The sequence below is a fragment of the Burkholderia sp. PvR073 genome (assembly GCF_054055695.1).
Map to the genome: position 1 here is coordinate 1 of NZ_JBSRXO010000002.1, position 57,035 is coordinate 57,035.

53 protein-coding genes and 5 pseudogenes (1 of these 58 running past the window's edge) are annotated in these 57,035 nt (G+C 64.7%); 37 read left to right on the forward strand and 21 right to left on the reverse strand.

The features are described 5' to 3' along the window. The 22 genes and pseudogenes from ACVK00_RS07110 to ACVK00_RS07215 form a co-directional block, all read left to right on the forward strand. Positions 1-144 (forward strand): annotated as a pseudogene (locus ACVK00_RS07110) (succinate--CoA ligase subunit alpha); the annotation flags it as partial. Positions 145-1,141: 997 nt separating this feature from the next. After that, positions 1,142-1,892: pseudogene (locus ACVK00_RS07115) on the forward strand (SDR family oxidoreductase). 23 nt (positions 1,893-1,915) lie between these two features. Next, positions 1,916-2,893: a quinone oxidoreductase family protein gene (locus ACVK00_RS07120; RefSeq protein ID WP_085042830.1), complete on the forward strand. Its 978-nt coding sequence runs from the start codon at positions 1,916-1,918 to the stop codon at positions 2,891-2,893. A 120-nt stretch (positions 2,894-3,013) separates the two neighbouring features. Next, positions 3,014-3,433: a GFA family protein gene (locus ACVK00_RS07125; RefSeq protein ID WP_071336339.1), complete on the forward strand. Its 420-nt coding sequence runs from the start codon at positions 3,014-3,016 to the stop codon at positions 3,431-3,433. Between the two features lie 29 nt (positions 3,434-3,462). After that, complete coding sequence (locus ACVK00_RS07130) at positions 3,463-4,746, forward strand: acyl-CoA dehydrogenase family protein (protein ID WP_284895855.1); 1,284 nt, start codon at positions 3,463-3,465, stop codon at positions 4,744-4,746. A gap of 188 nt (positions 4,747-4,934) precedes the next feature. Beyond that, complete coding sequence (locus ACVK00_RS07135) at positions 4,935-5,726, forward strand: SDR family NAD(P)-dependent oxidoreductase (protein ID WP_284895853.1); 792 nt, start codon at positions 4,935-4,937, stop codon at positions 5,724-5,726. A 353-nt stretch (positions 5,727-6,079) separates the two neighbouring features. Further along, on the forward strand, positions 6,080-6,268 hold the full coding sequence (locus ACVK00_RS07140) for a hypothetical protein (RefSeq protein ID WP_284895851.1): 189 nt from the start codon (positions 6,080-6,082) through the stop codon (positions 6,266-6,268). 158 nt (positions 6,269-6,426) lie between these two features. Next, a complete protein-coding gene (locus ACVK00_RS07145; protein ID WP_284895849.1) occupies positions 6,427-6,972 on the forward strand; it encodes a GNAT family N-acetyltransferase in 546 nt (181 codons plus the stop codon). 4 nt (positions 6,973-6,976) lie between these two features. Further along, the gene (locus ACVK00_RS07150; protein WP_284895847.1) at positions 6,977-8,515 is read left to right on the forward strand and encodes an MFS transporter; all 1,539 of its coding nucleotides are present in this window, start codon (positions 6,977-6,979) and stop codon (positions 8,513-8,515) included. Positions 8,516-8,734: 219 nt separating this feature from the next. Further along, positions 8,735-9,292 (forward strand): GNAT family N-acetyltransferase, encoded by a 558-nt coding sequence (locus tag ACVK00_RS07155; RefSeq protein WP_043172997.1) that lies wholly within the window; start codon positions 8,735-8,737, stop codon positions 9,290-9,292. A 30-nt stretch (positions 9,293-9,322) separates the two neighbouring features. Next, positions 9,323-10,258 (forward strand): ABC transporter substrate-binding protein, encoded by a 936-nt coding sequence (locus tag ACVK00_RS07160; protein ID WP_175671121.1) that lies wholly within the window; start codon positions 9,323-9,325, stop codon positions 10,256-10,258. Positions 10,259-10,376: 118 nt separating this feature from the next. Then, positions 10,377-12,854, forward strand: a complete 2,478-nt coding sequence (locus ACVK00_RS07165) for a TonB-dependent receptor plug domain-containing protein (protein ID WP_354123253.1) — start codon at positions 10,377-10,379, stop codon at positions 12,852-12,854. 150 nt (positions 12,855-13,004) lie between these two features. Beyond that, a complete protein-coding gene (locus tag ACVK00_RS07170; RefSeq protein ID WP_284895822.1) occupies positions 13,005-14,006 on the forward strand; it encodes an LLM class flavin-dependent oxidoreductase in 1,002 nt (333 codons plus the stop codon). Between the two features lie 43 nt (positions 14,007-14,049). Beyond that, a complete protein-coding gene (locus ACVK00_RS07175) occupies positions 14,050-15,372 on the forward strand; it encodes an LLM class flavin-dependent oxidoreductase (RefSeq protein ID WP_284895821.1) in 1,323 nt (440 codons plus the stop codon). After that, positions 15,372-17,183, forward strand: coding sequence for an amino acid ABC transporter permease/ATP-binding protein (locus ACVK00_RS07180; protein WP_284895820.1), 1,812 nt, complete (start codon positions 15,372-15,374; stop codon positions 17,181-17,183). The genes ACVK00_RS07175 and ACVK00_RS07180 overlap by 1 nt, the downstream gene beginning before the upstream one ends. 77 nt (positions 17,184-17,260) lie before the next feature. Continuing rightward, a complete protein-coding gene (locus ACVK00_RS07185) occupies positions 17,261-18,310 on the forward strand; it encodes an LLM class flavin-dependent oxidoreductase (protein WP_435521267.1) in 1,050 nt (349 codons plus the stop codon). 162 nt (positions 18,311-18,472) lie between these two features. Then, positions 18,473-19,165, forward strand: a complete 693-nt coding sequence (locus tag ACVK00_RS07190; RefSeq protein ID WP_284895818.1) for an energy transducer TonB — start codon at positions 18,473-18,475, stop codon at positions 19,163-19,165. Between the two features lie 69 nt (positions 19,166-19,234). Next, entirely contained in the window at positions 19,235-20,173 is a 939-nt protein-coding gene (locus ACVK00_RS07195; protein WP_284895817.1) for a MotA/TolQ/ExbB proton channel family protein, read from the forward strand. 12 nt (positions 20,174-20,185) lie between these two features. Next, positions 20,186-20,608, forward strand: a complete 423-nt coding sequence (locus ACVK00_RS07200; protein ID WP_284895815.1) for an ExbD/TolR family protein — start codon at positions 20,186-20,188, stop codon at positions 20,606-20,608. 12 nt (positions 20,609-20,620) lie between these two features. Beyond that, positions 20,621-21,052, forward strand: coding sequence for an ExbD/TolR family protein (locus tag ACVK00_RS07205; protein ID WP_284895814.1), 432 nt, complete (start codon positions 20,621-20,623; stop codon positions 21,050-21,052). A gap of 160 nt (positions 21,053-21,212) precedes the next feature. Beyond that, the gene (locus tag ACVK00_RS07210; protein WP_006749917.1) at positions 21,213-22,556 is read left to right on the forward strand and encodes an LLM class flavin-dependent oxidoreductase; all 1,344 of its coding nucleotides are present in this window, start codon (positions 21,213-21,215) and stop codon (positions 22,554-22,556) included. 383 nt (positions 22,557-22,939) lie between these two features. Next, positions 22,940-23,383: pseudogene (locus tag ACVK00_RS07215) on the forward strand (dicarboxylate/amino acid:cation symporter); the annotation flags it as partial. A 213-nt stretch (positions 23,384-23,596) separates the two neighbouring features. Here ACVK00_RS07215 and ACVK00_RS07220 read toward each other — a convergent pair. After that, on the reverse strand, positions 23,597-24,184 hold the full coding sequence (locus ACVK00_RS07220; RefSeq protein ID WP_229050698.1) for a TetR/AcrR family transcriptional regulator: 588 nt from the start codon (positions 24,182-24,184) through the stop codon (positions 23,597-23,599). 164 nt (positions 24,185-24,348) lie between these two features. Here ACVK00_RS07220 and ACVK00_RS07225 point away from each other — a divergent pair, with 164 nt between their 5' ends. The 4 genes from ACVK00_RS07225 (at position 24,349) to cynR (ending at position 27,657) form a co-directional block, all read left to right on the forward strand. Next, positions 24,349-24,597: a hypothetical protein gene (locus ACVK00_RS07225; RefSeq protein WP_011660840.1), complete on the forward strand. Its 249-nt coding sequence runs from the start codon at positions 24,349-24,351 to the stop codon at positions 24,595-24,597. Positions 24,598-24,723: 126 nt separating this feature from the next. After that, positions 24,724-25,203, forward strand: coding sequence for a nuclear transport factor 2 family protein (locus tag ACVK00_RS07230; RefSeq protein WP_284895813.1), 480 nt, complete (start codon positions 24,724-24,726; stop codon positions 25,201-25,203). Positions 25,204-25,644: 441 nt separating this feature from the next. Next, the gene (locus tag ACVK00_RS07235; RefSeq protein WP_228908365.1) at positions 25,645-26,346 is read left to right on the forward strand and encodes a hypothetical protein; all 702 of its coding nucleotides are present in this window, start codon (positions 25,645-25,647) and stop codon (positions 26,344-26,346) included. Positions 26,347-26,769: 423 nt separating this feature from the next. Then, positions 26,770-27,657 carry a transcriptional regulator CynR gene (gene cynR / locus ACVK00_RS07240; protein WP_228908364.1) on the forward strand — a complete coding sequence of 296 codons (888 nt, stop codon included), beginning with the start codon at positions 26,770-26,772 and terminating at the stop codon, positions 27,655-27,657. Between the two features lie 86 nt (positions 27,658-27,743). On the opposite strand, the pseudogene ACVK00_RS07245 reads toward cynR, so the two are convergent. From ACVK00_RS07245 to ACVK00_RS07265, 5 genes and pseudogenes are all read right to left on the reverse strand, one after another. After that, positions 27,744-28,034 (reverse strand): annotated as a pseudogene (locus tag ACVK00_RS07245) (SDR family oxidoreductase); the annotation flags it as partial. Between the two features lie 72 nt (positions 28,035-28,106). Then, positions 28,107-28,364, reverse strand: coding sequence for a DUF4148 domain-containing protein (locus tag ACVK00_RS07250; RefSeq protein ID WP_284895811.1), 258 nt, complete (start codon positions 28,362-28,364; stop codon positions 28,107-28,109). Between the two features lie 220 nt (positions 28,365-28,584). Next, a complete protein-coding gene (locus ACVK00_RS07255; protein ID WP_028362915.1) occupies positions 28,585-29,064 on the reverse strand; it encodes a nuclear transport factor 2 family protein in 480 nt (159 codons plus the stop codon). Between the two features lie 145 nt (positions 29,065-29,209). Beyond that, positions 29,210-29,680, reverse strand: coding sequence for a cyanase (gene cynS, locus ACVK00_RS07260; RefSeq protein ID WP_085042838.1), 471 nt, complete (start codon positions 29,678-29,680; stop codon positions 29,210-29,212). 61 nt (positions 29,681-29,741) lie between these two features. After that, positions 29,742-30,401 (reverse strand): carbonic anhydrase, encoded by a 660-nt coding sequence (locus ACVK00_RS07265; protein WP_012372075.1) that lies wholly within the window; start codon positions 30,399-30,401, stop codon positions 29,742-29,744. 152 nt (positions 30,402-30,553) lie between these two features. Between ACVK00_RS07265 and ACVK00_RS07270 the strand changes: the two genes are divergently transcribed. Next, positions 30,554-30,685, forward strand: a complete 132-nt coding sequence (locus ACVK00_RS07270) for a LysR family transcriptional regulator (RefSeq protein ID WP_435521268.1) — start codon at positions 30,554-30,556, stop codon at positions 30,683-30,685. Between the two features lie 484 nt (positions 30,686-31,169). Here ACVK00_RS07270 and ACVK00_RS07275 read toward each other — a convergent pair whose 3' ends face one another. From ACVK00_RS07275 to ACVK00_RS07285, 3 genes are all read right to left on the reverse strand, one after another. Continuing rightward, on the reverse strand, positions 31,170-31,388 hold the full coding sequence (locus ACVK00_RS07275; protein WP_006749916.1) for a hypothetical protein: 219 nt from the start codon (positions 31,386-31,388) through the stop codon (positions 31,170-31,172). A gap of 223 nt (positions 31,389-31,611) precedes the next feature. Beyond that, positions 31,612-32,262: an NADPH-dependent FMN reductase gene (locus tag ACVK00_RS07280; protein ID WP_006749915.1), complete on the reverse strand. Its 651-nt coding sequence runs from the start codon at positions 32,260-32,262 to the stop codon at positions 31,612-31,614. 300 nt (positions 32,263-32,562) lie between these two features. Further along, on the reverse strand, positions 32,563-32,868 hold the full coding sequence (locus ACVK00_RS07285; RefSeq protein WP_228908362.1) for an NIPSNAP family protein: 306 nt from the start codon (positions 32,866-32,868) through the stop codon (positions 32,563-32,565). A gap of 257 nt (positions 32,869-33,125) precedes the next feature. Between ACVK00_RS07285 and ACVK00_RS07290 the strand changes: the two genes are divergently transcribed. Next, positions 33,126-33,914, forward strand: a complete 789-nt coding sequence (locus tag ACVK00_RS07290) for a GNAT family N-acetyltransferase (RefSeq protein ID WP_284895809.1) — start codon at positions 33,126-33,128, stop codon at positions 33,912-33,914. A 157-nt stretch (positions 33,915-34,071) separates the two neighbouring features. Here the strand turns inward: ACVK00_RS07290 and ACVK00_RS07295 are convergent, their stop codons facing one another. Together ACVK00_RS07295 and ACVK00_RS07300 are read right to left on the reverse strand one after the other, a co-directional pair. After that, positions 34,072-35,409: a DUF3999 domain-containing protein gene (locus tag ACVK00_RS07295; protein ID WP_284895808.1), complete on the reverse strand. Its 1,338-nt coding sequence runs from the start codon at positions 35,407-35,409 to the stop codon at positions 34,072-34,074. Next, positions 35,406-38,804 carry a DUF2339 domain-containing protein gene (locus ACVK00_RS07300; RefSeq protein ID WP_354123254.1) on the reverse strand — a complete coding sequence of 1,133 codons (3,399 nt, stop codon included), beginning with the start codon at positions 38,802-38,804 and terminating at the stop codon, positions 35,406-35,408. The genes ACVK00_RS07295 and ACVK00_RS07300 overlap by 4 nt, the downstream gene beginning before the upstream one ends. Before the next feature lie 329 nt (positions 38,805-39,133). On the opposite strand from ACVK00_RS07300, the pseudogene ACVK00_RS07305 reads away from it, so the two are divergent. The 4 genes and pseudogenes from ACVK00_RS07305 to ACVK00_RS07320 form a co-directional block, all read left to right on the forward strand. Next, positions 39,134-40,587, forward strand: a pseudogene (locus ACVK00_RS07305) (quaternary amine ABC transporter ATP-binding protein); the annotation flags it as partial. Continuing rightward, on the forward strand, positions 40,580-41,476 hold the full coding sequence (choW, locus tag ACVK00_RS07310) for a choline ABC transporter permease subunit (RefSeq protein ID WP_006749909.1): 897 nt from the start codon (positions 40,580-40,582) through the stop codon (positions 41,474-41,476). The pseudogene ACVK00_RS07305 and the gene choW, both read left to right, overlap by 8 nt. A 117-nt stretch (positions 41,477-41,593) precedes the next feature. Next, a complete protein-coding gene (locus ACVK00_RS07315) occupies positions 41,594-42,592 on the forward strand; it encodes a GlxA family transcriptional regulator (RefSeq protein WP_284895805.1) in 999 nt (332 codons plus the stop codon). 110 nt (positions 42,593-42,702) lie between these two features. Further along, the gene (locus ACVK00_RS07320) at positions 42,703-43,650 is read left to right on the forward strand and encodes a choline ABC transporter substrate-binding protein (protein WP_006757406.1); all 948 of its coding nucleotides are present in this window, start codon (positions 42,703-42,705) and stop codon (positions 43,648-43,650) included. A gap of 101 nt (positions 43,651-43,751) precedes the next feature. Here the strand turns inward: ACVK00_RS07320 and ACVK00_RS07325 are convergent, their stop codons facing one another. From ACVK00_RS07325 to ACVK00_RS07335, 3 genes are all read right to left on the reverse strand, one after another. Beyond that, on the reverse strand, positions 43,752-44,900 hold the full coding sequence (locus tag ACVK00_RS07325) for a WD40/YVTN/BNR-like repeat-containing protein (RefSeq protein WP_284895803.1): 1,149 nt from the start codon (positions 44,898-44,900) through the stop codon (positions 43,752-43,754). A gap of 56 nt (positions 44,901-44,956) precedes the next feature. After that, positions 44,957-45,226, reverse strand: coding sequence for a MoaD/ThiS family protein (locus tag ACVK00_RS07330; protein ID WP_006749905.1), 270 nt, complete (start codon positions 45,224-45,226; stop codon positions 44,957-44,959). Between the two features lie 141 nt (positions 45,227-45,367). Next, positions 45,368-45,766 carry a nuclear transport factor 2 family protein gene (locus ACVK00_RS07335; RefSeq protein ID WP_284895801.1) on the reverse strand — a complete coding sequence of 133 codons (399 nt, stop codon included), beginning with the start codon at positions 45,764-45,766 and terminating at the stop codon, positions 45,368-45,370. Positions 45,767-45,844: 78 nt separating this feature from the next. Here ACVK00_RS07335 and ACVK00_RS07340 point away from each other — a divergent pair, with 78 nt between their 5' ends. Further along, entirely contained in the window at positions 45,845-46,786 is a 942-nt protein-coding gene (locus tag ACVK00_RS07340) for a LysR substrate-binding domain-containing protein (protein WP_284895799.1), read from the forward strand. Between the two features lie 28 nt (positions 46,787-46,814). On the opposite strand, the gene ACVK00_RS07345 is transcribed toward ACVK00_RS07340, so the two are convergent. After that, entirely contained in the window at positions 46,815-47,504 is a 690-nt protein-coding gene (locus tag ACVK00_RS07345) for an aspartyl/asparaginyl beta-hydroxylase domain-containing protein (protein WP_228908355.1), read from the reverse strand. A 205-nt stretch (positions 47,505-47,709) separates the two neighbouring features. Here ACVK00_RS07345 and ACVK00_RS07350 point away from each other — a divergent pair, with 205 nt between their 5' ends. Together ACVK00_RS07350 and ACVK00_RS07355 are read left to right on the forward strand one after the other, a co-directional pair. Then, positions 47,710-48,054, forward strand: a complete 345-nt coding sequence (locus ACVK00_RS07350; protein ID WP_284895797.1) for a DUF4148 domain-containing protein — start codon at positions 47,710-47,712, stop codon at positions 48,052-48,054. A 71-nt stretch (positions 48,055-48,125) separates the two neighbouring features. After that, positions 48,126-48,404 (forward strand): DUF4148 domain-containing protein, encoded by a 279-nt coding sequence (locus ACVK00_RS07355; RefSeq protein ID WP_228908353.1) that lies wholly within the window; start codon positions 48,126-48,128, stop codon positions 48,402-48,404. 209 nt (positions 48,405-48,613) lie between these two features. Here the strand turns inward: ACVK00_RS07355 and ACVK00_RS07360 are convergent, their stop codons facing one another. Then, entirely contained in the window at positions 48,614-49,141 is a 528-nt protein-coding gene (locus tag ACVK00_RS07360; protein WP_284895795.1) for a cytochrome b, read from the reverse strand. Between the two features lie 410 nt (positions 49,142-49,551). Between ACVK00_RS07360 and hpnI the strand changes: the two genes are divergently transcribed. After that, positions 49,552-50,721 carry a bacteriohopanetetrol glucosamine biosynthesis glycosyltransferase HpnI gene (gene hpnI, locus ACVK00_RS07365; protein ID WP_284895793.1) on the forward strand — a complete coding sequence of 390 codons (1,170 nt, stop codon included), beginning with the start codon at positions 49,552-49,554 and terminating at the stop codon, positions 50,719-50,721. Then, complete coding sequence (locus ACVK00_RS07370) at positions 50,718-51,806, forward strand: lysylphosphatidylglycerol synthase domain-containing protein (RefSeq protein WP_228908350.1); 1,089 nt, start codon at positions 50,718-50,720, stop codon at positions 51,804-51,806. Before hpnI ends, ACVK00_RS07370 begins: the two co-directional genes overlap by 4 nt. A 75-nt stretch (positions 51,807-51,881) precedes the next feature. Here ACVK00_RS07370 and denD read toward each other — a convergent pair whose 3' ends face one another. From denD to otnK, 5 genes are all read right to left on the reverse strand, one after another. Beyond that, the gene (denD, locus tag ACVK00_RS07375) at positions 51,882-52,853 is read right to left on the reverse strand and encodes a D-erythronate dehydrogenase (RefSeq protein WP_228908349.1); all 972 of its coding nucleotides are present in this window, start codon (positions 52,851-52,853) and stop codon (positions 51,882-51,884) included. A gap of 28 nt (positions 52,854-52,881) precedes the next feature. Further along, positions 52,882-53,658 carry a 2-oxo-tetronate isomerase gene (otnI, locus tag ACVK00_RS07380; RefSeq protein ID WP_354123255.1) on the reverse strand — a complete coding sequence of 259 codons (777 nt, stop codon included), beginning with the start codon at positions 53,656-53,658 and terminating at the stop codon, positions 52,882-52,884. 64 nt (positions 53,659-53,722) lie between these two features. Further along, positions 53,723-55,048, reverse strand: a complete 1,326-nt coding sequence (locus ACVK00_RS07385; protein WP_284895788.1) for an MFS transporter — start codon at positions 55,046-55,048, stop codon at positions 53,723-53,725. A gap of 137 nt (positions 55,049-55,185) precedes the next feature. Beyond that, positions 55,186-55,824 (reverse strand): 3-oxo-tetronate 4-phosphate decarboxylase, encoded by a 639-nt coding sequence (otnC, locus tag ACVK00_RS07390; protein ID WP_175726642.1) that lies wholly within the window; start codon positions 55,822-55,824, stop codon positions 55,186-55,188. After that, positions 55,824-57,035: the 3' portion of a 3-oxo-tetronate kinase gene (gene otnK / locus ACVK00_RS07395; RefSeq protein ID WP_354123256.1), read on the reverse strand. It continues 87 nt past the right edge of the window; 1,212 of the gene's 1,299 nt are visible here — the last part of the coding sequence; its start codon lies beyond the right edge, outside the window; its stop codon occupies positions 55,824-55,826. The genes otnC and otnK overlap by 1 nt, the downstream gene beginning before the upstream one ends.

Below are 57,035 nucleotides of genomic sequence, written 5' to 3' on the forward strand. Positions count from 1 at the left end.
GGCAAGCGCATGGGCCACGCCGGCGCGCTGATCTCGGGCGGTGCGGATACGGCCGAAGCGAAGCTGGAAATCATGGAAGCGTGCGGCATCACCGTGACGCGCAACCCGTCGGAAATGGGCCGTCTGCTGAAGAAGGCGCTGTAATATTTCCACCTGGGTTCGTCCTGCAAAAAACGCCGGCTCCGCCGGCGTGAGACTGCGAAAAAAAGCTGACACTTGACGTCAGGGTTTGCGGCGGTCGAGTGCTGCCAAACTAAATAGTGCGATCGCTAGCTTGAGAATCTCGTGGCGCGGCGCACATCCTTGACCTCATCGCTTAACGCCTTGGTGTGCTCGCATGTCACTGGGGTCGCGTCGTCGCATCTTCAATTTCCTGAAACTTGACCCAGCCGAACGGCGATTGCCTCGTACAACCCGGTTGGGGTGCGGTGAATTCTGCTGCTGCCGAGACGGCGAGCAATCGTCGCTAACTGAACGCGCTGATGCCTGCTAGCGGTGGGACTTCGTCGGTCCATTCCCGCGTGTCCGGAGAGATCTTCAACCGGCTGCCCTCGAGCTTGATGAGCCGGGTCAGTTTGCCGATTCCGGCCTGCCCGACGATCGTCCGGTGGCGCACGCAAGCAGCCAGGATTGAATCGATGATTCGCGACAAGCCGCACGCGTCCGTGCATGCCGAGCTTGCAGACACCGTTGTCCCGGTGCGACCGTTCGGCCGGTTCGGCTGGCCGTCTCGATGACTCGAGGCGCGCGGCGCCGCGGACAATGCGAACGCCATCCATCGATGCTGCCCCGCGAAGCATCGTCATGTGATGCGCGGGTGTCGCTGCCCGACAAGCAAAGCTTTTCCGCGCTGTGAGCAAAGGTGGACAGTCCGCGAACGCCTATTGTTCGAGTAACGGAAATGCGCGCGACGCTCACACCAACGGCCCGCATACCGCAATAAGAGCCGATGCTTCGCCATGGGCAACTATCTAGGAGACGCAAGTGCCTGATACCACCGTGCAAGGCTATCCTGCTTCTGCGCTGTTCGACGAAGAGGCGGGGGCGATCGATCCCCCGGTCAACTCCTACCAAGGTATCTACGAGCAGGAACTGGACCGCATCTTCGGGCGGTCGTGGTTTTTCATCGCTCACAAGAAACATATTCCCACGACCTACTGGCGGCTCGCGCGGCCTCAGTTTGCAGTTCGCCGAGTCGCTCGGCGAACTGGGTGCGCGCGTTGTGCTCTCGGCTCGAGAAATCGGCGAATTGCAAGAGGCACAGGCGCATTTGAATTCGCTGGGCATCGAAGCGGATTTCATCGCAGCGGACGGTGCGGTCAAGATAGATATTCATCGCTTGGCCAACGAGACGCTCGCTAGATTGGGACACGTCGATATCCTCGTAAGCAATGCGGGTGCAGTGTGGAGTGCGCCGGCGGAGGATCATCCCTTCGACGCATCGGACAAGGTGATGGATCTCAGCATCCGGGGCCTCTTTCTACTTACCCAGCAAATCGGCAAGTGATCGATGATCCCGCGCGGGTACGGCCGAATTGTCGACATCGCATCGATCGCTGGGCTCAGAGGTAATTCGCCCGACCCCATGAGCACGATTGCCTATAACGCGAGCAAGGGGGGGCGTCGTCAATTTCACTCGGGCGCTGGCGGGCGAGTGGGAACGGCGCGGGATTACTGTCAATGCGATCGCCCCGGGCTTTCTCCCTTCGAACATGACGCGCGGGTTGCTCAATAAGTTGGGCGCCGATAGCGTCGCCGCGGAAGTGTCGTTGCGCCGTATCGGCGACAGCGAAGATCTGAAGGGGGCGGTCGCATTGTTCGCATCGGATGCCGGCAAGCACATCACGGGGCAAATCCTTGCAGTAGATGGCGGCGCGACTGCCGTGCTCTAGTTTGACGAGAGGAGATACAGATAATGAAGGCAATACAAATCGCACGTACCGGTGGACCGGAGGTGCTCACGCTGGTCGACATCGAGGCGCCCAAGCCTCGTGTTGGAGAACTACTGGTCAAGGTGGACGCCGCCGGCGTCAATTTTGCCGATACAGTCCGTCGCCGAGGTGCATTTTATCCCGCCCCAACACCCCTTCCGATCGTACTGGGAAGCGAGATATGTGGAACCGTCGTGTCCGTTGGCGATGGAGTGACCGGCTGGCAGCCGGGTTCGAGGCTTATCGGCCTGTTCGATCACGGCGGCTATGCCGAGTACGTCATTGTCGAAGCGCGTAGTGCGATTCCGATTCCGGAAGATGCCGACTCATCCATTGCGGCGGCCATTTTCGTGCAAGGCATGACCGCGCTGCTGGTGCTTGACGACGTCGGCGGTCCCGTGACGGGCCGTAACGTGCTCGTCGAAGGCGCGGCCGGCGGCGTAGGTGGATTGGCGGTGCAAATTGCGCGATTGCTCGGTGCCCGTCATGTCATCGGCGCGGTGAGTTCCCCGGACAAGGGCGAACTCGCCCGTGAGCTAGGCGCGACTGGCACGGTCAACTATACGGAGCCGGGCTGGGAAGAGGCGGCGCGTGCCCTCACGAACAACGAAGGCTTCGATCTCATCCTCCATGTCCAGGGCGGCGAGGCACTCGCTCGCGAGCTGGCTCTTCTCAGGCCTTCCGGGCGCATCGTCGCGTACGGCGCGGCTTCCAACGAGCCGATGCTCGTGGATGCGGCCCACCTGCTTGGGGGCAACCTCGGTGTCTGCGGCTTCTATCTTGGGGTGCACCTCGCTGACGCCGAGCGAATGAAACGACAGTTCTCCCGCCTGATGGGATGGGTCGAGTCCGGGCAGATCACGGTGCCGATCGGCGGGTGTTTCCCTCTTTCCGAGGCGGCTCACGCACATGCGTTACTTGAATCTCGCCGATCAACGGGCAAGCTGATCTTGAAACCGTGATGCCCGGTGTGGCAGCAAACTTGAGCTAAGTCGAGCAAATGCCCACGCACATTGCGCTGAACAAACTGCATCGGAGGTTCGTGAAGCGTCCTCCGCTCAACAACCGAAGAGGAGATGTACATGAGTCATTCATACAGTGGAGGGTGCGCCTGCAAGGCGATTCGCTACGAGTGCTCGGCCGAGCCGATTTTCTCATTGAACTGCCATTGCCGTGACTGTCAACGTGCAACCGGCAGTGCTTACGCCTCGGTGCGGATCGTGCCGGCTCCCGCGTTTCGGATCGTATCGGGCGAGCCACGATATCACGGGGTGAAGAGTGATCTCGGCCACGACGTGGAGCGTGGCTTTTGCCCCGATTGCGGATCGCCCATCCTTGGAAAGATCGCGGAGAAGCCCGAGATTGTGCTGATTTTCTGCGGCAGTCTCGATGATCCTAGCCAGTACTCGCCCTCGATGGACTTCTACACCACCAGTGCTCAGCCGTGGGACTTCATGGATCCGGCGCTGGCGAAATATGCCAAAGGCCTGCCCAACGCATGACGCGTTGCTTAAATCCAAAGGAGACGAACGTGCTGCGACTGAAAACTGAACTGACCTTGCCGGACGTTTGCCTGACCGGTTTCGAAACGCCGCTGTCCGAGGAGGAGCGCGCCGTTCAGGAAACGCTTCATCGGTTTGCTAAGGAAGTCCTCCGCCCAACGGGCACGGAGCTGGACAAGATGACCGCGGAGCAGGCCATTGCGCCAGGATCGCCCTTTTACTCGGTCTTTACAGAGTTCGCGAAGCTCGGCGTAGATCCCGCGCTGTTCGCTTCGCTGCCCGCCGAGACGGCGTTGCGCATGGAATCGATGATCGCCGAGGAGCTCGGATGGGGCGACAGCGGGCTTGCCCTGTCGCTGGGGATCGCCAACTTCCCCATGCAACTGGCTGTTACGGCCGGCAAGCAGGAACTGGTCGAGCTGTGTGCCGGCCGCATCGGGTGCTGGATTGGAACGCAGCCCGACCGGGGCAGTGACTTCCAGGTGTTCGACATCGAACGCGATTGGCCGCAAGGCACGCCGGGTAATCAAGGCAACCTGTGGGCGAAGGTGGGCGACGACGAGATCGTGATCAACGGACAAAGCTCGGCCTGGGTATCCAACGGCGCCGTTGCGCAAGTGGCGATCGCCTATATGGGCGCGGACTATGGCGATGGACGGCTTGACAAGAACGGCCTGCCGTACGGTGTCGGGGTGATCATCCCTCTCGACCTTCCCGGGGTCTCGCGCGGCAAGCCGCTTGAAAAAATCGGCCTTCGCGCGCTTCCTCAAGGGGAAATCTATTTCGACAACGTTCGTGTTCCGAAACGTTTCGCCGTCGCGTTGAAAGACGAGTACTACGGCAATTTTGCTTCCGTGTGGTCTTACGCCGGAGCACACACGTCGCCGATATTCGTGGGCGTTGCCCGCGCGGCGTTCGAGATGGCGCTGCAGTACTGCCATGAACGCAAACAGGGCGGAAGGCTGCTGATCGATCATCAGCTGACCCGTTATCGTCTCGGCGACATGCTGCGCCGGATTGAACTGGCCCGCGCGACGGCTCGGCGCTCACTCGCGTTTGCACGCCTTTCGGAGCGGGTCCACCCCTATGTCACTGCAGCGAACAAGGTGACGGTAACCGAAGAGGCGATGAAAGTGGTCCACGAGGCGCTTCAGCTTTTCGGCGCGGTGGGCACGACACGCGAATATCCCATCGAGAAGCTGTTCCGCGACACCCGTCCCTCCCTTATCGGGGATGGCGAGAGCTACACGGTGACCATGCGCCTTGGGCTTCTTTGTCAGCAGCTCTATGCGGAGGGTTGGAGCAATCCCTGATCCGTCGAAATGTCGCGTACAACTTCGCGAATTCCCCGATTCGCGGGGATGAAAACGAACGCGCCTATTTCTTCCTGCGCGCTTTCCTGCCCCGCCGCGACGCGAAAGCCGCCCGAAGGTCAGGTAGGCGACGGGCGTGGCGGACAGGTGCGCCAGGGCAAACTACCCGAACTGTTGGAGTGAGTGTGATGGATCAGCCGATTCTTGATTTAAATGGCAAGGTGGCGTTGGTAACTGGTTCCGCACAAGGTCTTGGTGCGGAGATCGCGACTACTCTGGCGCGCCAAGGCGCAAGAGTAATCGTGTCGGATGTCCTGGAGGACTTGGGCCGAACGACTGCACGAGCTATTCAAGGGGCGCAATTCGTCAAACATGATGTAGTGAGCGAGCCTGACTGGCAGCGAGTTGTCCAATTCGCCGTTGAGACGCACGGTCGTCTGGACCTCGTAGTGAACAACGCCGGGATAGAAGCTTTTTCGCTTCTCGAGAATCTCACCGTTGAGCAATTCCAGCGCGTTCAGAAGGTGAATCTGGAAGGAACGTTCCTCGGCACAAAGTGGGCGATTCGAGTGATGAAACCAGGCGGTAGTAGCGGGCACGGCGGCAGCATCATAAATATCTCGTCACTGGCCGGTATCGTCGGTACGTTTGGTTTGAGTGCGTATTGTGCCGCTAAGGGCGGCGTTCGCCTCTTGACCAAAGCCGCCGCCATTGAATGTGCGCACCTTGGTTATGGTATTCGAGTTAATTCGATTCACCCGGCTGTCGTCGAAGGGGGGATGGGAAAATCCGTTGTCAAAAGCCTTGTGGACTCGGGATTGGCTCCGGACGAGCACGTAGCGGAATCCCTCCTGGCAAGCACTCATCCTATGGGATTCGGAAAGCCAAAGGATGTCGCGGATGCAGTTTGTTTCGTGGCTTCAAGCCGCTGGATGAATGGGGCCGAGTTGGTTCTGGATGGCGGATCCAGCGCTCAGTAAAGGGCAGCGCAGGTGGCGCGTACAGCGCGCGCGGCACGGGCAGCGACGCATCGGCCGTCAGCCACGCTTCGGCCGCGCGCACGTCCGCGTGGGCGGGTGTGCGCAGCGGCGTCGCGGCGAAGTTCGTCGGTTGACCGGGTGCGCGGCCGACCTCCGCCGGCCGCCATGACGCGCCCGGCGTTCCGCACGGCACGCCGGGCGCGTTACGCGACACACACGGGATTCGTTATCTGCGCGCGGCAGCGAAGCATCACAGCAATCGGTATTTTGCGCGCGGTCGAGGTTGACTAAGATCAAACCCTCGGGCGGACGCCAATATCGTCAACCGGTCCGCCCGCGCCCGCGCCCGGACCATGGACAACCGCACAGATTCCCCTCCGCTCATCTCGTTGCCGGAAAGCGAGCATCGCCCCCTTTCGGTGCGCGCGAAGGCGCTCGTGTTCGCCGATCAACGCGTCGAGCGCAGCGGCCGCACGGTCGAGCAGCGCTTCGGTCGCGAGCAGACGAATCTGCACGTCCCCCACGTCGGGGGCATCAATTGATGCTCGAGCGGCCCGATGGCGTCAGCGCCGCATTGCGTGCGCTGCTCGAGCGCGCTGTTCAGCCGGCGCCGTCGGCGTGAGCATCGATGTGTGCGTCGGCGGATCGACCATGAAAAAACGGCCCGAACTGGGGCAACGGTGGGTGAGGAGGCGTTTTGATGTCTGAAGTCGAATCTTCGTTGGATCGGCAGGACCGGTTCGTCTATGTGTCGGCCAGGGACCCGCTCACGCGGCCGCTGTTCGACGAGCTGGCGTACGAGTACAGCAGCCGCTACGCGGCCTATATTTCCGAGGAGGAACTCGACGAGGAGCTCATGCGCTACCCGGTCGAAGCTTTCGCGCGGCCTCATGGCGCGTTTCTGCTGCTGTTGCGAGAGGGCCGGGCCATCGCGGGCGGTGCGTTCATGCGTCATCACACCCCGGCCACGGCGGAGTTCAAGCGGATCTGGGTGAGTCGCGCGCATCGCCGTCAGGGGTTGGCACGGCGCGTGCTGGCCGAACTCGAGGCGCAGGCTGTCCGGCAAGGCTATACGCGCGTGCATCTGGGAACCGGGCCGCGACAACCCGAGGCGGTTGGCCTTTACCGATCCTCCGGCTATACGCTGCTGTCATCGCACGATTTCGGTGAAGATGCGCCTCCCGGCGTGCTGTTCGAGAAATATCTGCTGCCGGTGCAAGTGGCGCACGCAAGCCGTGCGGATTGAGTCGATGACCCGCGACGAGCGGCACGCATCCGTGCAGGCCGAGGTTGCAGACGCCGTTGCCCAGACGCAGCCGTCCGGCCGATTCGGCTGGCCGTCCCGATGGCTCGATGCGCGCGCTGCTTCGCACGATGCGAGCGCCCGTGCCGACATCGTGCTGGGCATCTGCGTCGCCATGGGCTTCACCACGCTTCTCGATCAGGCGATTTTCACGCTTGCGGTGCCGGCTCTCAGGAGCGGACTGCGCGCGTCGACAGCGGAAATACAGCTGATCACGTCGGTTTATTCCATCGCGTTCGGCATCGCTCTCGTCCCGGCCGGCCGGCTTGGCGACGTGATCGGGCGCCGTCTGCTGTTTCTGGTCGGGCTGGCGATGTTTACCGGCTTCAGCGTTCTAGGCGGATTGGCGGCCGATGCGCGAACGGTGATCGTTGCACGTGTGCTGCAAGGGCTCGGCGCGGGGATGATCAATACGCAGATATTCGGCCTGATCCAGGATCTGTTCACCGGCACGGCGCAAGCCAGGGCACTCGGACGATACGCGATGGCAGGCGGTTTGTCGGGGCTCGTCGGACCGATTCTCGGCGGACTGATTCTGGCATCGGTTCCCCCGGATGCGGGCTGGCGGTTGCTGTTCCTCGCCAATGCTCCATTCGGGATCGTCGTGTTCTGTCTGGCGCTTCGGTATTTGCCGCGCCACCGACTATCGAGTCGCCGGTTTTCGATCGACCTGATCGGGTTGATTCTTCTCTCCGCGATCACGCTCGCGCTCATGCTCGCCACGCTGGTCGGGAGCGCGGCAATGCCGCCGCGGCGTGTCTGCGTCGCGGTCGCGGTTGCCGGGCTGCCATTGTTTCTTGCATGGGAGGCGGCGTATCAGCGTCACGGCGGCACGCCGATTCTGTCTCGCAGCCTGATCGGTTCGAGCGGCTACGTGTTCGGAACGCTCGTCGCAATGTGTCAGTTTGCAGCGGGCGTCACCCTCGGAATGGTCAGCGCGTTGTTCTTTCTCGACGGCGCGCATCTCGATCCGCTGGTGTATGCCGCGCTGTCGATTCCGGCCGCGCTGGCATCGATTGCATCGGCGATGTGGAGCTGGCGTTTCGCCGCGCGCTTTGGCCGTGGCGGGACGGTATTCGCGATAGGGTGTTATGCGCTTGCGGTCGCGATGCAAGGGTTGGCCACCGAATATTTCGAGGTTCGCTGGCTTGTGCTTTCGTATCCCGCGATCGTCATGCTGCAGGGCGTCGCCAGCGGCCTGATCCATGCACCGAATCAGGCGATGACGCTCGCCGAGATCGGCCAGGCGGAAGGGCGCGGGCTGGCTGCAGGGTTTCTGCAGTTATCGCAGCGCCTTGCTTGCTCGATCGGCATGTCTTGGGGAACCGGTGTCTTCCTGATGCAGGCATCGTCTTCAACTGGCCTGGCGGCGTACCGGGATGCGTTCGTCGAAGTGTTGATGCCGATATTGCTTCTGGTAGCCGGTGCGATCGCGGCGGCATGCGCGGACTGGGCAAGCAGACGAGCGCGGCATCCGACGGCGTGACCGGCAGGGCGAACGGGATTTGCGGCGCATTCCGGTCTTTACGATATGTAATCCTGATTATGTGTATCTGTGTGCATAACGATTTCGAAAATGCTTGGTTTGCGCGTGAATGGTTAACGCGCACTATTGGGCCACGCGACACAGGAAATTAACCGTGTCGAACAAATCGATCCAATCCGGAAAATCAGAGGCAGATGACGCGATGCATCTGGCGTATCAGTGACAGACGAAGTAATCGACACCTCCCCGCTTGACCCGCTTGCGCTGCCGATGTTCGACGAGTTGTCGATCGAGTATTCCACGCGCTATCAGGACTTTCGCTCCGTGCCCGCGGAAGTCGTGCGCGATGAACTCCTGACGTATCCGGCCGCACTGTTTGCGCCCCCCGACGGCGCCTTCGTGCTGATTCGCCGAGGCGACGAAGTCGTGGGCGGCGGCGCATTTCAGCGCTACGACGAAACGACTGCCGAGCTCAAGCGCATCTGGGCGCATTCCGGCGTGCGTCGCCAGGGCGTCGCGCGCCGCGTGGTGGCCGAGCTCGAATCCCGCGCGTTGAAGCAGGGATACCGGCGCGTTTATCTCACGACCGGATTCCGTCAACCGGAGGCCTCGGCGCTCTATGCCGGCACCGGCTACGCACCGCTATACGATCCGGCGATCGCACTGGAAGTGCACTGGCGACTGCCTTTTGCGAAGGATCTGCTCGAACCGGGCCGTACCGATCGCTTGCAGGATTTGAAGCCGGACAGGCCGTTGGGTCGGCCGTTCGGCGCATGAAGAATGAATACTTCTACGGGATATCGAAAAATGAATCGTCGTCGCGGAATCGGCATGGCATTGTCCGGTGTGTTTGCCCTCGTGGTCGTGGCTGGCATCGCGGAGTCGGCGCCATCGTTGAATCTGAGCGCCGATCAACATGATCGCCCGCGCGTCACGCCGGATGCCGCGGCCATCAAGCTGATTCCGGAGAACTTCCGCTTCGTCGAAAAGGGCGTCCTGACTGTCGGGATCTCAGTGGGCGTTCCGCCGATCAGTGTGTACGCAACGGATGCGAAAACGATCGTCGGGGCCGATCCGGATCTCGCGCAACTGGTGGCGGACGAACTCGGCCTCAAGCTCAAGCTCGTGCCGCTCGCATGGGCGGACTGGCCGCTCGCCGTAGCGTCTGGCAAAGTCGACGCGGTGCTGTCGAACGTGACCGTGACCGAGGCGCGGAAGCAGAAGTTCGACTTCTCGACCTATCGCCGCGACGTGCTGGGTTTCTACGTCGAGCAGAACAGCGCCATCAAGCAGATCCGTGAGCCGAAGGATATCGCCGGATTGCGGGTGATCGGCGACTCGGGCACCAACCAGGAAAAAATCCTGCTGGCATGGGACAAGGAAAATGTCGCACACGGGCTGAAGCCGATTCACGTGCTGTATTACGAGGATCCGTCGGTGCGGACGCTGGCGCTGGCATCGGGACGTGCCGACGCGATTTTCAGCGTCAATGCGGTGTTGGCTTACCAGGTGAGTCAGGGTGCGAAGATCAGGCAGGTCGGCACGGTAAGTGGCGGATGGCCTCACACGGCCGAGGTGGCCGTCACGACTCGCAAGGACGGCGGGCTCGCAGCGCCCATTACCTATGCGATCAACGACCTGATTCAGAACGGCCGGTATCGCCAGGTACTGAGCCGCTGGAATCTCGACAGCGAGGCGATCACGAAGGCCTCGACCAATCCTCCGGGGCTTCCCGATCTCTGATCTGGTTTTGAGCGGCTGAAGATGAGATGCCGCCCGGAATGTCGTTTCAACAAATATATGTAGTACTACGAAAATGCACCGAGTAGCGTGCCTTCAATCGACAAAGAGCGGAGAAATCATGCGGCACACACGAGGCGAAGGGGTTTCGCCGAAGACGCGCAGGACAGTGATATCGGTCGCGGTGGCGGCTGGCGTTTTTCATGGCGCGGCCTGGGCGCAGGACGCGGGAGCGGGGGCCGCAGCGGCTGCGGCCGCGACGCCGGCCAGTAGCGCGGCCGCACCGGCATCGTCGGCTTCGGCCGCACCGGACGGCAAGGTGCAGGTTCAGGACCGCGTCGTGATCACGGGTTCGCGCACCGAGACGCGGGCGAGCAAGAGCCTGACGCCGATCGACGTGATCGGCGGCGATCAGTTGCGTGCGACGGGGCAGACCAACCTGCGCGATGCGTTGGTGAAACTGTCGCCGTCGATCACGCGGACCTCGAACTCGGGTGATACCGGCGTGCTGACCGACACGCTGTCGCTGCATGGCCTGACGCCCGACCACGTGCTCGTGCTGGTGAATGGCAAGCGCCGCCATACGACCGCGAACATCACGCTCGACCCGGGCCTGAACCAGGGCTCGACCGGCGTGGATATCGATACCATCCCGGTGGGCCTGATCGACCATGTCGAAGTGCTGCGTGACGGTGCATCCGCACAGTACGGTTCCGATGCGATCGCGGGCGTGATCAACATCATCCTGAAGCGCAACACGCGCGGCGGCGAACTCTCGACGACCAACGGACAGACGTACTCGGGCGACGGCTTCAAGACGAGCGAATCCGCGACGATCGGCCTGAACATCGCCGACAAGGGTTTCCTCGATCTGAGCGCCGGATTCGACCGGCAGAACCATACGATCCGCACCGGGCCCGACGACTATTTCGGGCGGTTTCTGCAGGGGCAGGGCTATTACAACCCGATCCTCGGCGACCCGTCGAGCTCGCGCGAAACGGTCGGCTTCAACGCCGGCTACTACCTCGACGACGACGTCGAGCTCTACGGGTTCGGCACCTATGCGCACCGGAACGGCGACGCGTACCAGAACTTTCGTCCGCCGTCGGTCCTGCCGCAGGTCTACCCGAACGGGTTCGTGCCGGTCGAAACGATCAACGAGAACGATTACTCGGTGACGGCCGGTGTCAAGGGCAAGAACCTGTTCGGCTGGGCATGGGATCTGAGCACGACCTATGGCGGCGACTACAGCGTGTTCGGGATGCGCAATTCCGCCAACACGGGGTTGTACGCAGCAACGGGGTTTACGCCGTCTACCTTTCATCTGTCGACCGTCAGTAACACCCAGCTGACGAACAACCTCGATTTGTCGCGGGCATTCAATGTCCCGCTGCTGCCCGCACCGCTGAATGTCGCCGTAGGCGTCGAGCAGCGTCGCGAAACCTATACGATCCGCAATGGCGAGCAGGCATCGTGGATCGACGGCGGCTCGGCTGCGTTGCCGGGCCTGGCGCCGGTCAGCGCGAGCGACATCTCGCGCAACGTGATCGGCACGTACGTCGATCTGTCGACCTACCTGACGCCGAAATGGCAAGTGAATCTGGCGGGCCGTTACGAGCACTACAACGACGTCGGCGACACGACCAACGGCAAGATCTCGACCCGTTACCAGTTCTCGCCGGCCATTGCGGTTCGCGGCAGCGTGAGTTCGGGCTTTCGTGCGCCCTCGCTGGCCCAGGAGTCCTATACCAGCGTGACCACGTCGCCGGCGTCCGTGGGCGGCATCCTGGCAACGACATCGCCCGGCGCGCGCCTGATCGGCGCGCAGGCGCTGAAGCCCGAGCAGTCGACCAGCTACAACTTCGGATTGGTGCTCAATCCCGTTCGCAACCTGCAGCTGACGATCGATGCGTACCAGATCAATATCCGCAACCGGATCGTTCTTGGCGGAACCGCGTCGGGCGCCGCGGCCATCGCCGCGCTCGAAGGTGCAGGCCTGAGCGTGCCGGGATCGGTGCCGGCATCGGCGGTCAGCGCAAGTTACTTCACCAATGGCGCCAACACGCGCACGCGCGGGATCGACCTGGCAGGCACCTATCACACCGGCTTCGGTCGCTATGGCCAGGTGGACTGGGATTTCGGCGTGAACCTGAATACGACCTCGGTCACGCACGTGGCGAACGGATCGAACGGGAAACCGTCGTTGAACGGGCAACAGATCGCGTCGCTGTCCACCACGACACCGAAGAACAAGATCATCATCGGCGGCACCTGGCGTCTCGACAAGTGGGCGGTCACGCTGCACGAAACGCGTTACGGGAAGACCTCGGGCGAGGGGACGTACTTCGTCGGCCCGAACGCATTCTCGACGTCGCAGTTCGTTCACTACGAGGAAGCCGCGCGGTACGTGACCGACCTGGAAGTGCGCTATGACGTGACCAAGCAGTTCCAGATCGCGGCGGGCGCGCAAAACCTGTTCGACGCTCGCCCGAGCAAGCTGCCTTTCGAGACACAACTGGAAGGTATTCAGTACAGCGGCGGCAGCACGATCGGCGTCAACGGCGGATTTTATTATCTGCGCGCACGCTATCTGTTTTGATCGAACGACCATATCCATAGCAGAAATGACCGTAACGGGAAGATGATCCGTTATCCATAATGAATGACCTGTCCGGCATGTTCCGCTGTATCGGCACTCGCCGGACGCCGCTTCGTTTCGGCGGGTCAGCGGTTCTACAAGGTTGAGCCCATGTCTTATTCCCTTTCGATTCTCGACAAAAGCCCGATTGCAGAAGGGGCGAGCGCGCATGACGCACTTAGTTTCACGATCGCACTCGCGAAGCGCGCCGAAGCGCTCGGCTACAAGCGCTACTGGATCGCGGAACACCACGGCGCGCCGGGTCTCGCGAGTTCGGCGCCTGAAATCGTTGTGTCGCATTTGCTTGCGCATACGTCACGGATTCGCGTCGGGTCGGGCGGCGTGATGCTTCAGCATTACAGCCCTTACAAAGTCGCCGAATCGTTTCGCGTGCTGGCTTCCATCGCACCCGGCCGCGTCGACCTCGGCGTGGGCAAGGCGCCCGGCGGGCTGCCGCTCGCCACGCGCGCATTGCAATGGTTTCACGACAAGTCGAAGAAGCCGGATTTCGCCGGACAACTCGCCGAGCTCGATGCGTTTCTCGGCGAAGGCGTCGCGCCCGATCATCCGCTGGCCGGTGCAATCGCACTGCCCGCACCGGCGGAGCCGCCGCAGCGAATCCTGCTGGGCGGCAGCCCGGAAAGCGCCGAACTGGCTGCGCGGCATGGCTGGCAGTTCTGCTACGCAGGCCACTTCAACGGCGACGTTGCCAATATCGAGCGGTCGATCGACGTCTATCGCAACGCGACGGGCCGCGTGCCGCTGCTCGCGCTGTTCGCGGTCGCCGCGCAATCGTCCGAGGACGCGAAGCGCCAGGTCGGCGCACTGAGGATCTTCAAGCTGCGCTTCGGGAACGGGCAGAGCGTCAACCTGCCAAGCGCGGAGGCGGCGGCCGATTTTGCGCACCAGACCGGCGTGACCGATTACCGGATCGACGAGCTGCATCCGCAAGTGCTGGTCGGTACGGCGGAAGAGGTGCGCCGGGAGCTGGATGCGCTGCATGAGCGCTTCGGGATCGACGAGTTCGTGATCGACAACCCGGTGACGGACCCCGCGAAACGTCTCGCATCGCTCGAAGCGCTGGCAAGCGTCGAGCAGCCGATCGGCGTTTGATGGCAATCGCCCCCTTTCCTTCTTCCGTGTGCGAATTTTGACCATGACCCAACGTAACCTGACATTCGGACTGATCCTTCACGGCGCCGGCGGCCACATGAATTCGTGGAAGCATCCGGCCGGTCCCGCCGACGCGAGCGTCAATATCGATTTCGTGACTGGCATCGCGCAGAAGGCCGAAGCCAACGGCGTGGCATTCGTGTTCGTCGCGGACGGCCTCTACATCAACGAGAAATCGATCCCGCATTTCCTGAACCGCTTCGAGCCGATCTCGGTCCTGTCCGCGCTTGCGACGGCGACATCGAAGATCGGGCTGGCCGGCACGCTGTCCACGTCTTACAGCCATCCGTTCACGGTGGCGCGACAGTTCGCATCGCTCGACCTAATCAGCGGAGGCCGCGCCGGCTGGAACGTCGTGACTTCGCCGCTCGAAGGGTCCGCGAAGAACTACGGCGGCGAACATCCGGACCACGCGCTGCGTTACGAGATCGCCGACGAATATCTGGAAACGGTGCAAGGCCTGTGGGACAGCTGGGACGATGACGCGTTCGTGCGCGACCGCGTGAGCGGCCGCTTCTTCGACCGCGACAAGCTGCACACGCTGAATCACAAGGGCCGCTTTTTCAACGTGGCCGGACCGCTGAACATCCAGCGCTCGCCGCAAGGGCAGCCGGTGATTTTCCAGGCGGGATCGTCGGATGCCGGCATCGCGCTGGCCGGCAAGTATGCCGATGCGGTGTTTACCCATGCGCCGTCGCTCGACGAGACGCGCGAATTTGCCGAACGCATGCGCGACAGCGCGGTGGCGCAGGGTCGTGCACGAACCGACGTGAAGATATTCCCCGGCATCGGACCGATCGTCGGCGCGACACGCGAAGAGGCCGACGAGAAGTACCGCGCGATTCGCGACCTGCTCACGATCGACGAAGCGTTGGCCTACCTCGGCCGCTTCTTCGAGCATCACGATTTTTCGCAGTACCCGCTCGACGCACCGTTTCCGGAGCTGGGTGAGCTCGGCAGGAACAGTTTCCGGTCCACTACCGATCGCATCAAGGAAGATGCGAGGAAAAACGGTTCGACGCTCAGGGAAGTGGCGCTCGAGGTCGCAACGCCGAAACCCGGGTTCATCGGCACCGGCGAGCAGGTCGCGGACGAACTGATCCGCTGGTTCGATGCAGGCGCGGCCGACGGCTTCATCCTCGGTTTCCAGGTGCAGGCGGAAGGGCTCGAGGATTTCGTCCGTTACGTGATTCCCGCACTCGAAGCGCGGGGTCGCTACCACCGCGCGTTACCGGGCGCGACGCTGCGCGACCATCTCGGCTTGCCGCGTCGCGCGAGCCGCTACGCACCCGTTGAGACAGCGTGATGAACGATTTCTCCCGGATTGCCGGCCATGCACCGTTCGTGCCCGATGCCGCGGCGCCGGCGGTACCCGACTACGCGGATTACCAGGTCGTTCCCGCACGCTATCTGGCGAGAACGGCCGGCACGGTCGTGGCGATCGGGCTGATCGCTTCCGTTCTCTATTCGGTGCTCGGCAACCCGCGCTGGGGCTGGAACGTCTTTGCTCATTGGTTTTTCTCGGAGGCCGTGCTCGCGGGCCTCGGGCAGACGCTGCTGTTGACGGCGCTCGGTGCGGTGCTCGGCTTCGCGCTGGCCATTCCACTCGCGCTCGCGCGGCTCTCACGTTCGCCGCTGCTGTCATCGTGCTCATGGGCGTACATCTGGTTGTTCCGCTCGATTCCGACCATCGTTCTGCTGCTGTTGCTGAACAATCTCGGCTATCTGTACGACACGGTCAGGCTGGGAATCCCGTTCACGGACATCGTATTCCTGCGCGGCCCCACCACGGATCTGATCACGCCCTTCATGGCGGCCATTCTCGGCCTCACGCTGACCCAGGCCGCGTTTGCGGCAGAGGCGATCCGCGGCGGCATCCTGTCGGTCGAACACGGGCAACGCGAGGCCGCGGCCGCGCTCGGCCTGCCGCGCGCGCGCCAGACCTGGCGCATCGTATTGCCCCAGGCGATGCGCGCGATCCTGCCCGCCGCGTTCAATGACGTGATCGGACTCGCGAAGGGCACGGCGGTCGTCTATATCCTCGCGATGCCGGATCTGTTCTACACGGTGCAGATCATTTACCACCGCAACCTCGAAGTCATTCCGATGCTGATGGTTGCGACCGTCTGGTATTTGGTCATCCTGACCGTGCTGTCGGCGATCCAGGTGCATATCGAGCGCCACTATGCGCGCGGCGCGACGCGCGACCAGGTCGCTGTATCGGGCCTCTTCGCAGTTCTGCGCAGATGTCGTCTCGCGGCTGAGGCGTTCCTGAGCCGGGGTCAGGCGGCTGGCGCCCGGCCGGACGCTGCCGCTGCGCCGGGTGCAGAGACGGGCGGCTGGGCGAAGCAGCGTGTCGGCGCGGCCGTCGGCATTCACCGCGTATCGAAGAGCTTCGGGTCGCTGAAGGTGCTCGACAACGTGTCGCTGGCGATTCCGTCCGGGAGCGTGACGGTCGTGCTCGGGCAGTCGGGATCGGGCAAGTCGACGCTGTTGCGCACCATCAACCATCTGGAGCGCGTGGACGAGGGGTTCATCGACATCGATGGCGAGCTGGTCGGCTATCGCCGCGACGGGCGCACGCTTTACGAGCTCAAGGAAAAGGACATCCTGCGCCGCCGTGCCGAAGTCGGCATGGTGTTTCAGAGCTTCAACCTGTTCCCGCATTTGACCGTGCTCGAGAACCTCGTCGAGGCGCCGGTCGCGGCCGGCCTGTCGCGTGCACAGGCGGAAGCGGAAGCACGGACGCTGCTCGCCCGGGTGGGCCTGGCCGGCAAGGCCGATGCGTGGCCGCGTCAGTTGTCCGGCGGGCAGCAGCAGCGCGTCGCCATCGCGCGCGCGCTTGCGCTGAAGCCCAAGGTGTTGTTGTTCGACGAGCCGACCTCCGCGCTCGACCCGGAACTCGTGAACGAAGTGCTCGACGTGATTCGGCAGCTCGCCCGTTCCGGGACCACGCTGATCATCGTGACGCACGAAATCGGTTTTGCGCGGGAAGTGGCGGACACGATCGTTTTCATGGACGGCGGGCGTGTCGTGGAATCGGGGCCGCCGTCAGCGGTACTGAGGGCTCCGGCGCATCCGCGTACGCGCGAGTTCCTGTCCAAGGTGCTGTCGTAGTGGTGCTGTCATGGCGGCCGGTTCGGCAGGCGTATCGCGTGGGCGACATGCATCGGCGCCACGGCAAATGACGAAGGATGAAAAAGGTGAGCAACGTACGCATTGATCATATTGCCTTCCTGACGCCGGGAAATTATCCCGACGAAGACGCGAGCGCGGGATTCGAGCGGACGCTCGAACTGTTCCGCGTGGGCGAGGCGCTCGGTTACGACAGCGCGTGGGTTCGGCAGCGCCATCTCGAGCGCGCCGTATCGTCGGCCGCCACGTTTCTCGCGGCGGCGAGCCAGCGGACGACCCGGATCGGGCTCGGGGCGGCGGTGATCCAGATGGGCTACGAGAATCCGTTCCGGCTGGCAGAAGATCTTGCGACCGTGGACGTGCTGTCGCGCGGGCGGCTCAATGTCGGACTCAGCGCGGGCGCACCGAATCACGGCGCACTGCTGGGCGAGCGGCTGTTCGATACCGATCCGGAGCTGGTCGATTTCTCGCACGCGCGTGTGGCGCGCCTGCGTCGCAATCTCGCCGGCGACTGGCTCGGAGACGACGACACGTTCGTGGAGTCGGCCGCGGGCCGGGTGCGGCCGCGCGTGGGTCCGTATGCGCCCGGACTGACGGGCCGGCTCTGGTACGGAGGCGGGTCAAGGCGCTCGATCGAGTGGGCTGCCAGAAACGGCTTCAACCTGCTGATCGGCAATCTGACGACGGGTGAGGGAACCGACAGTTACGTCGATGCTCAGCTCCGGCAGATCGAGCTGTATCGCGCGCATTGGAGCGAGTCCGCCGCTCCGCGTATTGCGCTGGGGCGCGTGATCGTGCCGACCGACAGTGCGAATGCACGGGAGCGCGAACGCTATCGCGCGTTTGCCGACGCGCGTCATGCGCGCACGCTCGCGCCGCAGGGTGAGCGGCGCACGCTGTTCGCTCCGGATCTTGTCGGCACTTCGGACGAGATCGTGAAGCGGTTGCTGGCCGATCCGGTGGTCGGACAGGTGCGGGAGTTGCGCCTCGAATTGCCTTACGACCTGCCATTCGAGAATTACCGGCAAATTCTCGAGGACTTCATTACGCATATCGCCCCGGCACTCGGCTGGCAGCCGGTTGGCCGGCGAGAGCCTGCCGCGGCCTGACGCGATCGACATGAAATTTCATCGAATGGAGCACGTGATCGAAGTCGACGAGAGACACGATGCAACCGGGCATGCCGGACGTGCGCGGCGCGTGCGAACGGCTCGCGGTGTGTTGCGAGCTCGCGGCGACGCACTTTCGACCTCGGTGCCACTGGACCGAACATGACAACCGCCACTCAATCCCGGCTCGCGGCAATGGGCCGCCCGCGCCGCTTCGGCAACAAGCAGACTCATCCGGTTCGTCGCTTCGGCGGCATCGCGATCGCCATCGGCCTGCATCTCGTCCTGATCTGGGCGCTTGTGAACGGTCTCGCGACCCGCGTCGTCCAGATCGTCCAGCAGCCGATCGAGACCCGGATCATCGTACCGGTGAAACCACCGCCGCCGCCTCCGCTGCCGAAGCCGGTCGAGAAGGTCGTGTCGAAGCCGCGGGCGGCACCGCCGCCGCCGTTCGTGCCGCCGCCCGAGGTGCGCGTGCAGGCGCCGCCGCAGCCGACGATCACGCACCAGGACGCGCCGGCGCCGAGCGCCCCCGTGCACGAGGCGCCGCCCGCGCCGGCGCCGGTGCCGGTCGCGAAGCCGGTGAACCACGAGATCGGCGTGGTCTGCCCGAATTCGGACGAAGTCAGATCGTCGATCGTCTATCCGCCGGAAGCGCAGGACAACAACATCACGGGCGATGTCACGGTCGAATTTACGGTGGACCCGGACGGGCACGTGACGAACCTGCGGCTCGCGCAGCCGGCCGACCCGGTGCTCAATCGTGCGGCGCTCAACGCGGTCAAGCGGTTTCACTGCATTGCGCAGGGCCAGCCCGTACGCGTGCGGGTACCGTTTTCCTTCAACCTGAATTGACGCAGGCCACGGCAAGTCATTCGGCCGGGCCGGTTTTTCGAATCGACACATGACGCATACGGAGTCCTTATGAACAACCGTTTTCGCGCCGCGATCGCGGCAACTGTAATGATCACGGCCGGCCTCGGCGGCACGCTGGTCGCTCCGCAAGCCGTGCTTGCACAGCAAGCGGCGGCGTCCACGCCGAGCCAGGCGGCCTCCGGCGTGGCGCAGACCTCGGCGGCGCCGGCCGCCGCAAGTGCGGCCGATCGTGCGGTGCCGCCGCCCGAGCCCGCGACGTCGGCAGCCGTCGAGAATCCGTACGGGCTGGGCGCGCTGTGGGCGAACGGCGACTTTGTCGCCCGCTTCGTGCTCGGGCTGCTCGTGGTCATGTCGCTCGGCAGCTGGTACATCATGATCACCAAGTTCGTCGAGCAGGCGCGGGCGAACGGCCGCGCGAAATCGGCCGACGAGCAGGTCTGGAATGCGCCGACGCTGGCCGAGGGCGCCGCCCAGCTCGACGATGCGTCGCCGTTCCGCTTCATCGCCGAGAATGCGATCGAAGCGGGCGAACACCACGACACCGCGTTGCTCGACTCGGTCGACCGCAATACCTGGATCGACCTGAACATCGAGCGTTCGATCACCAGCGTATCGAACCGACTTCAGGACGGCTTGGCCTTTCTGGGCACGGTGGGTTCCACCGCGCCGTTCGTTGGCCTGTTCGGCACCGTGTGGGGCATCTACCACGCACTGACCGCCATCGGTATCGCCGGCCAGGCGTCGATCGACAAGGTCGCCGGGCCGGTGGGCGAGGCGCTGATCATGACCGCGATCGGCCTCGCGGTGGCCGTGCCGGCCGTGCTCGGCTACAACTTCCTCGTGCGCCGCAACAAGTCCGTGATGGAGCGCGTGCGGGATTTCGGCGCGCAGCTGCACACGGTATTGCTCGCGGGCGGCCGGCGCGCGGCAGGCAGCATCGCGACGCCGGCGGCACGGTCGCCGCAGGCGCTGGCGACTCAGTCATAAGCGGGGCGCGTCATGGCAATCAGTGTCGGCGGTGACGACAACGACGAGGTCATCTCGGCGATCAACACCACGCCGCTCGTGGACGTGATGCTGGTGTTGCTGATCATCTTCCTCATCACGATCCCGGTGGTGACCCATACGATCCAGGTGCAATTGCCGGCGGAGCGCGTCCAGCCGCTGCAGACGCAGCCGAAAAGCATCGAGATCGCGGTGAACCGGCAGGGCGACGTTTTCTGGGGCACGGAACACGTGGACCTCCTGACGCTGTTGGCCCGGCTGAAAGACGTTTCGGCGCAGGCGCCGCAGCCCGACGTGCACGTGCGCGGCGACCAGGCCACCCCGTATCAGTACATCGGCAACGTAGTGACTGCGTGCGAGCGAGCCGGGATCGGCAAGATCGCCTTCATAACGCAACCGCCCGCACGCGGCGGCTAGGGAGTTCGAACGATGGGTATGAAAGCAGGCGCCGGTGCAGGCCGGGACGACCCCGAAGTGATGGTCGACATCAACACCACGCCGCTGATCGACGTGATGCTGGTGCTGCTGATCATGTTGATCATCACGATCCCGATCCAGATGCATTCGGTGAAGATGAACCTTCCGGTCGGGAATCCGCCGGTGCCGCCGCATCCGCCCCAGGTCGTACAGATCGACATCGGCGCGGACGGCTCGGTCAACTGGAACGGTGTGGCCGTGCGCGGCGCGGCGGCGCTTGACGCGAAGTTCCGCGAGGTGGCGACCGAGGCCGATCAGGACGAGATCCGGCTGCGCCCGGACAAGGCGGCACCTTACCGAGCGGTGGCCGAGGTGCTGGCCTCCGCCCAGCGCGAAGGTGCGACGAAGATCGGGTTGATCGGCAACGAGCAGTTCTTGCAATGAGTCGTTCGAACACGCAGATGATTGCTAGAGCCTCAGAGCTCGACGACTGATCGCCGTACCTCGGGCAGTCGCTATTTCTCCCATCCCGGCACCGATCAAGTCGAGGTGGAGAAGGAAGCGTCTTTACATTCAATCTCGGTAGAACAAACTGATACTGATCATGAGCGAAACGCAGGCAGTGCGGCAAAACGGGCGTTCCAGGCAGATTCATCTTGGCGCGACGATCCACGGTCCCGGCGGACATTACGCCGGGTGGCGCCATCCCGACGCGGTAATCGATGCGAGCATCAATCCGGATTTCGCGAAGAACGTGGCCCGCCAGGCCGAGGCGGCCAAATTCGATTTCGTGTTCGTCGCGGACGGCCTGCATATCAACGCCAAGTCGATCCCGCACTTCCTGAATCGTTTCGAGCCGCTCACGCTGCTGTCGGCACTGTCGGCCGTCACCGAGCGGGTCGGGCTGGTGGGAACGTTGTCGACGTCGTACAGCGAGCCGTTCACGGTTGCCCGCCAGTTCGCGAGCCTGGATCACCTGAGCCGGGGGCGGGCAGGCTGGAACGTCGTGACGTCGCCGCTTGAAGGCTCCGCACGAAATTTTTCTCGCACCGAGCATCCCGAACATGATGAACGTTACCGGATTGCAGATGAATATCTCGAGGTGACGAAGGGGCTCTGGGATTCATGGGAGGAAGACGCGTTCGTGCGCGACCGGACGAGCGGGGTGTTCTTCGATCCGGCCAAGCTCCATACGCTCGATCACAAGGGCAAGTATTTCTCGGTCGAGGGACCGCTGAACGTGGGGCGCACGCCCCAGGCTCGCCCGATCCTGTTTCAGGCCGGCGCGTCCGAGGCCGGCAAGCAGCTCGCGGCCGCGCATGCGGACGCGGTTTTCACCCATCACGATACGCTCGCTCAAGCGCGCGAGTTCTATGCGGATCTCAAGCAGCAGGTGATCGAGCAGGAGCGTCAACACGCCGATCTGAAGATCTTTCAGGGGATCGGCGTGATCGTCGGGCGGACAGCCAAGGACGCGGAGCAGCAATACCAGGAGAGCCTGAAACTGATCACGATCGGGAGCGCGCTCGACCATCTGGGGCGATTTTTCGAACATCACGATTTCGGCCAGTATCCGCTGGACGAGCCGTTTCCCGAGTTGGGCGAACTCGGCAGCAACAGTTTTCGCAGTGGGACTGACGAGATCAAGCGCAATGCGCGCGCGCGCGGACTGACGTTGCGCCAAGTCGCGCTCGAAGCGGCTGCACCGCGGCCGCGTTTCATCGGTACGCCCGAGCATATCGCGGACGGCTTGCAGGAATGGTTCGAAGCCGCCGCCGCGGACGGTTTCATCGTCGGCGGCGGTACGCCAAAGGCGTTCACCGATTTCGTCGAGCAGGTGGTACCGATCCTTCGGGAGCGAGGCCTGTTTCGTAGCGAATACGAAGGCACGACCTTGCGTGACCATCTGGGCGTGCGCTATCCGAGTAATCGCTATTCCGCTGCATAATTCGGCGCAAACGCGATTCGGGGGCGGACATGCTCCCGTCAATGCTAGTCCCGCCGAGTAGAGTGGTGAGCGGAGGTGGCGTGGGAGGCCACTGCCACTATAGTGCTCGGCCAATCTTGACGAAAATCGATCGATAGACCGCCACATCTTGGGAAGAACCAAGCCTATTAGCGAGTGCTCGTATTTCTTGTCAATTCAGCGGCTTTTGCTCAACTTGTATGGAAAAATGAAGCGAGCAATCATGGCGAAATGATTTGCAAGCCATTGATTTTATTCATGTATGCCGCTCAACTTAACTGACAAACGATAGCCGGTGTCGTTGGTCGTTAAAACCGAGCGGATTGACATCTAAGACGAGCGAGGGGGCCCCTGCGCGGTAGTGGTTGATGTACTGCACATTTGCCACGCTGTTCATTGCGCACGCGTATGGCGTTCATCTATCGTTCGTGCAGCAGTTGTCGATGCTTGCCATCCTGATGCTGACCAGCAAAGGCATGGCCGGGGTGCCGCGCGCCTCCTTGGTCGTCATCGCCGCAACACTGGGTCAGTTCAATATCCCCGAGGCCGGGCTGCTCCTTATCATCGGCGTTGATCATTTCCTGGACATGGGGCGCACGGCGACCAATGTGCTGGGTAATGCGGTCGCCTCGGCCGCGGTCGCGAAATGGGAAAACGTGCTCGTGCCGTCGTCCGCGGATGTTTCGGTCGACGATGCCGGCGGACATCACAAGGACGGGATTCGCTCGGACGAAGAGGGGCCTATCCCTGTCGCCAGAAACTGTCGAAGTGGATTCGCGACCGCTATCCGGAAGCCAGGAAATGCGTGATTAGCTCGGCCGGCCGACCAACTGCTTCATTGGTGTCCGAGCAGGCTGCGACGACGAACTGTGCACACGGGAAGCAAGTGGACAGGCGGTGGCGCGAAAGCTGGACGACGGCAGGGTGCCTCTGTGCAAGTGGAGGAACTGGGTTACTCGGCCGAGAGGCTCTGCATCCATGAAACGCGACACCGGTGTTGATGTCCACGCGGAAAGGACCCGTCAGGCAGCTTTGGACCTGCGCCTTGTTGAGGCGCCTTCTTCGATTCTCGCCAGTACACGCTTGCCCGAATCCACCACTGTCGAATCATGTGTCACCTGATAGCGCACAATCATGCCTTCTACGCAGAGCATCGCATCTGCGGCGACGGTAGCAGGCGACTGGAGCCCGAGGCGGCCAGCAAGTTCAGAAATGTACTGCTCAAGTGCGTGCTTGTGGGATACGGCCTGCTGAAGGTGCCCCGGGTCTCCCGTCGATCCGGCTTCGGCGACCACATTGATAAAGGCGCAACCACGGAAGTCTTCCTGCGCAAACCATTCACCTAAGGCTTCCGCGATGACGGACAGCTCGGCACGCTGAGCAAAACGAGCCTCCACCTCTTCGACAAACCAGTGCATCCAGAACTCATGACGACGGTCCAGGAACGCTGCAATAAGTTCGCTCTTGGAGGCGAAGTGCCGGTAAAGCGACATTTTTGCGACGCCTGACTCGGCGATGATCTTGTCGATGCCCGTGGCACGGAACCCGTCCTGATAGAACAGGCGCGCCGCGGTTTCCAATATCCGGTCGCGTGCGGAGGGTTGTGACATTTCGGCCCCTTTTTTGCCAAATCATGCCTCCATTATGGCAGACAGACCTGTCTCTGCACAGGCGCCGAGAGGCACAGAAATTTCTTGACAGACAGACCTGTCTACACCAATATTGAGACAGACCTGTCTCAATCATTCAAGGTCGGTACGTCAAGGAGACTGTCATGTGCCCCTCAGATTGCGAAGTCACTGCCCTTCATCAGGCTCTGCAGGCCGATAAGTCGAATCCGGCCACATGGCGCTGGTACAGCGACCTGGTCGACAACCAACGACTCGCGCTTCGCCTCAAAGAAGACCAGTGGGTCGTCGCGATTGACGGCAGCGACTTTGCATGCGCCGAGGGGCTGTACGCGGCCGTGCGTTGGGCGCACATCATGACGCACTCGGGCGGTTACATCACCTTCGCGGTGTAAGCGAGCGAAGTCCGCCCTGCACACGGGCTAATCGCCAGACTAAGCGATCGAGAACACGCAGCACTGCTCTTATCCACCCTTCGGCCCGGTATCGGGTCTTCATCCACCAGCCACTGAGGTAACACCATGTCGACCAACACTGAACTCCGTCCGCCGCTTCCTCCTTTCACACGCGAATCCGCCATCGAGAAAGTCCGTCTCGCGGAAGACGGCTGGAATTCGCGCGACGCCGCCAAGGTCGCGCTCGCCTATTCGCTCGACACGAAATGGCGCAATCGCGCCGAGTTCGCGAACAATCGAGCGGAAGCGCAGGCGTTCCTCGAGCGCAAATGGAAGAAGGAGCACGAGTATCGTCTGATCAAGGAACTGTGGGCATTCGGCGGCAATCGCATTGCCGTGCGCTACGCCTACGAATGGCACGACGACTCGGGCAACTGGTTCCGCTCCTACGGCAACGAGAACTGGGAGTTCGGCGAGGATGGCCTCATGCAACACCGCTATGCGTGCATCAACGATATGCCGATCAAGGAATCCGAGCGCAAGTATCACTGGCCCCTGGGCCGTCGGCCGGATGATCATCCCGGCTTGTCGGAGCTCGGCCTCTAATAGCTGGGCTGATCGTGTCGCTTCGATTGGAAGTACGCGGGGAAACGAAGGCAACGGTGAGGCAGTCTCTGCGACGACGGCCTCCCGAAGTTTGGTATGACGGAGCATCCCCACCCAGCTTGGGAACTCCAGGGTGTCTCGCCGTCCTTCTCACCTAGTCTGCCCTCTAGCGATTACTGCCCACTCCATGTGGGCAGTAAGCCTTGCAGCCCTTGCTTCTGGAATCCACTGCGTCTTCTCTGGTGGATAACATACGGACTGAATGGCATCCTGTTTGCATTCGGAACGGAGAACCTTGGTGGGAAGGAGTTTCCGCAAACACTAGGCTTCGGCAGCGGGATGGCTCGTGGTGCAGGCCGTGCGAGTGGCAAGGCACCGGATGCGGGATACAGGTGAATGCACGCCCATAGACCCCACTCGCTCTCTCACTCGAATCCAAGGGTGGACCAAAAAGGGCCAACGGGGCTTTTCGCACGTCTCCACAACAGCCGCTCAATGTCGCGCGTAGCTTTTGCAGACATCGCAAAAAAGCAGGATAACGAAATAACGCCGCACAGCGACATTATGGTTGGTGCGCCCAAACTCGTGCAATACGGGTCGCGCCTTGCTTGCGCGGCGCGCTCCACTTCCGAGTCGGTAGAGTTGGTGCCGATCGACTCAATTATGTCAAACGAAAATATTGAATCACCGCTCGACCACTTCCTTGGCTGGTACTCCTCACTGCCGACGGAACAGCAAGAAGTCATCGCCTTGAGTGCGCATTTCATTCCAGGTTTCAACATTGACGTCGCAGAAGCGATCGAAAAGAACAACGCAGCAGTTCTCTTTGCTGATCGTGTTGTGTCATATAGAGACCGTTCATCGAGCGAACGCTGTGCGGCAACGGTCCTTCATATGTGCCTCGAACATATCGCGTTTGCTAACCAAGGTACCGGCAATTGGCGTGAGCGACAGGCAGCCCTTCGCGAGTATGCCGACGACTTTGGATATCCGGCGCTTCACGATGCAGCAAACGCTGCACAATTTAAGCACGCGCAGTGGGTGCAAACTCGCAAGAAGTGGAATCAGCTGAAAGCTGGTCCGTTCTCCATTGATGCCATCTCCAACTTTCGGGTCTTCGGTCCAAGTGGAGCAGCCTCCTGAAACGCCGGACACGGTCACCCACCTACGATAACGGGCAGGCATACGACTGTGGTTTTGACCAACACTGTTGTAAGACTCGGGCAACACATCGCCCGGCGTTTCGCCGCCGAGCAAACGAACGGTCGAAAGTGCGCGCGACCGCACGACACAGAGCGGGAGGTCGATGGCAAGCAGAAAAGGCGGACACGATGATCGCTCGAACGAAGATCATTAGGAAAGTCTACGAACCAAAATAATTTCCCTCAGCGCGAGCGTACTAACGGCCCGGTTCAGCGTATCCGCAACCCATCGACGACCTCCCTCACGATCGGCTTGGATGCGTGCGTTGATTCGATGGATGAAGGATGGATGCGAATTCCAATAGCGTCCAAGACTGGTTTGCGATAGATTCGATAGGAATAGCCAATAGGTGAGGGAATTCCCGTGCTGCTACGTCATATCCGTTACTTCCTTGCAGTAGCAGAACAGAAGAACTTCACGCGCGCTGCCGAGGCGCTTCATGTATCGCAGCCCACCTTGTCGCAGCAGATCCGGCAGCTCGAGGACACCCTGGGAACACAGCTGTTCGACCGTTCAGGCAGAACCGTTCAACTGACCGACGCGGGAGAGGCGTGGATGCGTTACGCCAAGCTCGCGCTACAGGACCTTGATGCAGGTGTGAGGGCGATACACGACGTGGCGGAACTGAGCCGGGGCAGCCTGCGTTTCGCAGTAACGCCGACCTATACGGCTTCCTTGGTCGGGCCGGTCGTAGATGGCTTTCACCAGCTGCATCCTGGCATCAGGATCGATATCCGCGAACTCACACAGGATCAGATGGAGGCGCAGCTTGCGGACGACAGGCTTGATATCGGTGTCGCATTCCATCCGGCCTTTTCGGTCGACATCGAAAGCCAACCCCTCTTCGCGGAAACGCTGAGCCTGGTGGTAGGCCGCAACCACCCGCGTGCCGCACGCCGCAAGGCACTCGCGGGGCCTGACTTTGGCAAGGAGCCGCTGGTCTTGCTGAACGACACATTCGCGACGCGCCGGTTCATCGATGAGCATTTTGCGCGTCACGCTATTCGACCGCTTGTCGCAATCGAAGTGGATACGATCGGTGCAATCGTCGAGATCGTGCGTCGCGGGCAGCTGGCGACGGTTCTCCCTGATCACATCGCACGCGTGCAAGAGGGCCTACATCCCGTGCCGATCGATCCCCCTCTGCCAACGCGTACGGCTGCCATCTTGGAGCGCAAGGGTGCGTATCGCACTGCGGCAAGCAGGGCGTTCTTACAACTGCTGACTGAGCGGTTTGGAAAGCCGACGTGACCACCACCGACATCGACGGCGTTGCGTAGTTGAGTGACTTGCTTCGAAGCTGATGCAGCGCGAGCGGATTGGCCCGCAACAGCGCGTTTTGCCGAGATCATCGACAGGAAGCCCGCTTTTGCTGACTCGTCGCCGCCTCGGTAACGATCCGACATTTGGGTGGCGACCGGCCTTGGCGTAGTTGCGTTAGCATGCGCGCCGACCGCGACACCTTCCACTGCTGGGCGCTTAGTCAAACCGTCAGCCGAGTGTTTGCTGGCCGTAGATTCGGCGGTATCGACAATGCCGATGTGGGCTGCGATCGAGGCAGCGTTCACGATCGAATTCGGTGTGATCCTTGCCGCATTGGATGCTGCAACTGACGATCCGCCGGACATAAACACATCGAGGCGACTCGCCCTTTGTGAGGCGGCGTACGACTCGCTTCGTCGTAGCCGCTTGGTCTGGCGTCACGAGCCGTGGAAAACCGTATCGTTCAGGCGTTGCAGCGTACCGTCCTGCTCGGCCTGGATCAGCTCGTTGATCACGGCGCGGCGGGTCAGTGCGCGCTGGGCTTCCGGCGCTGCGTTCCGCTGGATCAACGGTGCAGCGGAGTGGTAACCCGGTGAAGCCGCTTCTGCGGAAGAGGCAGCAAACGCGGTCGTGGTGGAAGCAGCCAGCGTGAGTGCCGACAGGACGTAAGAAATGTAGCGGATGCTCTTGTTCATGATGTTTCCCTTTCCTTGTTTCGATATAGATTAAGCAGTGCTAACGGTAATGGTGTTGCGGTTCGAAGTTTCTGCTAGCCGAATCACCGGACGAGATTTGCGCACCACCCGACAAAACTAGCAGTACCAGTGAACGTCAATACACGCTCAACAATCCGTCGTTCTTCGCAACCGGATTGTTGGGCGCGAACCACTCATCGCGGCTGTAACGATCCGGGCTTCAAAGCCCCAACTCGCTCAGTCCCGGATGATCATCTGGCCGACGGCCCAAGGGCCAGTGATACTTGCGCTCGGATTCCTTGATCGGCATGTCGTTGATGCACGCATAGCGGCGCTGCATGAGGCCATCCTCGCCGAACTCCCAGTTCTCGTTGCCGTAGGAGCGGAACCAGTTGCCCGAGTCGTCGTGCCATTCGTAGGCGTAGCGTACGGCAATGCGATTGCCGCCGAATGCCCACAGTTCCTTGATCAGACGATACTCGTGCTCCTTCTTCCATTTGCGCTCGAGGAACGCCTGCGCTTCCGCTCGATTGTTCGCGAACTCGGCGCGATTGCGCCATTTCGTGTCGAGCGAATAGGCGAGCGCGACCTTGGCGGCGTCGCGCGAATTCCAGCCGTCTTCCGCGAGACGGACTTTCTCGATGGCAGTTTCCAGCGTGAACGGCGGAAGCGGCGGGCGAACTGCTGCGGGTGAAGTCATTTCGGATCTCCTTGTGGGGGACAGCGCACTGTTGGTGCTCGACGTGGAGCGCGGCCCCGTCATCGTGCAACCCGAGAGCGCAAGGCCGCCCGAAGCAAGCGCGGCACCGGTGCTCAGTAAGAATTTTCGTCTTTGCATCATGGGTTCAGAACGGCTTGGTCGGCAGATACTTGCCGTTGAGCGTGATGACGGCACGCTCGCCACCTTCCGGGTCCGGAACCTTCTGGATATCGAGTTTGAAGTTGATCGCGCTGATGATGCCGTCGCCGAATTTCTCGTGAACCAGCGCCTTCAACGTCGAACCGTACACCTGCACCATTTCGTAGAAGCGGTAGACGGTCGGATCGGTCGGCACGCCACCCGGAATGCTGCCGCGCACGGGAATGGTTTGCAGCAGGCGCACGGCGTCGTCGTCGAGCCCGAGGCGTTCGGCGACGAGCTTCGCCGCATTCTCCGGCAGCGCATGCTGACCGAGCAGCGCGGCTGTCGTGTATGCGAGGCTCAGGCCAGTGCCTTCGTTGATGGCTTCGAACGTGAGGTTCTTGCGCACCTTCGCGTCGACGATCTTTTCCGTCAGAGCTTCGCGTGCGTTCGGTGTGACTTGCGATTGGGTCATGATGTTGCTCCTTGAGTAAATCAACCTGGTGAGATCGGCAGTCGGTGTGACGAGCCGGGAATCAGAGCGCAGCCACGCACTCGGCGGGCGTCGCGGTGACATCGGGATGCGCGGCGAGCGGCACGAACTGGCGAGTCGCGGCGTCGAGCGCGTCGATCGAGCCGGATTCGATGTCGTAGACCCATCCGTGCAAATTGAGGCGGCCTTGCGCAAGTCCCAGTGCAACGGAGGGATGGGTCTTGAGATTGTCGAGCTGTGCGATGACGTTCTCGCGCACCATCGAGTCGACGCGCTCGCGCTCGCCTGCATGTTCACGCGCCTCGTTGACGAGCTTCGCCGAGTCGGCGTAGCGCAGCCAGTTCGCGACGGCGGGCATATGGTCGAGGCACTTGCACGTTGCGACGGCCGTCATCGCGCCGCAGTCCGAGTGGCCGCAGATCACCACATCCGTCACGCCGAGCGCGGCCACTGCATATTCGACGGTAGCCGACACACCGCCCGGCTCGGGACCGAACGAAGGCACGATGTTGCCGGCGTTGCGGATCACAAACAGATCGCCCGGTTCGCGCTGCGTGACCAGTTCGGGAACCATGCGGCTATCGGAACAGGAAATGAACAGGGTGCGCGGCGTCTGGCTGGTGGCCAGCTTGCGGAACAACTCCCTGCGTGCGGGCATGATGTCCCGTTGAAACTTCAGAAAACCGTCGATGATCTCTTGCATGGTCAGCTCCATTCAGTCTGGCGTTCGTCGCCGCGTCGGTCAGTGCGATGCGTTGAATGGAGAATGGACCTGTTCCGTCATAGCGTCCAAGACGGGTTTGTGATGATAACCATAGGAAATACCAATTGTTATCGCGGACGAGGAAATTCGCCGTGCTGTTGTGTGATGTCCATTACTTCCTGGCCGTCCCGGAACACCGCAATTTCACGTGCGCCGCCGAGGCACTGCACGTTTCGCAGGGGGCCCCTGCGCGGTACGGAGTGGCGTGCCCTGACGTTCAGTAAGCCCGCGGCGCATACGCACAAGACCCCCCCTAGATTTCCGGTGACGTGGCGAAATGGTCACGGAGTCAACAAGGCGAACCTATGTGATCGAATAGGGGGGGGCTCCGTGTTCTCGCTGGATCATGAGATGAACCCATTACGAGTGCCGGGAAGCCGGACAAGTGGCGGAAGCCGTGACGCATTTGATGATGGCTCCCGTCAATGCTAGTCCCGCCGAGTAGAGTGGTGAGCGGAGGTGGCGTGGGAGGCCACTGCCGCTATAGTGCTCGGCCAATCTTGACGAAAATCGATCGATAGACCGCCACATCTTGGGAAGAACCAAGCCTATTAGCGAGTGCTCGTATTTCTTGTCAATTCAGCGGCTTTTGCTCAACTTGTATGGAAAAATGAAGCGAGAAATCATGGCGGAATGATTTGCAAGCTATTGATTTTATTCATGTATGCCGCTCAACTTAATTGACAAACGATATGTCGGGCGCTGTGCTCAGGCCTGCGTGTCGACCCAGAGGCGTCCCCAGCGGGACGCATACGCGAGCGCGTGTTCCTCTTCGAAGAAGAAATCGATCGCGTCGAACGACACGGCGCGCGGCGACGGGCCGCCGCTTGCCTTCTCGATCGTCAGGTTGGCGGCGAACAGCCCGTTCGGCAGCCGGGCGGCGGCGGGGGCGACTTCGTAGCCCTTGTAGCGGATCGTGCGGTTCATGGCGTACGCATGGAGGATTCGGGCTTTCAGCGTACGAAAACCCGCCGCCCGCGTGAACCAATCTTTCGGCCAATGCAAATCACATGGCAGGCCTGATCGTTATCGGGACGGGGAGCCGGCATGAAGCAGGGGCGTCGGCGCGGTGCGTGCCGGCGCTTCGGACACGCGCCGCCCGCGCGCGGCGAACGTCGTCGGCTGGGCGCGGGCGGCGGGAAGACTGCGGTCAGTGGTTGGCGATCTTCAGCACGGGGGCGAGCACGTCGACCGATGCGGCATGCGAGGCCGCGCGATGCGACGCGAACGCGAGCGCGAATTCCGCTGCTTGCGAGCCGACGGTCTCGAGTTGTGCGACGACCTTCGGATCCGAGCAGCTGTCGGCGCTGTCGAAGCGCGTTTCGAGCGTGTTCACGGTGGCGCCGAACGGGGTCGGCCAGCCGCGCAGCGCGTGGACGATCGAACGCAGCGACGTCAGCACGGTGCCGGCGGCCTGCCAGCCGTAGGCGGTGACGATCAGGCCGACCGCGCGGCCGTCGAGATACGGGCGCTCGTCGGCGCGCAGTTCCTCGAGCGTGTCGAGCGCGTTCTTGACGAGGCCGGACACGCCGCCGTGATAGCCGGGCGTCGCGATGACGATCGCATCGGCTTCGCGCACGGTGTCGATCAGCTCTCGCTGCGCGTCGGTCAGCGTCTTGTGTTCGGGGGCGTAGTGCGGCAGCGTATGCAGGAACGGGCCGTCGAACAGGCGCGTGCGTGCGCCGGCGGCTTGCGCGCCGCGCAGCGCGAACGACAGCGCGCGCTCGGTCGACGACGCGGCCCGGGTGGTGCCGCCGATGCCGACCACGAACGGGCGGCGGTGTTGATCGAATGCAGTCAAGGGGCGCTCCTTGGGATGGCTTGCCCGGCTAAGCACAGGCTTAAAACCAGATGGTAACGACCCCGCCGCCACTCTGAAAACGACTTTTCGTTCTATCGATATGCCGTACACACAGGGCGAGCGTGCGCGCGGCGACGCAGATGGATAGCAGAAATGCTTGGTTGGGACGGCGTGCGGCCCTCGATAAGATGGGCCCGTCTCCTCCATGATGTCTCTACTGACATGGGTTGGCCCCGCCGCGCGGATGCTGGCGGGGCTTTTTTTCGTCCGCCGCCGGAAACGGGGCGCGATGCACGGCGATTACTCGAACACCGGCCGGAAGAAGCTGCGCTCGTAGCTGACGATGCAGCGTGTTTCCTCCGCGTAGCGGAACGCGGCCTGGCAGGCGGGATCGTCCTTCGAGCGTTCGCGGTAGCGCTCGTACTCGGCGAGGCTCGGGAACGAGAACATCGCGAGCGCGATGTTGTTGGCGCCTTCGGATGGCAGGAAGTAGCCGTGATGCGTGCCGCCGAATTGCTCGACGAGCGGAATCCACATCTTGCCGTAGGTTTCGAACTGGTCGAGCTTGTACGGATCGATGACGTAGCGAAGGAAGCAGGTGACCATGAGCGCGCTCGGTACGGTGGGGGAGCAGCGAGTCTGGATGGAGTCGTCGCACGTGTCAACGACGCACGCGACATTGCTTGCACGAACAACGATCGGCGCTCTTTCATGCGTACTCGACGACGCACCCGAAAGCCGCGGCACGCACCGTTGCAACCGTCTCGCCCGCGCGCATTTCCCCAAACTTTTACGACATTTTTTCTTGCGACGGCGGCCGGCGCGCTCATAGACTTCGGGCATCCCAACCACGGAGTATTGCAATGTCGATACCCTGGAACGCGATCGCCGAACGGTCCTCTACCGCGCTGCCTTCCGTGTGCGCCGATCGGGTGATCGTCCGGCGTTTCGATCCGGCAGTAGACAGCTATGCGCAACTCACGCCGATGCTGCATCGCGCATTCGCGCGGCTCGGCGCGATGGGGCTCAACTGCACGTGCGTCGACCAGGACGAAGACGTCACACGCCGCCGCGCGCAAGCGGGCGAGTGCTACGTCGCCGTGTGCGGCGGACGTGTGATCGGCACGGCCACGTTGTATGCGACCGATCCGTCGTCGGCCTGTTCGCTGTACCGGTGCGAAGGCGTCGCGAGTGTGCGGCAGGTGGCCGTCGATCCCGACTGCCAGAGCCGCGGGATCGGCGCGTTGCTGTTGTCGTTCGCCGAGCAATGGGCCGCGTTGCGCGGCTATACGCTGCTCGCGCTCGATACGCCGCATCCCGCTTCGCACCTGCTGGCGTTCTACGGCGCGCAGGGTTTCGAGGTCGTCGACACGATGCGCTTCGCCGGCAAGCGCTACGACAGCGCGATCCTCTGCAAGCGGCCTGTCGCGCGCTTCGCGCGCCGCATGTCGCCGGCGTCGCGGCTGGCTGCGCGCGTGGCGGCCGTGCGGCGTCTCGCATATGCGTTGCCATCGCGCGTGGCCGCGGTGGCCCGGCGCGACCTGCACGTGCGCCGTGTCACCGGATGGGCGGCACGACGTGCGGCCGGCGCTGCGAGCTGCCGCTCGTCGCCGTGGCGGCCGCGTCAGCATGGTCGCATCGTGGCCCGGTAACGGCGTGCCTGATTGCGTGGCGCGCATGCCGATACCGAGAGGGACCCGGTCGACGAATTCGCGCGACGATCGTACGCGATCGCGCGTTGCGATTGTCGAAAAAATCAGGCACGCGCGGTAAACGGCGCATCAAGAAGGACACGAATGCGTGTCGAGGTTACGCGTCGCCGCCGCCTTTCGCGAGGCGCCACGCAATCGTGCCGAGCACGCCGACCGCAACGACCAGCGCGCTCCACAGCACGTAGCGGCGCATCGCGTCCGTATCGGCCGCCGCCACCGGCGCGACCGTCGATACCGGCAGCGCCGCGCCGACGCGCGCGGGCCGCACTTCGGGCGCCATGCCGACCAGCAGCGCGTCGCGGCTCACGGCCGACGACACGAGCGCCGCGTCGCCGACGCCAAGCGTGAACGGTGGCGCGCCGCGCGCGACGAAAGTCAGCGCGGCGGGATGCCAGCCGATCGCGACGGCCGGCTGGCCGCCGCCGAGCCCGCCGTTGCGCATGTCGACGACGATCCGCCACGCGCGATCCGGATTCGGCGCGAACGCCAGCGGCGGGTTGCGCTGTTCGGCGCCTTTGCCCTGCAGCCGGAACAGCACGGCGCCAGCGACGTCGCGCCACGGCGCCTGCGCGTCCGGGCGACTCTGCAGTGTTGCGCGCGCAACCGTATTCGGCTGCGGCAGGTCGATGCGCACGCGGTCGACCGGATACGCGCCGTCGGTGTCGAACCGATACTCGCCGGGTGTGCTACCGGCCCGCACGTGCACGGCGTCGCGCCATTGGCGCGGCACGGCCGCGGTATCCGCCGTGCGCGCATCGTGCGGTTGCGTTTCGATCTCGATCGACGCGATCGCGGGCGCGCCGTCGAGCCAGTCCAGCCGCAGGTAGCGCGGTGCCGCGCCTTCGAGCGCGATGCGTTCCTGCACCAGCATGTCGTCACCGTGGCCGACCTTCAGCAACTGCGTGCTGCCGAGCGGCCGCCAGTTGCGCAGGTCGTCGCTCTCGTCGACGGCGACACGCCCCTGGTAGCTGTCGTCGCCCACGTGCACGAGCAACGCGTCGATGTCGCCGTTCGCATGCGACAGGTCGACGAGATCCGCGCCGCGCTTCGCACGCGACGGCGCGGCGACGGCTGCGCGTAGCGCCCCGTCCGGGCCGACCGTCACGCCGAGCGATGCGTTGCCGTTGTCGGCGCGCGCAGGCGGCAGCGGGAACCAGTGCACCGGCGTGCGCGACGGCGGTACAGCGGGCGCGGCGGGCGCGTCGAGCGAATACGGCACCGGCTCGCCGGCGCCGTTGAAGATGCGCACGTCGCCGAGATCGTCGCGCCGGCTCGCCGCATACACGGGCTGCGGCACGGTGAGCTGGTAATACGCGGCGCTGCCGTCGAGGTCGAGCGAGAAGCGTTGCGCAACGCGTCCGGCGCCCGGCGTGCCGTCGGCCGCCGCGAACGACGCGAGCAGGCTCAGTCCGAGCAGGGCTGCGAGTCGCTTCATCGTGCGTCGTCCGGTTGGGCCGCGGCTTTCGGCGGCAGCGGCGAGAAATAGCCGATCAACAGCAGCAGGACGCCGATGCCGATGAACGACACGATGCGCTCGATGCCGGTCACGTGCGACAGGTCGAACAGGAACAGCTTGACGACCGTGAGCGCGAGCAGCGCGGCGCCGACGAACCACAGCGGACGCAGCCCGCGGCGCGTGGCCCAGATCGTGATCGCGAGCGCGCAGAGCGTCCAGTACACGGACACCGAGGCCTGCACGAGCGTCGATTCGGCCATTGCGCCGAATTCGTACGGGACGCCGGCCCAGTGATGCAAGGAGCGCAGCAGGATCGCGTTCAGCCACAGGAATGCGGTCGCGCCCGCCGCGCTCAGCAGTTCGACGCGATAGTTGCCGAACGACCAGCCGAGCTTGCGCGTGCGCACGAACCACGACGCGGCGAGCGCATAGACCACCGCGAGCACGAGATCGAGCGGATTGAGCAGCGGGATGCGCGCCCAGCTTCCGCCGTCCTGCGTGAAGTTCGCGTAGAAGGTCCACACCCACATCACGACGATCAGCGGCAGCGACGCGAGCGCGCACACGCGGGCGATGCCGTCGCGGCGCGTCAGCCACATCCCGGCGAACGCGAACAGGCTCCAGCCGACCATGAACACCTGCTGGATGCCGAACGACGACAGCACGGTGTCGATGTCGTAGGCCTGATGGAAGCGGTGATGCAGCGTGCGCAGCATCAGCGCGTTGAACCACAGGAACATGGTCGCGATCGCCGCATAGTCGACGACGCGCGGGTGCCATGCGATGCCGAGTGCCTTCAGGCGGCGCAGCCATGCGACGAACGCGACGAAGACCAGGCACTGCGCGATGTCGAGCGGATTGAGCAGCGGCAGCCAGAAGAGCGGCGCTGCGTTGCCGTCGCTCGTCACGCTGGCGATGCTCCACAGCCACAGCAGCGCGGCGAGCGGCGCCGCGCCCCACACCTGGTAGGCGCGCGGGAACGCCGCGATGGGCCAGCGCAGGCGCGAGCCGGGGCCCGATACCAGCAGGAGCAGCGCGCCGAAGCCGTAGGCCCACGCGCTCCAGCTCCATGCGCCTTCGGGCACGAACGCGCGCAGGCGCCAGAAGCCTTCGAGCGATAGCAGTCCGCACACAGTCCAGAACGTCAGCGTATGCAGCGGCGCGATGATGCCTGCGGCGACGGCTTGCCCGTTGCCGGGCGCCGCGCCCTTCGCGGCTTCGGCGCCTGCCGCGCCGCGCGACTGGCGCCACAGCAGCGCGAGGCATGCGCCGATGGCGACGGGCCACGCAAACGCGCCCATGCCCGACAGCGGCGCTTCGTGCGCGTCGAACGCGCGCAGCGCGAGCAGCGCCAGCACCGGCGTCAGCGCGAGCGCGGGCCATTCGGCAAGCGGCCAGGCAAGCCGGCGGCGCGCGACGTGCGCGAGCCATGCGGTGCCGGCCGCGAACAGCGCGGTCGCGTCGACGACGAAGCGGTCCGCATGCAGATCGACGTGACGGCTCGCATAGACGAGGATTTCGTGCAACCCGCCGCTGACCCACCACAGCAGCCCCCACGCCGCGGCCGCGGCGCCGATCTCGGGCATCCACGCGTGCCACGCGCGCGCTTCGTCGCGTCCGTGCAGCCACCAGCCGGTGAACAGCCCGGCGAGCGCGATCAGCAGCATCGCGATGGTCGAGCCGTTGAGCACGGGCAGCGCGGTGGTGTCGGCCGGCCCGAGCAGGCTCGTGAAGAATGCGCCGGCCGCGGCCACCTGCATCAGCAGCCCGAAGCCGAACCGCAGCAGGCGTTTCTCGCGCACGCCGAGCCAGACGACGGCCGCGCCCTCGATCGCCCACGCGGCACTGGTCGTCGGGCCGGAGAACGCGAGCGGCACCGCGAGCGTCGCGAAGATCACCGCGAGCGCGAGCGTGGCTTCGAACAGCAGCGCGAGGCGCTCGCGGCGCCGTGCGAGCCCGGCGGCGAGCGCGACGTAGAACGCCGACAGCGCGACGGCGCTCCACGCGAGCCCGAACGGCATGTCCTTCACGAGCGCGGCCTGCAGCGCGGTCGCGACGATCGGCGTGCCGAACACGAGCGTGCCGTCCACGTAGTGCCGCAACGCCAGTTCGCGTTTCACCGCATACAGCAGCGCGATGCCGACATACATCAGGAAGAACAGGATGAGGAACGGCTCGGTGCTCGCGAACAGCGCGGGGCGGTAGGCCGTCACGCCCCACGCCGAGCCGATCGTGAACGTGAACACGAAGCCGAGCAGGTTCAGCGGACGCCAGGCCTTGAACCACGCGATCGCGAAGATGCCCGCATTCAGCAGTGCGTAGTAGCTGAACAGCGCGACATGGTTGCCCTGGCCGGTCGACAGCAGCACCGGCGCGAGAAAGCCGCCCGCGCTGCCCATGAACGCGAGTGGCAGCGCGTTCTGCCGCACCGCGAGGAACGCGCTCAGCGCGCAGACCGCGACCATCAGCGGGAACGCCGCGCCGACGGGCAGCAGTGCGTAGAGCTTGGTCGCGGCGAATATCGTCAGGTACAGGATGCCGATGCCGCCCCCCTGCAGCACGAGGCCGTACGCGGCGCGGCGCGCACGCACGCGCCAGCCGATCGCGAGCAGCGCGGCCGCGGCGAGCGCCGTGCCCGCGAGGCGGAATTCGATCGGCAGCATGCTGTTGTCGGCCGCGTACTTGAGCAGGAACGCGACGCCGAAGAACAGCACGATGATCCCGACGCGCACGACCGTGTTGCCGCCGAGCAGCCAGTCGCGCGCGGCGCGGAATGCGCGCTCGGCAATGCCGGGTTCGCTGGGCGCGGGCGGGGCGGGGCGAGCGGGAGTTGCGGGCGTTGCGGGAGCGTTTGACGTGGGATGGCCGGCGGCGGGCGCTGCGGTTGCCGGTGCGGGCACCGCGGCAGGAACCGGCACCGAGGTGGATGCCGGCGTGGCAGCCCGGGCGGCCGCGGGTTGCGCGGGCGGTGTCGGTGTCAGTGCCGGTGGCGTTGCCGAGGCCGCAGGCGGCGGTGTGGCGCCGGCCGCGCTGGACGAAGGCGTTTGCGTCGCGCTACCGGCCGAGCCCGCGCCGGCTTTCGCGCCGGCCAGCTGGCTGCGCAGCGACGCGACTTCGCGCGTCAGCGTCTCGACCGTCGCTTCGAGGCGCGCGACACGATCGGCGAGCAGTACGGGCGTGGGGGGCGGCGTCGCGGGCATCGCGAACGCGTTGGGTGCGTCGGGCTTGTTCCCGAGCTTCTGTTGCCGCAGCGCGTGCCCGATGCAGAACCCGACGGCGGCCCCGAGCAGCGCGCCGTTCGCGGCTGAGAAATCCCCGATCAAGGCGGCGATGCCGCCCACGACGAAACCGATTACGGCGAATGCCCAGTTCAACGCCTTGCTCCCTCTCTCTATCGTTATCGTCCTTCGATCCGGAATGCACCGGATCGAGGCGGTTTCAGCACGCCCGGCAGGCGAACCGGCATGCGCGCGCCATCGGCGTACCATCGAGTGAAAGGCCCGCGGCAACGTCGCGATCAGCGTGTTTGCGGGCAATGTATCACAGCGGTCGTCGCGGATTTTTCGGGTTGGCGCGGTATCGCGGCGTGCGCCGTTCGGTGTCGCCGCGCGGCCTTTTGCACGGTCATGCTTTTTACGGGTGAATGCGGTGTTTTCTTTCGTCTGAGCAGAGCGGCGCCGGAACGGACGTGAAATTGTCGTAAAGCGACGCGCACCCGAGGCGAATTGGCGCAAAAAGCCATGCGATGCGCGCCGCGCTGCTGCGCACAAGTCCGGCGTGTGATGCCCGCCGTTGCTGGCTGTGCGCGTATTGCGTTGCCGCAAACGGGTGCCGCCGCCCGCCGCGGCCCGCCAGGCGGGGCTGGAGGCCGTGTCGTATTTGCGCAAGCGTTTGTCGTAATTCGTCGGCAGGTCGGGGTTTTTTCTGGCAACTATGTAGGCACGCTATGCGACGCGTGAGTCCCCGCTACACGAGGAGAAGGTTTCAATGGATGCCCCCAAGGTCGTGGTCGAAGGTCTGTGCAAGGTATTTGGAAGTAACCCGCAGCAGGCGCTCGACATGCTCGCCGCCGGTGCGACGAAAGACGATGTGCTCAAGCGTACCGGTCAGGTCGTCGGCGTGCACAACGTATCGTTCGACGTGCAGGAAGGCGAAATATTCGTGCTGATGGGCCTGTCCGGCTCCGGCAAATCCACCCTGATCCGCCTCGTGAACCGGCTGGTCGATCCAAGCGCCGGCAAGGTGTTGATCGACGGGCTCGACGTTGCGTCGGCACGCCGCTCGGCGCTGACCGCGCTACGCCGCAAGGACATGAGCATGGTGTTCCAGTCGTTCGCGCTGATGCCGCATCGCTCCGTCGTGTCGAATGCCGCGTTCGGCCTCGAGGTCGGGGGCGTCGGCAAGAAGGAGCGCGAACGCCGGGCAATGGAAGTGCTCGAGCAGGTCGGTCTCGCACCGTTCGCGCACAAGCTGCCGTCCGAGCTGTCGGGCGGGATGCAGCAGCGCGTCGGCCTGGCCCGCGCGCTCGCCGTGAACCCGTCGCTGATGATCATGGACGAGGCGTTCTCCGCGCTCGATCCGCTCAAGCGCCGCGAAATGCAGGACGTGCTGCTGCAACTGCAGAAGGAACAGCGCCGCACGATCATGTTCGTGTCGCACGATCTGGAGGAGGCACTGCGCATCGGCAACCGCATCGCGATCATGGAAGGCGGTCGGCTCGTGCAGGTCGGCACGCCGCAGGACATCATCGCGAACCCGGCCGACGACTACGTGCGCGCGTTCTTCGACGGCATCGACACCAGCCGCTACCTCACTGCCGGCGACCTGATGCAGACGGGCGCCGTGCCGACCATGTCGAAGTTCGATGCCGCGAACGTCGCGGCGACGCTGAACGGCAGTGCCGAATACGCGTTCGTGCTCGACGCCGCACGCAAGATTCGCGGCTTCGTCACGCGCGATGCGCTGGGTCAGGCCACGCCGTCCGTGCGGCCGATCGAAAGCATCCGGCGCGACGCGACGCTCGATCATGTCGTCGCGCGCGTGGTCGCCAGCCCGAATGCACTGCCCGTCGTCGACGACGACGGCTGCTACTGCGGTTCGGTCGACCGCGCACTCATCCTGAAAGCCATCACGCGTTCGCGAGGTTCCCATGTCTGAAATGATTCCGCTCGGTACCTGGGTCGACCGGTCCGTTCACTACCTGCTCGACCATGACGCGGCAACGTTCGATGCGATCGGCCGCGCGATCGAGGGCCTCGCCGCGTTCGTCGAGCACGGACTGCAGGCGATCCCGATGTGGCTGATGATGGCGATCTTCATCGGCGTTGGACTGTGGCGCGTGGGCTGGCGCTTCGCGCTGTTCACCACCTTATCGCTGCTGCTGATCTTCGCGACGGGCTTCTGGGACCAGACGGTCATCACGCTCGGCCTTACGCTGTCGTCGACGATCATCAGCCTCGTGCTCGGCATTCCGCTCGGCATCTGGGCCGCGAAGAGCAAGCTGGTCGCCGCGATCGTGCGTCCGATCCTCGACCTGATGCAGACGATGCCCGCATTCGTCTACCTGATTCCGGCCGCGATGCTGTTCGGTCTCGGCCGCGTGCCGGGGATCCTGTCGACGGTGATCTTCGCGATGCCGCCGGCCGTGCGCCTGACGAGCCTCGGCATCCGTCACGTGAACCGCGAGATCGTCGAAGCCGGCCAGGCATTCGGCTGCACGCCGTGGCAGCTGCTGTACAAGGTGCAGTTCCCGAATGCGCTGCCGTCGATCATGCAGGGCGTGAACCAGACGATCATGATGGCGCTGTCGATGGTGATCATCGCATCGATGGTCGGCGCGGGCGGCCTCGGCAACGACGTGCTCGCGAGTATCCAGCGCCTCGACATCGGCCTCGGTTTCGAAAGCGGTCTGTCGGTCGTGCTGCTCGCGATCATTCTCGACCGCATCACCGAAAGCTTCGGCCGCGCGCCGGGCACCGTGAAAGCACCGCTGTTCTCGGGCCTGAAGCAGGTGTTCCGCGCGAAGGGCGCGCCCGCTCAAGCCTGAGCCACCGGCGGCCGGTTCGTCTTCCGGCCGCCTTCTCCGATCCGATACCGGTTTCCGCGGCGTGCGCCGCGGGACTGGCGTCCTGCAACCTGCTCAACCGTTCGCCAGGAGCCCGATGTGACGTCCGCCGCTGCCGCCGTGCCCGCCGCTCGCGTTTCACCGGTTTCGTCCCTCGCCCATTTCGGCTTCCTTACGCTGCCGAATTTTTCGATGATCGCGTTCTCGAGCGCGGTTGAAGTGCTTCGGATGGCGAACTACGTCGGGCGCGCCGACCATTACCAGTGGTCGATCTATTCGCTCGACGGCGCCCCCGTGCATGCCAGCAACGGCATCGCGGTGCGGCCGACCCAGGCGCTCGACTACACGAACCTGCCCGACGTGATGATCGTGTGCGGCGGGATTCGTATCCGCGACGTGGTCGACGACGGCGCGCGCGACACGCTCGCGGCGCTCGCCGAACGCGGGCTGCCGCTGGGCGGCATCTGCACCGGCGCGTATGCATTGATGGCCGGCGGGCTGCTCGACGGCTATCGCTGCACCGTGCACTGGGAGAACCTGTCCGCGCTGCATGCGGAGTTTCCGCAGGTGGGGTTCGCCGACGAGCTGTTCGTCGTCGATCGCGACCGGCTCACCTGTACCGGCGGCACCGCGCCGCTCGACCTGATGCTGAACCTCGTCGGCATGCGCTTCGGCCAGCAGCTCGCCGCGCAGGTGTCCGAGCAGTTCATCCTCGAGCGCATCCGCAGCTCGACCGACACGCAGCCGATTCCGGTCGACGCGCGCGTCGGCTTCTCGCGCGCGGAGCTGATCGAGGTCGTGCGCCTGATGGAGGCGAACATCGAGGAGCCGCTGTCGCTCGAGGAACTCGCGCGGCTCGTGCGGCTGTCGCAGCGGCACCTGCAGCGGATGTTCAAGGTGTACCTGAACGTATCGCCGACCCACTATTACCTGACGCTGCGGCTCAAACGCGCGCGCGACCTGCTGCGCACGACCGACGCGTCGATCGCGCGCGTGACGACGACGTGCGGATTCCATTCGCCGTGTCACTTCAGCAAGGCGTATCGCGCGCAATTCGGTCATGCGCCGAGCTACGAACGGCGGCTGCCGGGGCGCTGACACGGCCCGCGCGAACCGTTCGGTCCGCGACGCCGCCGGGATCGCGGCGCGCGGCTTCAACAATCGATCCCGCAACCATGAAAAACGACGTCACCTTGAGGAGAAGACAGATGAAGCGCCTATTGATCGCAACGGTATGCGGGATCGGGATCGCCGCGCCGATGTCGGCCGTTTATGCGGCCGACCCGCCCGTGTGCAAGAACGTGCGCTTCGCGGACGTCGGCTGGTCCGACATCGCGGCCACCACCGGCCTCGCGTCGACGATGCTGCAGGGGCTCGGCTACGCGCCGACCAAGACGATCGCGTCGGTGCCGATCACGTTCGCCGGCATCAAGAGCAAGCAGATCGACGTGTTCCTCGGCTACTGGTCGCCGACGATGGATCCGATCATCCAGCCGTTCACGAAGGCCGGCACGATCAAGGTGCTCGCCACGCCGAACCTGACCGGTGCGAAATACACGCTCGCGGTGCCTGACTACGTGTACCAGGGCGGCCTGAAGTCGTTCGCCGACATCCAGAAGTACGCGGACAAGCTCAACGGCAAGATCTACGGGATCGAGCCGGGCAACGACGGCAATGCGCTCATCAAGAAGATGATCGACACCAATCAGTTCGGCCTCGGCAAGTTCAAGCTGGTCGAGTCGAGCGAGGCCGGGATGCTGATCGAGGTGAACCGCGCGGCCCGCGACAAACAGTGGATCGTGTTTCTGGGCTGGGAACCGCATCCGATGAACGTGCAGATGAAGATCGATTATCTGACCGGCGGCGACGACGTGTTTGGCCCGAACTACGGCGAAGCGAAGGTGCTGACGGCCACGCCGCCCGACTACGCGCAGCGCTGCCCGAACGTCGCGAAGTTCGTGTCGAACCTGCAGTTCACGACGGCGATCGAGAACCACGTGATGGTGCCGATCATGAACAAGGAAGACCCGAACAAGGCCGCCGCCGCGTGGCTGAAGGCGAACCCGCAATCGCTCGAGAAGTGGCTGGCCGGCGTGACGACGCTCGACGGCAAGCCGGGCCTGCCCGCGGTCAAGGCGTATCTCGGCGTGCATTGAGCGGCAGGGCATCGACGTCCCGCGCCGGCATCGAGGCAGTGTCGTCTCGATGCCGGCCGCGAGATGAGCGATTCCGCGGCTCGGCCGGTTCAGCCGCGTCGCTATCCGAAGCGCACGCAATACACCGGCGGCAAATGCGCGGATATCTGCCGCCAGTTCTCGCCGCCGTCACCGGAGGTCCATAACCCGCCCGTCGTCGACGCCATCGCGAGGCGCGTGCCGGAATCGTCCACCGCGAGCCCGTGCCGATACACGAGGTCGTAGGCCGGTGCAGGCGGCAACCCGTTCGACAGGCTTTCGAAACTGCGGCCGCCGTCGCGCGTGCGCGTGACGACGAACCGGCCGTTCACCGGAATCCGGCACGCATCCTTCACGGCCGGGACGAACCACGCGGTGTCAGGATCCGCCGGATGCACGGCGACCGCGAAGCCGAAGCTCGACGGCTGCGCTTCGATGCGCTGCCAGTGCGCGGCGCCGTCGGTCGAGCGGAAGATCGCGCAATGATGCTGGGTCCACAGCACATCGGGACTGGCCGCGCACTGGACGACGCGATGCGGGTCCTGCACGTTGGGCTCGCCGCGCCGCTCGGGCGGCATGTAATCGGCTTCCATGCCGTCGGCGCTGACGCGCCAGCTCGCGCCGCCATCGAAGGTCTGCCACACGCCGCCGCACGAGATGCCGATCGTCACGTGCCGGCTGTCGCGCGGATCGACCATCACAGAATGGATACCCGGCGCGTCATAGCCGCCGCCGAACCATTCGGGGCGCTCCGGGCAGTCCCACAGTGCGCGGTTGAGCACCCACGAATCGCCGCCGTCGCCGGAGCGGAACAGTCCGCCCGGTATCGTGCCGGCCCACAGTACGCCCGGCTCGTCGGCGCCGCCGGCTTCGAGCGACCAGATCTGCTGAAGCGTCCACGGCGGCCGGGGCGGGGCGGGCGCTTCGTCGTCCGCATTGCCGGCGCCGGTTTGTGCGCCGACGTTGGCGCGCGGCGCGTCGGCGGGCTGCGGCGGATACACGGGAACCGCGCATTCTTCCCATTCGGCCGCACCGGCGCGCCGGCGATGCAGCTTGACGCCGAAATGGCCGAGGTTGAGCGCCGCATACAGCGTGCCGTCGCGCGGATCGGCTAGCGCCATGCTGACCGGTTCGCCGATGAAGTGCGGCTCGCCGAGCGACCAGCCGCCGTTGCCGTCGGCTTGCAGCACGAACAGGCCCTTGCGGGTCGCGACGAGCAGTCGATCGTTCATGTCGGATGTCTCCTGTGGGCGCGCTCGGGCGCTTGCTTGGATGACGATGCGTCCCTTTACCCGCCGGACAACGCCTGCACGACATAGACGCGGCTCGCGTCGCCGAGCGCGTCGGACAGGTGTTGCCGGTCGCGCACCGGCTGGCCGTCGATGAATACCGACAGATGCTTTCTCAGCGCACCCTGGTCGTCGACGATGTAGCCGCGCAGCCGCGGCTGTTCGCCGAAGACGGTTTCAAGCGCTTCGCCGAGCGTCCGTGCGTCGATGTCGCGCTCGGGCGTGTCGATATGCCGCTGGATCGACGCCGCGAAGAAGAGGTGGGCCATGGCAGGGGCTGGCAGGAGCCGCGCAGGGGGGACGGTCTGTAGTTTAGGCGATCGATCGGGCCGGCAGTGACCTCGCTGTGCGGCCGGCGGCGATGTCGCCGTTGCTGCGCCGCGCCATGGTCGGTGCGCGCGCTTGCCCGGTTACGCGTACTTGTCGCCGACCGTGCTTCGGATCGGATGCGTGTCGTAGACGATGATCATGCGCTCGATGCTCGCATCGTCGTCGAATTCGAATACGTCGACGCATTCGAACTGCACCGCGGAGCCGTCTTTCAGTCCCCAGTCGTAGGTGAAATAGCCGGTGGCCCGACGCGCGCCCGTCGCGCTGACGCAGATGTCGATCGGCGTGATCCGGCTTTGACCAGATGCCGCCGCGACTTTTTCGAAGAAGGGCTGCGGCGCCATCCAGCCGAGAAACGGCGAGAATATCCGCGCGTCGGGCGTGAACAATGCACAGATCGCGGCGACGTCGCCGCGCTCGAGTGTCTTCAGGTAGGTATCGACCTGTCGCGTGTAAAGTGCGTCGGACGACGAAACCATGATATTTCTCCGCTGATTGTTGACGAGCCTTCCGCGACAGCCGTCGCGATCCGGTGCAACCACGATAGCGATGCCGCGATGACCGAACAAACGAAAAATCCGCAACCCGGGCATGCCGCCCGCGCATACCCGCTGGCGGATCTGACGCGCGCGCTGCCGCCGCTGACGGCGTTCCAGGCGTTTGTCGCCGCCGCCGAACTGGGCAGCTTCAACCGGGCCGCCGAGCATCTGTGCCGGACCCAGGGCGCGGTGAGCCGGCAGGTGCAGCAACTGGAAGCGCACTACCGATGTGCGTTGTTCGTCCGTCATCCGTCGGGATTGACGTTGACCACGGAAGGCGGCGCGTTGCTGGCGGTGGCCGTCGACGTCCTCGCGCAACTGGCGCGACACGCTCACGCCCATGCGCATGCCGGGTCGGCACTGACGTTGCGGCTGCCTTCCACGTTCGCGATTCGCTGGCTGCTGCCGCGGCTGTCGGCGCTCAATCACGCGCTGCCGCGGACCGAATTGCGCATTCACACGTCGGCGGACGACACACCGGATTTCACCGACGCCGATTTCGATGTGATCGTCGTGCGCGGCATCGGCAGCTGGGCAGGCATGGTGGCGGTCCCGCTATTCGACGAATACCTGACGCCGATGTGTACGCGCGATGTCGGCGCGTCGCTGCGGTCGATCGCCGATCTCGCGCATGTGACGCTGCTGCATCCCGCGCGCAATCGCGACGAATGGCGATGCTGGCTCGCCGCCGTGGGCGCCACGCAGATCGACCCGGGCAGCGGGCTGGTATTCGATACGCTCGAACTGACACTGACGGCCGCGGCCCAGGCGCACGGCGTCGCGATCGGCGATCCGCGCATGGCGGCGGATCGGCTGGCGGCCGGAACGCTGGTCGCACCGTTTTCGGAGGTGGTGCGCAACGGTCTGGGCTACTACCTTGTCTACCCGGTGCAACGCGCCGCGCAACCCGCGATTCAGGCGCTCACGGAGGTCCTGACGCGTCTTGCGCGCGAGGATTGATCGCAACGGGCGTGCGCCGGGTGTCTTGCTAAACCGGAATCGACTGCCCGCGTATCCGGATCCCGAGCCGCACGATGCCGATCACCGCATTCGACAGCCACGTCAGCAAGCGCGGCATGCCGCGCCGGCGGATATCGAGCAGCAGCACGATCCGGACTTCGTCGCTGTCGTTCCACACTTCATGCACGAACGTGTCGTCCCACAGCAGGAAGCGGCCTTCGTCGAGCCGGTATTCATGGCCGTCGACCTTCAGCACGGCGGCCGGCGTGCCGTCCGCGCGCTTCGGCATCGACAGCACCAGATAGCCGCGCAGGATGCCGCGGAACGGCCCGCGGTGCGGCGGGATGTGCTTGGCCGGCGCGAGGAACGACAGCGACGCGGACAGCACGTCCGGCGACGCCGCGAGGATCGATTCGACGGTCGGGCAGCGCGACAGGTTGCGCGGGAATGGCTGGCCGTAAGCCTGCATGATGAACATCCGCCAGTCGCGTGCATCGTTGGCCGAGATGTCGTGCTGCTCGCGCATGATCTCGTGAAAGCGCGGGATGCGCGGCAGGTCGCGCGCGACGTCGAGCGCTTCCGCGCGGATGGCCGGCCACGCGCGGATGAAGCGCTCGGCATCGGGGAACGCGGCCGTGTCGAGCACCGCGCCACTATCGATATGGCGGTCGTACAGCGTGCGAAGCAGGCCGGCTGCATAGTCGTAAGCAACGGACATGATCGAGGACCGATCCACAAGGTGTCGACAGTCTGCCCCACGTTGCGGTGGGGCTGCATTACGTCAGGTTACGCCGGCTGACGAAAGAATGACAGTTCGGTGAACGTCCGGCGCAAGCGGTTCGGGATTCCGGGAATAAACGCGCACCGGGCGTCGTCATACGGGATGTAGCACGTCGTCTCGTTGACTTCCGAAGGAGTGGAGCATGAACACGCATTGGCTGGTGGCCGCCACGGTGGCGGCGATTTCCGTCGCGAGTGTCGCGACGCCCGCGTCGGCCCAGGAACTGACGCGCGCGCAGGTCAGGCAGGAGCTGATCGACGCCGAAAACAACGGGTTGCGATTCGTGACCGACACGTCGTATCCGGCGGTGAGCCCGCTGTTCCAGCAGCAGGCCGAACAGATGCCGCAACATCGGGCCGAGACCGCGGTCGGTAGCGATCCGGCGGCGGCTTCCGATGCGGGAAGGCCGGCGGCCCTGCCGTCCCGTCCGCGTCCGGCCGCGTGCGTGGGGCCCGAGAGCTTCTGCACGCCGTATTTCGGCAGCTGACCTGAAGGCCCGCTGCGCCGGGTTCGACTTTCACCACGCTTGATCGGCACGAAACATCGAAGGAGTTCATGATGAAAACTTGTATCGCACTACTGATGATGATCGGCGCACTTTCCGGTCAGTCCGCATTCGCGCAATCGAATGCGCCACTCACGCGCGCACAGGTTCGCGAGGAGCTGATGCGTCTGGAAGCGGCGGGTTACGACCCGTCGAAGGGCGACGACGGCGAATATCCCGCGGACATTCAGGCCGCGCAGGCGAAGCTTGCCGAGCAGGATCACGCGAGGATGGCGGCTTCGGCCGCCGCGGATGCGCCAGCCTCCGTCATGCCGGCGCAGATCGACAACTAGGAGTCGACATGTACATGTGTATCTCCAGGCCGTCGTGTTCGCGTGATGGCAATACGCATGCCGTTCGCGGCACGCGACCTGATCGAACTGCACGCACGGCCATGCCGTCGATTGCGCGCCGCTTCGCGCGGCGCCGCGATCATCTCGTCACCCGCTTCCGATGGGCGCGCGGGTCGATCGCGGAATGAGCCAGGACGTGAGTGACGAGATTACCAGGGCATCATCCGTTGCATGACCCGGTCGCGCAGGATGAAACGATGCGCGATCGCGGCTGCGACGTGAAGGCAAACGCCACCGAACAGCACCCACGCGAGGATGCCGTGCACGTCGCCCATCGCGTGCCCGAATCCCGACCCGGCTGCCGACAGTGCCGGCAACGGCACGATGCCGAACAGCGTCACGGCCCACGCGCGCGATGACGCATTGATCCAGCCGAGCAACGGCACCGCGATCAGCAGCGCATAGAGCGCGACATGCGTTGCGCCGGACAACGCACGCATCGTGGGCGACAGTTCGTCGGCGGGCGGACGATGCGTCGCGCGCCAGAGCACGCGACAAGCCATCGCGGCGAGCAGCGCGGTGCCCACGATCAGGTGCGCGGCGATCAGCCCGATCGGGCGTGTGTCGCGATGCACGTCGGGCATCGTCCAGCCGATCGCGTACTGCGCGACGAGAAGCGCGACGATGAGCCAGTGAAGAACGCGGGCGACTGCGTCATATCGGGCGGGCGTGGGCATGAAGGCTCCTGGCAAGCGGGGTGGCGGTATCTTCCGGCGGATTCTACGGCCGAATCCTTAACGAAACTTTAAGCACGCGGCCGCACATCGAATATGTCCGGTCGATCGAGCGATGGCGCGCCCGTTTGCCGATCGCCGCGCGGGCCCCGATGTTGTACCCGAAGCATTTTTCACCACGATGACGTTTCCTACGTGGGGCATCGTCGCGACTGCGATCCTGTCGGATCGTAAGGTTGCCGCCGCTGTATTTGCCGAATGGTAGTCGTGTCATCTGATTGCGCGTACCTTCTGTTGGTCATCCTTCACATCCGGCTCGATCGCAACCGATCCGGCTGCGTGCGTGGATGAAAATCGTGCGCGCGGGGCCAATACCGGCACTGCGGTCGCACGGAAAACCTCGGGAGAGAGGCATGGAGTTGTTGCAGGTGGTGCACGCGCTGGCCCGGGCGATATCGCTCGTTTGCGGGTTGGGCGTGCTGCTGGGCATTGCCTACACGATCGCGGCCAGCGTGCTGGTCGGCCGGTTCTTCTCCCGCGCGGCGGCGGTGCCGCGCGATTTTCCGGGTGTCACCGTCGCGAAGCCGTTGCACGGCGACGAATGGCATCTTGGTCAGCATCTCGAAAGCTTCTTCGTCCAGAATTATCCGGGGCCGGTTCAGCACCTGTTCGGCGTGCATGACGCGGGCGACGCCGCGCTCGAAGCCGTCGAGGCGCTGCGCGCGCGCTATCCGGATGCCAACATCACGGTCGTCGCCGATGCGCGGCTGTACGGGCCCAACCGCAAGGTCGCCAATCTCGTGAACATGCTCGAACACGCGGAGCATTCGGTGCTCTGCCTTGCCGACAGCGACGTGGTGGTCGAGCGCGACTATTTGCGCGCCATCGTCGGCGCGCTACAGGAGCCGGACGTCGGCATCGTGACGAGCGTGTATCGCGGCGTCGCGTCGCCGGGTTTCTGGCCCGGTGTTGCCGTCGCGATGACGAACTACCATTTCCTGCCAGGGGTGATCACCGGGCTCTTCATCGGTCGCGCGCGTCCGTGCTTCGGCCAGACGATCGCGATCACGCGCGCGACGCTCGAACGCATCGGCGGCCTCACGCGTTTCGCGCATCACCTCGCCGAGGATCACGCGCTGGGCGAAGCGGTGCGGCAGATCGGGGCGCGAGTCGTGGTTCCGCCGTTCGTCGTCGGGCATGCGTGTGTCGACGACACGTTCGCCAACCTGTACGCGCACGAATTGCGCTGGAGTTGCACGATCCGCGCGGCGGACCGGGTCGGTCATGCCGGTTCGGTGCTGATGCATCCGGTGCCGCTCGCACTGCTGGCGCTGCTGCTGTCCGGCGGCACGGCGGTCGCCTGCGCGCTGACGGTGGCCGCGCTGGCCGCGCGGGCGTTGCTGATGGTGAGAACGGCGCGCGCGATCGGCGCGAGCCTGCGCGGCGCGCTCTGGTTGCCGTTCGTCGATCTGGTGCAGTTCCTGATCTTCGTGTCGAGCTTCTTCTCGTCGCATGTCATCTGGCGTGGCACGCGCTTTCGCGTCGACCGCGAGGGTTTGCTGTCGCCGGCGGGGAAACCATGACGCACGACACGCATTCCGACGATGAAGGCGCGGGGCGGCTGCCCACCTATCGCGACGCGCGGCTTCGGCATGCGGGACGCCTCGCTGCACTGGCCGGGCTGGCCATTGCCGTATGGCTGATCTGGCGCGAGCATCCAATGACGGTCCTGCACCGGCTGCAGGCCGCCGGCGCCGGGTTGCTGCTTGCCGCCCTGGTTCACGTGCTGCCGATGCTCGCGAATGCATGGGATTGGCGGATGCTGATCCGCGGCCGGCGCCGACCCTCCTTCGCGACGATGCTGAAGCTCGTCTGGATTCGCGAATCGATCAACGGGCTGTTGCCGGTCGCGCGGATCGGCGGCGAGCTTGTGTCGTTCAGCTTGCTGCGGCAGGCGGGTGTGCGGCCGGCGACCATCGTGGCGAGCCTCGTCGCCGACATGCAGTTGACGCTGATCAGCCAGCTGGTGTTCGCGCTGGTCGCGATCGGCTACGTGCTCGACCAGGGCTCGTCCGATGCCGCGCGGGTGGCCGCGCAACTCGCCATCGGGATGGCGGCGATGGTGCCGGTGCTGCTGCTGTTCGCACTGGTGCAGCATGCGCGGCCGTTCGAGCGGGCGATGCGCGCGCTCAACCGCATCACGAGCGGGAAGGTGGTGGCGCTGGTCGGCGAATCGGCGCGCACCGATCAGTCCATCCGGATGATCTGGCGCAGGACCGGCATCGTCGTGCGCTATCTCACGATCTGGCAGACGCTGCAGTTTGCGGGGCATGCGCTGGAAATCTGGGTCGCGCTGCGCTTCCTCGGCGCCGATCCGACGTTCGCGCAAGCGCTCGCGATCGAGGCGCTGATTCAGCTGCTGAGCAGCATCGCGTTCATGATGCCGGCCGGGCTGGGCGTGCAGGAAGGCGGGTTCGTGCTGATCGGCGGGCTGCTCGGCTTCGACGCGCCGACCTGCCTGGCGCTGGCCGGCGCGCGGCGCGTGCGCGATCTGCTGTTCTATCTGCCGGGTTTGCTGGCGTGGCAGCACGCGGCCGGCGCGGCGCGCCCGCCGGAGGGGGCGAAGCGCGCATCGATGCGCGTCGGGGAATCCGCCAGGCCGCGCTGATGAGGCCCGACGGTGCCTGCCGCGCGGGCGTCGGCGGCGCTTGTGTGGCCGCTTGCCCGCTCGGCGGCGTGGCCGTCAACGCCGTTCGTCGGCGATATGGCTGCGGATCACGTCCGCGAACGACGTGTCACCCTTCAGCCCGAGCGCTTCCGCGCGCGTCGTGTCCCAGCGGCCCGGCCAGCTGCCGACGATCTTCTCGACGCGTTCGTCCGGCGCATGGCGGATCAGCTTCACGACGTCGTCGCCCGCGACTTCGCGCAGCGCCGCGATCATCTCGTCGACCGACACCGACAGGCCGGGCAGGTTGATCACGCGCTTGTTGCCGAGCTTCTCGCTGTCGATTTCACAACCGGCGACGAGCGCTTCGATAGCGCCGCGCGGCGACAGCAGCCACAAGCGCGTCGAACCCGGCACCGGGCACACGCTTTCCTCGCCGTTCAGCGGCTCGCGGATGATGCCGCTCGCGAACGACGACGCGGCCGCGTTCGGGCGGCCCGGCCGCACGCTGATGGTCGGCAGCCGCAGCACGCGGCCGTCGACGAAGCCGCGCCGCGCGTAGTCGCACAGCAGCAGCTCGGCGATCGCCTTCTCCGCACCGTATGACGATTGCGGATTCAGCGCGGTGTCGTCCTGCACGATGTCGGGCAGCACACCGCCGTAGACGGCCACCGAGCTCGTGAAAACGACGCGCGGACGATGGCCGCGCGCGCGACACACCTCGAGCAGCGTGCGCGACGCGTCGAGGTTGATCCGCATGCCGAGATCGAAATCGGCTTCGGCCTGCCCGCTGACGATCGCCGCGAGGTGGAAGATTGTGCCCGTGCGCGTGTCGATCGCGCTTTCGAGCACCGTGCGATCGGCGATGTCGCCGACGATCGACGTCACGCGCGCGTCGCCGAAATCGCTGCCTTCGACGACGTCGAGCAGCACCAGCTCGTCGATCTTGCTGGTCCGGCCGTCGGGGCCGGTCAGCTCGCCGCGCTCGAGCAGCTTGCGCGCGAGACGCTGGCCGAGAAAGCCGGCGCCGCCGGTGATCAGTACTTTCATGTTCGTTACCCTCTTAGGAATGCTTGAATCACAGGTACGGCTTGAGCCAGCCGAGGCCTTCGGACGTGCCGGCCTTCGGGCGATACTCGCAGCCGATCCAGCCGTCGTAGCCGAGCGCGTCGATCAGCGCGAACAGATACGGGTAGTTGAGCTCGCCGATATCCGGCTCGTGGCGCTCGGGTACGCCGGCGATCTGGATGTGGCCGATGCCCGCGAAATCGCGCTTGAGCTTCATCGCGAGGTCGCCCTCGACGATCTGGCAGTGATAGCAGTCGAACTGCACCTTCAGGTTCGGCGCGCCGACTTCCGCGCAGATCTCGTGCGCATCGTCCTGGCGGCTCAGGAAATAGCCGGGCATGTCGCGCTGGTTGATCGGCTCGATCAGGATCGTGATGCCGCGCGCGAAGGCGGCCTGCGCCGCATGCCGCAGGTTCGCCAGGTAGGTGTCGCGATGGCGCGCGCGATCGGCACCCGGCGCGACCATCCCGGCCATCACGTGCAGCCTCTTGTTGCCGAGCACGCGCGCATAGTCGAGCGCCTGGTCGATGCCGCGCCGGAACTCGTCCTCGCGGCCCGGCAGCGACGCGATCCCGCGCTCGCCGGCGGCCCAGTCGCCGGGCGGCGCGTTGAACAGCGCCTGCTCGAGGTTGTGCGCGTCGAGCCGCGCGCGGATGTCCTCGGCGGCGAAGTCGTACGGGAACAGGTACTCGACGGCCTTGAAGCCGTCGTACGAGGCAGCGGCGAAGCGTTCGAGGAACGCGTGCTCGGTATACATCATCGAGAGGTTGGCGGCGAAGCGTGGCATGGCAGCGGTTCCTGTGAATGAATGGGGCGGGGCGCACGGCGCCCCGCATCGAATGGCGGCAGGCTCAGCGGTTCACGAGTTTCGCGGGCGTGAGCCACACGGCGATCGCACCGATCACGAGCATCGACGCGAGCACGTACATGCCGGACGACGTGCTGTGCGTGGCGTCCTTCAGGTAGCCGATCACGTATGGGCTCGCGAACCCGGCGAGGTTGCCGACCGAGTTGATGATCGCGATCCCGGCGGCAGCGGCGGAGCCGGCGAGGAACGCGGTCGGCAGCGACCAGAACAGCGGTGCGCAGGTCAGCACGCCGCCCGCCGCGAGCGACAGGAACACGATCGACACCGCCGTATTGTGCGAGTACGACGCGGCGACCGCAAACCCGACGGCGCCCATCAGCGCCGGCACGATCAGGTGCCAGCGGCGCTCGCGGTGCTTGTCCGCGCTGTGGCCGAACAGGTTCATCACGACGATCGCGACGACGAACGGAATCGCCGACAGCAGGCCGATCTGCAACGTATCGGTGATGCCGGTCGACTTGACGAGCGTCGGCATCCAGAACGTGAGGCCGTACTGGCCGGTGACGAACGCGAAGTAGATCAGCGACATCCACCACATGCGCGGGTCGGAGAACACGGCCTTCAGCGAATGGCCGTGCTGCTGCTGTTCCTGCGGCTGCGCGGCGATTTCATCCTCGAGCAGCTGCTTCTCGCGCTCGTCGAGCCACTTCGCGCCGCGGATGCTGTTGTCGAGATACAGGATCGTCGCGATGCCGACGAGCACGGCCGGCACGGCCTCGATCATGAACATCCACTGCCAGCCGTGAAAGCCGGAGCCGCCGTGAAAGCGTTCCATGATCCAGCCCGACAGCGGGTTGCCGAAGATGCCCGACACCGGAATCGCCGACATGAACACCGCGATGATCTTCGCGCGGCGATGCGACGGGAACCAGTACGTGAGGTACAGGATCACGCCCGGATAGAAGCCGGCTTCCGCCAGACCGAGGAGAAAGCGCAGCACGTAGAACTGCGTCGGCGTCTTCACGAACGCGAACACGGCCGACAGCAGGCCCCACGTGATCATGATCCGCGCGATCCAGATGCGCGCGCCGATGCGGTGCATCAGCAGGTTGCTCGGCAGCTCGAACAGGAAGTAGCCGAGGAAGAAGATGCCGGCGCCGAGGCCGAACACGGTTTCGCTGAACGCGAGGTCCTGCGACATCTGCAGCTTCGCGAAGCCGACGTTCACGCGGTCGAGATACGCGACCACGTAGCAGAGCATCAGGAACGGCACGATGCGCCAGAACACTTTCTTGTAGGTGCGGTCGAGCTCGGCCGATTGGGCGGGCGCGGCGGGCGAGCGGCTTGCGGCCGCGTCGAGAGCAGTCATCGTCGTCTCCATCGATATCGTGTGCCGGCGGCGCGTACGCCGCCGGATTCTGTGTGTGCTGAGGCAAGGGCCCGCGCACACGGCGGGCAGGGGAATCGGTACGTGGTTCGCGCGTGGTCCGTGCGCGACGCGTCGCGCTACCAGCGCGCGCCGAAGGCCTGGCGCAGTTCGTCGAGTGCGGCGTCGGACAGCGGCTCGGGCTTCGGATGCGTCATCAGCCACAGCCGCGCGGTTTCCTCGAGTTCCTCGAGCGCATACGACGCGTGCGACACCGACTGCCCCCACATCACCGGGCCGAGGCGCTCGAGCAGCACGCCGCGCACCTGGTCGGCGAGCGCCGCGACTTCGGCCGCGACGGCCGGGTCGCCGGGGCGGCGATAGCGGATCAGCGGAATGTGGCCGACCTTCATCACGTAGTACGGCGTGATCGGCGGCAGCACGTCGGTGTCGCGCCATACTCCCGCGAGCGTCAGCGCGACGAGGTGCGTCGAATGCGTGTGGACGATGCCGTTGGCTTCCGTGTTGCGCGCGTAGATCCCGCGATGCAGCGTGAGCGTCTTCGACGGCTTGCCGCCCGATAGCGGCTGGCCGTCGAGGCCGACCTTCGCGATGTCGTTCGGGTCGAGCCGGCCGAGGCACGCATCGGTCGGCGTGATCAGCCAGCCGTCGGCAAGCCGCGCGCTGATGTTGCCGGCGCTGCCGACCGCATGGCCGCGCGCATACAGGCTCGCGCCGACGACGCAGATCTCTTCGCGCAGTTTCGCTTCGTCGCGCATCATGCGGCTCCGTCGAGGGCGCGCAGCGCCTTGTCGAAAAAGTCCACCGTGCCGAAGTTGCCGGACTTCAGCGCGAGGCCGAGCGACTGCGCGTCGATGGTGGCGGTGGCCGGCACGCCGGGGTCGATCTGTGCGCCGATCTGCAGCGACTTCACGTCGAGCGCCTGCACGACCGCGCCGGACGTCTCGCCGCCGGCGACGACGAACTTGCGCACGCGGAGCTCGCGCAGGCCGCGGGCGATCGCCGCAAGCGTGCTTTCGACGAGATGGCCGGCCGCTTCGACGCCGAGTGCCTGCTGGACGGCCTTCACTTCGTCGGGCGTCGTGGTCGCATAAATCAGCACCGGTTGCGGCAGGTGCGAGCGTGCGAATGCGAGTGCGTCGTCGACGACGGGTTCGCCGCGCGATGCCGCGAGCGGATCGATCCGGAAGCTCGGACGGCTTTCGCGCCACGCGGCGACCTGCGCGTTGGTCGCCTTCGACGCGCTGCCGGCGAGCACGGCCGACAACCCGTCGATGCGCGGCAGCGAGGCCGCGTTGTCGCGCTCGGGCAGCAGCCCCGCGCGGCGGAAATTCTCCGGCAGACCGAGCGCGACGCCCGAGCCGCCCGTGACGAGCGGCAGGTTCGCGCACGCTTCGCCGAGCACGTGGAGGTCGTGGTCCGACAGTGCGTCGGCGATCGCGAAGCGCGTGCCGTCCGCGCGCAGCGCGTCGATGCGCGCACGCACGGCGGCCGCGCCCTGCGCGATCGTGTCGTAGCGGATCAGGCCGACCTTCGACGTCGTCTGCCGCTGCAGCACGCGCACGAGGTTCGCGTCCTTCATCGGCGTGAGCGGGTGGTGCTCCATGCCCGATTCGTTCAGCGGCACGTCGCCGACGAACAGGTGGCCGCGGAAGATCGTGCGGCCGTTCTCGGGGAACGCCGGGCACGCGATCGCGAAGCCGCCGCCGGCCGCATCGAGCAGCGCGTCGGCGACGGGCCCGATGTTGCCCGCGTCGGTCGAGTCGAACGTCGAGCAGTACTTGAAGAAGAATTGTCGGCAGCCCTGCGCGTGCAGCCATTCGTAAGCAGCGAGCGATTGCGCGACGGCGTCGGCGGCGGGAATCGTGCGCGACTTCAGCGCGACGACGATCGCATCGGCGTCGACCATGGTGTCGACTGCGGCGCCGTCGGCGGGCACGCCGATCGTCTGCACGGTACGCATGCCGCT

Coding starts and splice junctions, on each gene's coding strand:
- ACVK00_RS07185 (WP_435521267.1), top strand. CDS start 17,261: ATGAAAAAGGTGAGCAACGTACGCATTGATCATATTGCCTTCCTGACG.
- ACVK00_RS07210 (WP_006749917.1), top strand. CDS start 21,213: ATGAGCGAAACGCAGGCAGTGCGGCAAAACGGGCGTTCCAGGCAGATT.
- ACVK00_RS07285 (WP_228908362.1), bottom strand. CDS start 32,868: ATGGTCACCTGCTTCCTTCGCTACGTCATCGATCCGTACAAGCTCGAC.
- ACVK00_RS07200 (WP_284895815.1), top strand. CDS start 20,186: ATGGCAATCAGTGTCGGCGGTGACGACAACGACGAGGTCATCTCGGCG.
- ACVK00_RS07120 (WP_085042830.1), top strand. CDS start 1,916: ATGAAGGCAATACAAATCGCACGTACCGGTGGACCGGAGGTGCTCACG.
- ACVK00_RS07190 (WP_284895818.1), top strand. CDS start 18,473: ATGACAACCGCCACTCAATCCCGGCTCGCGGCAATGGGCCGCCCGCGC.
- otnC (WP_175726642.1), bottom strand. CDS start 55,824: ATGCGCGACGAAGCGAAACTGCGCGAAGAGATCTGCGTCGTCGGCGCG.
- ACVK00_RS07350 (WP_284895797.1), top strand. CDS start 47,710: ATGAACACGCATTGGCTGGTGGCCGCCACGGTGGCGGCGATTTCCGTC.
- ACVK00_RS07355 (WP_228908353.1), top strand. CDS start 48,126: ATGAAAACTTGTATCGCACTACTGATGATGATCGGCGCACTTTCCGGT.
- ACVK00_RS07220 (WP_229050698.1), bottom strand. CDS start 24,184: ATGTCACAACCCTCCGCACGCGACCGGATATTGGAAACCGCGGCGCGC.
- ACVK00_RS07360 (WP_284895795.1), bottom strand. CDS start 49,141: ATGCCCACGCCCGCCCGATATGACGCAGTCGCCCGCGTTCTTCACTGG.
- hpnI (WP_284895793.1), top strand. CDS start 49,552: ATGGAGTTGTTGCAGGTGGTGCACGCGCTGGCCCGGGCGATATCGCTC.
- ACVK00_RS07265 (WP_012372075.1), bottom strand. CDS start 30,401: ATGCAAGAGATCATCGACGGTTTTCTGAAGTTTCAACGGGACATCATG.
- cynS (WP_085042838.1), bottom strand. CDS start 29,680: ATGACCCAATCGCAAGTCACACCGAACGCACGCGAAGCTCTGACGGAA.
- ACVK00_RS07290 (WP_284895809.1), top strand. CDS start 33,126: ATGTCGATACCCTGGAACGCGATCGCCGAACGGTCCTCTACCGCGCTG.
- ACVK00_RS07180 (WP_284895820.1), top strand. CDS start 15,372: ATGAACGATTTCTCCCGGATTGCCGGCCATGCACCGTTCGTGCCCGAT.
- ACVK00_RS07250 (WP_284895811.1), bottom strand. CDS start 28,364: ATGAACAAGAGCATCCGCTACATTTCTTACGTCCTGTCGGCACTCACG.
- ACVK00_RS07160 (WP_175671121.1), top strand. CDS start 9,323: ATGAATCGTCGTCGCGGAATCGGCATGGCATTGTCCGGTGTGTTTGCC.
- ACVK00_RS07125 (WP_071336339.1), top strand. CDS start 3,014: ATGAGTCATTCATACAGTGGAGGGTGCGCCTGCAAGGCGATTCGCTAC.
- ACVK00_RS07385 (WP_284895788.1), bottom strand. CDS start 55,048: ATGACTGCTCTCGACGCGGCCGCAAGCCGCTCGCCCGCCGCGCCCGCC.
- ACVK00_RS07145 (WP_284895849.1), top strand. CDS start 6,427: ATGTCTGAAGTCGAATCTTCGTTGGATCGGCAGGACCGGTTCGTCTAT.
- ACVK00_RS07195 (WP_284895817.1), top strand. CDS start 19,235: ATGAACAACCGTTTTCGCGCCGCGATCGCGGCAACTGTAATGATCACG.
- ACVK00_RS07150 (WP_284895847.1), top strand. CDS start 6,977: ATGACCCGCGACGAGCGGCACGCATCCGTGCAGGCCGAGGTTGCAGAC.
- ACVK00_RS07135 (WP_284895853.1), top strand. CDS start 4,935: ATGGATCAGCCGATTCTTGATTTAAATGGCAAGGTGGCGTTGGTAACT.
- ACVK00_RS07330 (WP_006749905.1), bottom strand. CDS start 45,226: ATGGCCCACCTCTTCTTCGCGGCGTCGATCCAGCGGCATATCGACACG.
- ACVK00_RS07320 (WP_006757406.1), top strand. CDS start 42,703: ATGAAGCGCCTATTGATCGCAACGGTATGCGGGATCGGGATCGCCGCG.
- ACVK00_RS07170 (WP_284895822.1), top strand. CDS start 13,005: ATGTCTTATTCCCTTTCGATTCTCGACAAAAGCCCGATTGCAGAAGGG.
- ACVK00_RS07335 (WP_284895801.1), bottom strand. CDS start 45,766: ATGGTTTCGTCGTCCGACGCACTTTACACGCGACAGGTCGATACCTAC.
- ACVK00_RS07345 (WP_228908355.1), bottom strand. CDS start 47,504: ATGTCCGTTGCTTACGACTATGCAGCCGGCCTGCTTCGCACGCTGTAC.
- ACVK00_RS07340 (WP_284895799.1), top strand. CDS start 45,845: ATGACCGAACAAACGAAAAATCCGCAACCCGGGCATGCCGCCCGCGCA.
- ACVK00_RS07230 (WP_284895813.1), top strand. CDS start 24,724: ATGTCGACCAACACTGAACTCCGTCCGCCGCTTCCTCCTTTCACACGC.
- ACVK00_RS07205 (WP_284895814.1), top strand. CDS start 20,621: ATGGGTATGAAAGCAGGCGCCGGTGCAGGCCGGGACGACCCCGAAGTG.
- ACVK00_RS07165 (WP_354123253.1), top strand. CDS start 10,377: ATGCGGCACACACGAGGCGAAGGGGTTTCGCCGAAGACGCGCAGGACA.
- ACVK00_RS07140 (WP_284895851.1), top strand. CDS start 6,080: ATGGACAACCGCACAGATTCCCCTCCGCTCATCTCGTTGCCGGAAAGC.
- otnI (WP_354123255.1), bottom strand. CDS start 53,658: ATGCCACGCTTCGCCGCCAACCTCTCGATGATGTATACCGAGCACGCG.
- ACVK00_RS07370 (WP_228908350.1), top strand. CDS start 50,718: ATGACGCACGACACGCATTCCGACGATGAAGGCGCGGGGCGGCTGCCC.
- ACVK00_RS07295 (WP_284895808.1), bottom strand. CDS start 35,409: ATGAAGCGACTCGCAGCCCTGCTCGGACTGAGCCTGCTCGCGTCGTTC.
- ACVK00_RS07325 (WP_284895803.1), bottom strand. CDS start 44,900: ATGAACGATCGACTGCTCGTCGCGACCCGCAAGGGCCTGTTCGTGCTG.
- ACVK00_RS07255 (WP_028362915.1), bottom strand. CDS start 29,064: ATGACTTCACCCGCAGCAGTTCGCCCGCCGCTTCCGCCGTTCACGCTG.
- ACVK00_RS07175 (WP_284895821.1), top strand. CDS start 14,050: ATGACCCAACGTAACCTGACATTCGGACTGATCCTTCACGGCGCCGGC.
- ACVK00_RS07225 (WP_011660840.1), top strand. CDS start 24,349: ATGTGCCCCTCAGATTGCGAAGTCACTGCCCTTCATCAGGCTCTGCAG.
- denD (WP_228908349.1), bottom strand. CDS start 52,853: ATGAAAGTACTGATCACCGGCGGCGCCGGCTTTCTCGGCCAGCGTCTC.
- ACVK00_RS07275 (WP_006749916.1), bottom strand. CDS start 31,388: ATGAACCGCACGATCCGCTACAAGGGCTACGAAGTCGCCCCCGCCGCC.
- choW (WP_006749909.1), top strand. CDS start 40,580: ATGTCTGAAATGATTCCGCTCGGTACCTGGGTCGACCGGTCCGTTCAC.